Below are 56,645 nucleotides of genomic sequence, written 5' to 3'. Positions count from 1 at the left end.
GATCCGCCCGGCCGGGACCTCCTCGCAGCGGCACACCAGGGTGGCGTCGTCCAGCCACCCGGTCCATCCTTCGCCGGGCCGGTGTGCGGCCGCCATCGCCCGCGCGAACCGGCGCAGCCGGGCCCGCCGCCGCACCAGCGCGGAGGTCCCGGCCGGGCCCGGGGTCCCCTTGAGCTCGTACGCGATCGCCGCCGCCGCCAGTTCGCCCTCGGCGAGCGCCAGTTGAGCGCCCCCGATCCCGCCGGTCTCCCCCGCCGCCCAGACGCCGGGGACGGAGGTGCGCTGCGCGGGGTCGAGCTCCAGGGCGAGGGTGCCGTCGGCCGTGCGCCGGGTGGCGCAGCCGAGTCCCGTCGCCAGCTCCAGTTGGGGGACGAGTCCGTGGCCGACCGCCAGCGCGTCGCACGGCACCCGGCGCTCGCTGCCCGGGACGGGACGCCAGTCGCGGTCGAGCCGGGCGACCGTCACGGCCTCGACGCGGTCGGTGCCGTGCGCGGCGGTCACCGCGTGCCGCGTCAGCAGCCGCACCCGGTGCCGCAGCAGCCCGGCACCGTACAGTGCGCCCTCGCCGAGCTTGCCGGGGTTGCGGACGAGCGCGGGCAGTTCCGTCGCGTACGAGGTGTACGCGGAGGCCTCGACCACGGCCGGGACGGCGGCGCCGGCCGCCGCGAGCGAGGCGGCGACGGCGAGCAGCAGCGGACCGCTGCCCGCCACCACGATCCGCCGGCCGGGCAGCACCAGGCCGGACTTGAGCATGGCCTGCGCCCCGCCCGCGCCGACGACACCCGGCAGGGTCCAGCCGGGGAAGGGCAGTTGGCGCTCGTACGCACCGGTCGCCAGCAGCACGGCCCGCGCCCGGACCGTGGCCGGGGCCTCCTCGCCGCCGGGGCCGCCCGCCACGGCGTGCAGCAGCCACTCCCCCGTGGCCGCGTCCCGGACGACCGTCCAGACGTGGTGGGAGGCGAGGTGGGTGACGCGCCCCGCCCGGCGGTGGGCGTCGAGCCGGGACGCGCGCGTGGCGAACGCCTGCCAGTCGTGGTGCAGCGCCTCGGGCCGGGCGGCCCCCAGGCCGGGTGCGGGGTGCCGGTAGAACTGGCCGCCGGGCCGCTCCCCCGCGTCCAGGACCGTCACGCTCAGACCTAGGTCGGCGGCGGAGACGGCGGCCGCGAGCCCGGCGGGCCCGGCGCCGACGACGGCGAGGTCGCGGGGGGCGGGGGTCGGTGGCTTTTGCGAGGACCCGGCCGCCTCGGAGGGCTCGGCCGCGTCCGGGTGCCCCGGGGGCTCAGCGGGTGAGGTCGGCATGGCCCGTGCCCTCCTGGGTGGTGATCACGTCGCCGGGGCGCGCCGCGACGAGGCAGGCGCGCTGGTTGGGGCGGCCGTTGACGGTCGCGAGGCAGTCGTAACAGGCGCCGATCCCGCAGAAGGCGCCCCGCGGTTCGCCCTGCGTGCGTGTGGCGCGCCAGGAGAGGATCCCGGCGGCCCAGAGCGCCGCGGCGATGCTCTGCCCCGGCAGGGCGGTGAGCCCGCGGCCGTCGAAGGTGAGGGCGAAGGCCGGGTCGGGCCGCGCTCCGACGAGGGCGGCGGGCGAGGGGTCGGTACGGCTCGGGGCATCACCGGCAAAGCCGGTACGACCGGCCGAACCGCCGGGGCTGGCGCCACCGGTGAGCCTGCTCCGCCACCGGCCCCGGGTGTCACCGGCGGAGGCGGCCCGTCCTGCCCGACCGCCCGGTCCCGCACCCCCCGTGAGCCTGTTCCACCACCGTGGGCCGGCCGCGTCGGAACCCCCGGCGTCCTCCACCTCGTACATCCCGGTCATCGGGCGCCTCCCCGGTCGTTCTCGTGCTCGTACTCGTCCTCGTCCGTGTGCCGGCCGGTCGCGAACCGGTCGGGGCGGAACGGCCGCAGGTCCAGGGCGGTCCGCTCGCCCCGCAGCGCCGAGGCGATGAGCAGGCCGGTGGCGGGGGCGAGGCCGATGCCGGCGCCCTCGTGTCCGCACGCGTGCAGCAGGCCGGGCACCCGGGGGTCGGGGCCGATCGCGGGCAGGTGGTCGGGGAGGTAGGGGCGGAAACCCGCGTACGTACGGATCGCGCGGACGCCCGCGAGGACCGGGAAGAGCGCGGCGGCCTGGGTGGCGAGACGGCGCAGCGCCTCGGTGGACAGAGAGCGGTCGAAGCCCACCCGCTCGCGCGTCGCGCCGATCAGGACCGGACCCGAGGGCGTCCCCTCGACCACCGCGGAGGACTGGAGCGCGGCCGACCCGCTGGCGACGTCCGCGATGTAGTCGGCGGCGTACACCTTGTGCCGCACCAGACGCGGCAGCGGCTCGGTGACCAGGACGAAGCCGCGCCGCGGCAGCACCGGCAAGGTGGTGCCCGCGAGGGCGGCGATCTCGCCGCCCCAGGTCCCGGCGGCGTTGACCACGGCCGGGGCCGACAGGTCGCCCTCCGGGGTGCGGACGCCCCTGATGCGGCCGTCCGGTCCGGTGAGGACCTCGCGGACCTCCTGCTCCAGATGCACCTCCGCGCCGAACTGGCGTGCGGCGCGCAGCAGTTGGGCCGCCGCCTGGGCGGGCTGGACCTGGGCGTCCTGCGGGTAGAGGAAGCCGCCGGGGAGGCCGGGGGCGAGATGGGGCTCCAACTCGTACAGCCGGTCGGCGCCGATCTCCCGCGCCCGGACTCCGGCCTTGCGCTGCTCCTCGGCGAAGCCGCGCAGCGCCGTCAGGGCGGTCTCGTCGGGCGCCACGACGAGACCGCCCTTGGGCTCGTACTCGACCTCCGGTGGGAGGACGTGGGCGAGGTCGCGCCAGAGCCGGGTGGACAGCAGCGCGAGGTCGAGCTCGGGGCCCGCCTCCTTGTCGGAGACGAGCAGATTGCCTTCCCCCGCACCTGTGGTGCCGCCCGCGACGGGACCGCGGTCGACCACCGCGACGCGGAGTCCGGCGCGCCCGGCGTAGTACGCGCAGGCCGCGCCGACGACTCCGGCGCCGACGATCACAGCGTCCAGGGGGTGTCTCTTGGGCACCACAGTAATATGTCACATTCTTCTTAGGGGGCCAAGGGTCTGAAGGGCCGTCCGAGGGACCAGGGGCCGGGGCGGTCGGAGTCGCCCCGGCCCCTGGAGTCGGCCGCGCAGGGGTCAGCTGCGCAGCGGGCCCTCGCAGGTGTAAGTGGACGTGCCGCCCGTCTTGTTGGCCCAGATGTCGACCGCCCCGAAGGAGCAGTTCATGTCGGCCAGGTTGTTTCCGCCGCGCTCGGCCCGGTCCAGAAGGAAGGAGTCGACGGTCTCGGACATGTCTCGGAAGACCTGGTCCGCGTTGTTCGCGTCCCCGAGGCGTGCGGTGATCTTGCCGGTGCAGATGAAGCGGTGGTACTTGGGGGAGCCGTTGTCGACGCAGTCCGGCTTGCTGTAGGTGCTCCTGGTGAAGGCCGCGCGTACGTCGGACACACGGGAGTAGCGCAGTTTCGCGTTGGGCGTGTACGTGGTGTTGGGCACGAAGAGGGTGTCGACCTTCGCGATCTGCCGGTCCAGGAAAGCGTCGTACGCCTTCTGGACCTCCGCGTCCCGGCCCATCCGGTCGCGCCAGGCGTCGAAGCCCGCCACGTCGTCGGCCCGCAGGCGCGCGTACATCTCCCGCAGCTGCGAGGGGCGTTCGTTCCACAGGAACTCGAAGAACGTGCCCGCGTAGTTGTAGAAGCGGAAGCCGTCGCCGTCGTACGTGGCGTGCAGCAGCTGATTGACCGTCATACGCGGTCCGCCGCCCGCGGTGTCGTTGATGATGCCCTTGACGAGGGACCTGCGCACCGCGATGCCGTCGTCGCGCGTACCGCCGTCGAAGAACTCGGCGGTGCCCTCGTCCATGGCGGTGGTGCGGTCACCGGTGTACCAGGCACCGCTCCCGAACGTCCCGGGCACCGCCCAGCGGCCGTTGAGGTAGTGCGTGTACTCGTGCCGGAAGAGCTCTTCGAGGGTGAGCGAGGAGTCCTGCGGCACCCGGCGCTGGTAGGTGTAGAAGGTCGCGCCCTCCTCGATGTACATCCCGCCGTTGTTGGTGGAGTACCCGGTGAGGAACGGCTGGTAGACCTCGTAGTCGGCGCGCGAGGCGTACAGGTGGATGTGGAGCGTGGTGTTGGGGTCGCCCGCGAGCGGCTTGTCGGTGCCGAGCACCCGGAAGAACTGCGACTTGACCTGCTTGCTCGCGTAGTAGAGCTGGTCGATGGTCGCCTTGTCGAGGGCGGTGCGGACCTGGATGGCGCCGTTGTCGTAGGTGTACGTGTGGGTGAAGAGCTGCTTCTCGATCTGGTCCTTGCACACGTTGTACGGGGCGCACTGGCCGTAGAAGTTCAGCCAGCTCGCGAGCGACAGCCAGGGGGCGGTCATTTTCCCGAAGTTCGCGGCGGTGGTCGGCAGCAGGGCGCCGAGGTCGGGGACGATCTGGCTCTTGACGGCGTCGATCTGACCGAAGCGGCCGTACTCCGACAGCGCGTCGCGGACCACCCAGGCGTTGGCCGTGCCCTTGAGGTGGGTGTAGCCGGAGAAGGCGCGGAAGGCGGCGCGGTAGGCCGGGTCGGCGGCCACGGCGGCGTGGAACGCGGTGTCCTTGTTGCCCGGGTAGACGCCGAGGTAGTTGACGGAGAGCGCGGCGAGTGCGGCGCCGCCCCAGTCCGCGCTGGTGGCGGTCCCGGCGCCCGGCGCCATGGTCGCGAGCACGCGCTTGATCAGGGGGAGTTGGTGCTGACGCAGCCCCGGCGCGCTCGCCGCGTAGAGCGCCTCGCGCAGGGTCTGGGCGTTCTGCGGGGTGGCGTCGAAGGTGTGCGCGGCGGAGCCGAGGGCGGCGACGGCCTCGGCCACCGCGTCGACCGTGGGCTGGTCGGTGGTGTCGATCTCGTCGTGCCCGTAGTCCTGGTACGCGACGGCGTGAAGGTAGGTGAACAGCTCCAGCAGACGGCTGCCGTTCTTCCCGTCGTGGGCGGCGGCGAGGGCGGTGGCGCGGTGGGCGACGGCCTGCACATGGGCGTCGGACATCACCGGCGCGAGCCGCGCGTCCCAGGTCCAGATGAGCCCGCGCAGGCAGCCGTCGGCGGTGACGGCCGGGTCGGTGAGGAAGTCGGCGAGGCCCTGCGGGCTCAGCCCGGTGATGCCGTCGAGGGTGCACGGGACCCCGGCGGCGCGCAGCGCGGAGTGGGTGGCCGGAGCGACCGCGCGGGTCTGTGGGCCGGCTATGCGGCCGTCCTGGCCACCACCCGGGGCGGGCAGTTGACGGGCCTTCTGCCGGGGGGCCTTGGCGAGGTGCTCCACCTGGTCGAACGGGTTCGCGCCCGTGTTCGCGGGCGGGGTGGGCCGTGCGGCGAAGGAGGCGGGGAGCGCCCGCGCTCCACCGGGCTTCGCGGGGTGCGGCGCCTGCACGGCCTCGGCGGCCTGTCCGGCGGTGACGAGCAGGGTCGCCGCGACGGCGGCGGCGAGGAGCGGCTTGCGCGCGGATCTGAGCTGTGACACCGAAATGCTCCTGTGTGGGAGGTGACTTGGGGGGTGGCGCTGCGGTGCGTGGACGCGTGCGGGTACTGCGGCCGCGGCTCCCGGGGCCGGGCACGACGAGTCGACCCCCGGCAAGGGGAACGTCGAGGTGATGCGCCCTGTCCCGTACGGCACTTGGGGAACGGAGGAGCCGTGACTGTGAGCTGTAACATAGTAATGTGAAATTGCACTGACAAGACTTGTGCGGCTTCTATTTCCCGCAGGTCACCTCGGGGCCCTGCGCCGCAGGGCGGGACGCGCCCGCCCCCGGCTCCCGTCCGAGATCAGTCCAGGACCGCGAACCCGTCCAGCTCCACCCGCGCCTGCTCGTCCCACAGCCGCGCGACGCCGATCACCGCCATCGCCGGATAGTCGCGCCCGGCCAGCTCGCGCCAGACGAGGCCGAGTTCGCGGGCCCGGGCGCGGTAGCCGGCGACGTCCGTGGTGTAGACGGTGACCCGGGCCAGGTCCGCCGGGGTGCCGCCGGCGGCGGCGAGCGCGGTCAGGAGGTTGCCGAGCGCGGTCCGGAACTGCTCGGCCAGGGTCTCCCCCACCACCTTCCCGTCCGCGTCGAGCGCGGTCTGGCCCGCGAGGAAGACCAGCCTGCCGCCGGTGGCGGTGACGGCGTGGCTGAAGCCGGTGGGCGGGGAGAGCTCGGCGGGGTTCACCCGGTGCAGGCTCATCGGTACAGCTCCTTCGCGATGATCGTGCGCTGCACCTCGGTCGCCCCCTCGTAGATCCGCGGCGCGCGCACCTCGCGGTAGAGGTGTTCGAGCAGATGGCCGCGGCGCAGCGCTCGCGCGCCGTGCAGCTGGACGGCCGCGTCGACGACGTAACTCGCGGTCTCGGTGGCGAACAGCTTCGCCATCGCCGCGTACCGGGGCACCTCCGGCGCTCCCCTGTCGTACGCGGCGGCCGCCCCGTAGACCAGCAGCCGTGCCGCCTCCGTGCGGGTCGCCATCTCCGCGACCTGGTGGGCGACCGCCTGGAGGTCCTTGAGCGGGCCGCCGAAGGCGGTGCGGTGCGCGGTGTGCGCGACGGTCGCGTCCAGGGCCGCCTGCGCCATCCCGACCGCGAACGCGCCGACGCTCGGCCGGAACAGGTTCAGCGTGCCCATGGCGACGCGGAAGCCCCGGTCCGGCTCGCCCACCACGTCGTCCGGGCCCACGCGCACCCCGTCGAAGACGAGTGTGCCGACGGGGTGCGGGGAGAGCATGTCGAGGGCGGCGCCGCTCAGCCCGGGCCGGTCGGCGGGGACGAGGAAGGCGGTGACACCGCGCGCCCCGGCGCCCTCGGTGGTCCGGGCGAACACGGTGCAGAAGTCGGCCTCGGGGGCGTTGGAGATCCAGCACTTCTCGCCGCTGAGGCGCCAACCGCCGTCGTGGGACTCGGCCTTGAGGGCGAGGGCGGCGGCGTCGGAACCCGCGTCCGGCTCACTGAGCGCGAACGCGGCGACCGCCCGCCCCGCAGTGACCTCGGGCAGCCAGCGGGCACGCTGCTCCTCGGTGCCGGACGCGGCGACCGGGTGGGCGCCGAGGCCCTGGAGGGCGAGCGCGGTCTCCGCCTCGGTGCAGGCGTACGCCAGTGACTCGCGCATCAGGCACAGGTCCAGCGCGCCGGAGGTGAACAGCCGCTCCAGGAGCCCGAGCTCGCCGAGGGCGGCGACGAGTGGCCGGTTCACGCGTCCCGGGTCACCCTTGTCGGCAAGGGGACGCAGGCGTTCCGTGGCGGTGGCGCGCAGGTGCGCGCACCACTCCCGCTGCTCCGGCTCCAGCGCGAATGCGGGCATGGCGGCCCCTCTCGTGTCGCGTCCAGTCTCGCTGTGCACCCGCCGTGTCGCGGCTCGCGACTCCCGGGTCCGGGCCGGTCGCCGGAGCGGATCCGCTCTTATCGCGAACCGTTGACTGTCGTCATCCAAACGATACGCTCCAGAGGCGACAAGGGGGCGATCCCGTATGGAGCTGAAGACCTCAGCGCATGCCGACACGTTTTCCCGCGACCATCTGCCGCCCGCCCGCCAGTGGCCGGAACTGGTCTTCGACCTTCCCGAGCTGCGCTATCCCGAGCGGCTCAACTGCGGCACCGAGCTCCTGGACCGCACGATCGAACGGTTCGGCGCGGACCGGCCCGTCTTCCGTACGGCGGAGGGGTCCGTGTGGACGTACGGGGAGCTGCGCGCCCGGGTCGACCGGATCGCCCACACGCTCACAACCGGCCTCGGCGTCGTCCCCGGCAACCGGGTGCTGCTGCGCGGGCCCACCACGCCGTGGCTGGCCGCCTGCTGGCTGGCGGTGATGAAGGCGGGCGCGGTGGCCGTCACCGTACTGGCCCAGCAGCGGCCGCACGAGCTGGCCACCATCTGCGAGCTCGGCCGGATCGGGCACGCCCTGTGCGACGCGCGCTCGCTGGAGGACCTGGAGAAGGCGGCGGTCCCGGGTCTGCGCATCACGCCCTACGGGGGCGAAACGGCCGGCGACCTGCTGCGGCTGGCCGACGCGCCGAGCTTCCGGGAGCCGTTCACGGCGGTGGCGACGGCGGCCGACGACGTCGCCCTGATCGCGTTCACCTCGGGCACCACCGGCCGCCCCAAGGGCTGTATGCACTTCCACCGGGACGTGCTGGCCATCGCGGACACCTTCGCCCGGCACGTCCTGCGCCCCCGCCCCGACGACGTCTTCGCGGGCAGCCCGCCGCTCGGCTTCACCTTCGGCCTGGGCGGGCTGGTGATCTTCCCGATGCGGGCGGGCGCCTCCTCGCTGCTCCTGGAACAGGCCGGCCCCAAGCAACTGCTGCCCGCGCTCGCCCGGCACCGGGTCTCCGTCCTGTTCACCGCGCCGACCGCCTACCGGGCAATGCTGGACGAACTCGACGGCTACGACGTGGGGGCGCTGCGGCGCTGTGTGTCGGCCGGGGAGAACCTGCCCGCCGCCACCTGGCGCGCCTGGCACGAGCGCACCGGTCTGCGCATCATCAACGGCATCGGCGCCACCGAACTGCTGCACATCTTCATCTCGGCGGCCGACGACGAGATCAGACCGGGCGCCACCGGCAGGCCGGTGCCGGGCTGGCACGCGCGCGTGGTGGACGCCTCGGGCCGGCCGGTGGCGGACGGCGAGCCCGGCCTGCTCGCGGTGCGCGGACCGGTCGGCTGCCGCTATCTGGCCGACCCCCGCCAGTCGGAGTACGTCCAGGGAGGCTGGAACCTCACCGGCGACACCTATGTGCGGACGAGCGACGGCTACTTCCGCTATGTCGCCCGCGCCGACGACATGATCATCTCGGCCGGGTACAACATCGCGGGCCCGGAGGTGGAAGACGCCCTGCTGCGCCACCCCGACGTCGTGGAGACGGCCGTGATCGGCCGCCCCGACGAGGCTCGCGGACAGGTGGTCGTCGCCTACTGCGTGCTGCGCGAGGGCGTGGTGGGCGGCGAGGCCATGGCCGGGCTCCTGCGCGACCATGTGAAAGCCGAGCTCGCGCCCTACAAGTGTCCGCGCGAGGTCGTCTTCGTCGCCGCCCTCCCCCGGACGCCGACCGGCAAGCTGCAACGCTTCCGGCTGCGGGCCCTAGAGTGATCACGTGGCCGAGCAGCACACACCCCGATCCCTGATCGTCACCCTCTACGGCGCGTACGCGCGCGAGACGGCCGGCTCCCTCGCGGTCGCCGAGCTCATCCGCCTGCTCGCCGCCGTGGGCGTGGACGCGCCGTCCGTACGGTCGTCGGTCTCCCGCCTCAAACGGCGCGGGCTCCTGGTGCCCGAGCGCACTGCGAGCGGCGCCGCCGGGTACGCCCTGTCCGCCGACGCGCGCCAGTTGCTCGACGACGGCGACCGCCGCATCTACCCGCACACGCGGCAACGCGCGCGTGAGGGCTGGGTCCTGGCCGTCTTCTCCGTCCCCGAGTCCGAGCGCAACAAGCGCCATGTACTGCGCTCCCGTCTCGCCGGGCTCGGCTTCGGCACGGCCGCGCCCGGGGTGTGGATCGCCCCCGCGCCGCTGTACGACGAGACCCGGCACACCCTGGACAGGCTCCAACTCGCCCCCTACGTGGACCTGTTCCAGGGCGAGCACCTGGGCTTCGCGCCGACGGCCGAGGCGGTCGCCCGGTGGTGGGACCTGACGGCGATCGCCAAGCAGCACGAGGAGTTCCTGGGGTTGCACGAGCCCGCGCTGCGGACCTGGGAGGCACGCGCGCGGACCTCCTCCGAGGTGCCACCGGAGGAGGCCTACCGGGACTATCTGCTCGCCCTGGACTCCTGGCGCCGTCTGCCCTACGCGGACCCGGGCCTGCCCCCCGCCCTGCTGCCGCCCGACTGGCCGGGCGGGCGGTCGGCCGAGGTCTTCCGCCGTCTGCACGCCCGGCTGCGGGACGCGGGAGCGGTGTTCGTGCGGGGTCCTGGCGACGCCTGAGAGGGGTGCGGACCGCCTCAGTAGGATGGCGAGGTGACGGATGAGGACGGGCGCTCCCGCAGACGGGGGCAGGGCGAGCTGGAGGCCCAGGTCCTGGCGGCGCTGCGGGACGCGGCCGGGCCGGTGACCGCGGGCTGGGTGCGGGAGCGGATCGGCGGAGCCCTCGCCTACACCACCGTCGTGACCATCCTGACGCGGCTGTACGCCAAGCAGTCGGTGACCCGGGAGCGCGCGGGGCGCTCGTTCGTGTGGACCCCGGCGGCCGACGAGGCCGGGCTCGCGGCGCTGCGGATGCGCAAGGTCCTGGACGGCGAGTCCGACCGGGGAGCGGTACTGGCCAGTTTCGTCACCGCCCTCTCGCCCGACGACGAACGGCTGCTGCGCGCGCTCCTCGACGGCGCGGAAGCGGAGACCGGGGACTGACACGGTGGGTGTGTTCGTCTTTCTGCCGCTGGTGCTGCCCCTGACCGCCTGGCCGATCGCCCGGCTGGCCGAGCAGCAGCTCCATCCCCGGGCGGCGACCCGACTGCTCGTGGCGGTCGGCGGCGTCCTGGCGCTGTGCAGCACCCTGTGCCTGCTGCTCCTGATGGTGGTGGGCACCGCCCAGCTGCCGGGCAATCCGCTGCCCGACGCGTGGGCCGACCCCGAGGTGCGGGCGGTGCTGCCCTACGACGAGCTGGTGGGCCGGGCGGCGATCCCGCTCCTGGGGGCGGTGGCGGGGGCGTGTGCGCACCTGGGGTGGCTGCACCGGCGGGTGCGCACGCGCGCGTCCCGGGCGCTTGCCGGGCTGCCCGCGTCCGGGGGCGGACCGACCGTGCTGCCGGACGACGCGCGCGCCTACGCGTACGCGCTGCCGGGCGGGCGCGGCGCCGCCGGGACGCGCGGGCGGATCGTGGTGTCGCGCGCGATGCTGGCGAGCCTGGACGCGAGCGAACGGCAGGCGCTGATCGCGCACGAGGAGGCGCATCTGACGGCACGCCACCACCGCTTCCTGCTGGTGGCGGGGCTGGCGGCGCGCGCTAACCCGTTTCTGCGCCCGCTGCGCACCGCCGTGGCCTACACCGCCGAGCGCTGGGCGGACGAGGACGCGGCGCGGGCGGTGGGCGACCGCCGGACGGTGGCCCGGGCCATCGCCAAGGCCGCCCTGGCGTCCGGCCCTGCGGCGGCGGGCCGGGGCGCCGCGACCGCCCTGGCGGGGTTCGCGACGGCCGGACCGGTGCCGCGCCGGGTGGCGGCGCTGCTCGGCCCGGTGCCGCCGGGTCCCGCGCTGCCGCCCGCGTGGACGGCGGCCGGGCTCGCGCTGTGGACCGCCGCAAGCGGCACGGTGGCCTCGGCGCTGGCGTCGGCGAACGCGACCGTGACCCTCTTCACGGTGCTGAGGGCCGCGACCGCGCTGTGACGGGGCGCCCGAGGAGCGGCTCCCCGCGCACGCGAGCGCCACGCTGTCCCTCGGTCCGGACGCGGCCTCCAGGCCGGACTCGGTCTCCGGTCGGACTCGGCCTACAGGTCGAACTCCGCCGGTGCCAGGCCCAGCGCGAAGCAGGCCTCGCGCACGACGGCCTGCTCCGACTTGTCGAAGTCGCCGTCGGCGCCGCCGATGACGATGCCTATCTGGACCACCGCACGCGCCTCGGCGGGCTTCTTCCTCGCCTTGGCGACCTCCTGCAACACGCTGACCTTGCCGAAGTCGAAGTCGGCGGCGAGCTTGTCCAGGTAGTCGTCGAATCGGCGCTGGAGGTCGCCCGCCGGGAAGTTCCGCAACACCTCGTTGGTGGAGATGAGCTGGGCGACCCGGCGCCGCTCGGACGGGTCCACGGTGCCGTCGGCCGCGGCGACCAGGGCGCACATCGCCATGCCGGCGTCGCGGAACGCGCCGCTCTTCAGATCGTTCTTCTTGGCGAGCAGCTGCGTCTGCATCGTCGACGCGGACTCCTTGAAGCGGTCCCACAGGGCCATGAGGTCTCCATCGGTTCTCGGTAGCAACTTCTACAACACTGTAGAAACTGACCGGTGGGGCCAATGGTTCCCGTGGCACTTCAATTCTTTGCGAGCCGCCCCACCGCAGGGGTTAGTTGCGGGGGCTGACTTCGGCGCTCGGGCCGTTTCAGCGCCGGGGCTCACTTCAGCGTGAGCCGGGGTCTGGGCGCGTCCGTGCGGCCGGTCGGCGGTCTGCGGCTGCCCGCCCGGTACGGCGCCGGCCAGGGCGCTCCGGGCCCCGTGTACTCCTGCTCGGCGGCGGCGTGCAGGGTCCAGTGCGGGTCGTACAGATGGGGCCGGGCCAGCGCGCAGAGGTCGGCGCGCCCGGCGAGCAGCAGCGAGTTCACGTCGTCCCAGGAGGAGATCGCCCCGACCGCGATGACGGGCACGTCCAGCGTGTTGCGGATCCGGTCGGCGTACGGGGTCTGGTAGGAGCGGCCGAACTCGGGCCGCTCGTCGGGGACGACCTGCCCGGTGGAGACGTCGATGGCGTCGGCGCCGTGGGCGGCGAACGCGCGGGCGATCTCGACGGACTCCTCGCCGGTGGTACCGCCGGGAGCCCAGTCGGTGGCGGAGATGCGCACGGTCATCGGCCGGTCGGACGGCCAGACACCCCGGAGCACGTCGAACACCTCGAGCGGGAAACGCAGCCGGTGGGCCAGGGAACCCCCGTAGGCGTCCGTGCGTTGGTTGGTGAGAGGGGAGAGGAACCCCGAGAGCAAGTAGCCGTGGGCGCAGTGGAGTTCGAGCAGGTCGAAGTCGCAGTGGGCGGCCCGCCGGGCCGCCGCGGCGAACTGCTCGCGGATGTCGGTCAGCCCCGCGCGGTCGAGCGCGTGCGGGACCTGGTTGACGCCGGGGCGGTAGGGCAGGGGCGAGGCGGCGGCAAGGGGCCAGTTGCCGTCGTCGAGCGGCTCGTCGATGCCCTCCCACATCAGTTTGGTCGAGCCCTTGCGCCCGGAGTGGCCGAGCTGGACGCCGATGGCGGTGCCGGGTGCCTGCCGGTGCACGAAGTCGGTGACCCGGCGCCAGGCCGTGGCCTGCTCGGGGGTGTAGAGACCGGTGCACCCCGGAGTGATGCGGCCCTCGGGGCTCACGCACACCATCTCGGTCATGACCAGGCCCGCGCCGCCCAGGGCCCGGGCGCCCAGGTGGACGAGGTGGAAGTCGCCGGGCAGGCCGTTCTCGGCGGAGTACATGTCCATGGCGGAGACGACGACACGGTTGCGCAGCTCCAGCCCGCGCAGCCGGAAGGGGGTGAACATCGCAGGCGTGCCGGAGGGGCAGGGGAAGTCGCGCTCCACGGCGTCGGTGAAGCCGGGGTCGCGCAGCCGGAGGTTGTCGTGGGTGACGCGACGGCTGCGGGTGAGCAGGTTGAACGCGAACTGCCGGGGCGGCTGGTCGAGGTAGAGCGCGAGCTCCTCGAACCAGCGCAGGCTGGCGGCTGCCGCGCGCTGGGTGGACTCCACGACGGGCCGGCGCTCGCGTTCGTACGCGGCGAGGGCCTCCGGCAGGCTGGGCCGCTCCTCCACGCAGGCGGCCAGCGCCAGGGCGTCCTCGACGGCGAGCTTGGTGCCCGAGCCGATGGAGAAGTGCGCGGTGTGGGCGGCGTCGCCGAGCAGCACGGTGCGGCCGTGGGACCAGTGGGCGTTGACCACGGTACGGAAGACGGTCCAGGAGGAGTTGTTGCTCCGCAGGGGCCGGTTGCCCAGGGCGTCCGCGAAGATCTTGGCGCAGCGGTCGACCGACCCCTGCTCGTCGAGTTCGTCGAACCCGGCTGCCCGCCAGACCTCCTCGCGCATCTCCACGATGACGGTGGAGGAGCCGGCGGAGAACGGATAGCCGTGCAGTTGCATCACGCCGTGCTCGGTCTCGGCGATCTCGAAGCGGAAGGAGTCGAAGGCGAAGTCGGCGGCCAGCCAGATGTAACGGCAGCGGTGGCCGGTGATACGGGGCGCGAAGTGCTCGGCGTGCGCCTGGCGGGTGACGCTGTGCACGCCGTCGGCGGCGATGACCAGGTCGTGGTCGGCGGCGAGTTCGGCCGCGGGCGGCGCCTCGGTGTGAAAGCGCAGGTCCACGCCGAGCGTGCGGCAGCGCTGGTGCAGGATCTCCAGGAGCCTGCGCCGGCCGAGCGCGGCGAAGCCGTGCCCGCCGGAGGTGAGGGTGCGGCCTCGGTGGACGATGTCGATGTCGTCCCAGCGGACGAACTCGGCCTTCAGCGCCTCGTACACCACGGGGTCGGCGTGCTCGATCCCGCCGAGGGTCTCGTCGGAGAGGACGACTCCGAAGCCGAAGGTGTCGTCGGGGGCGTTGCGCTCCCAGACGGTGATCTCGCGGTCGGGGCGGAGCCTCTTGAGCAGCGCGGCGGCGTACAGCCCGCCGGGGCCGCCGCCGATGACCGCGATCCGCTGCGGCCGTCCGGCGGGGCCGCTGTCCCGGGGCCCGGGCACGTTTCAGCGCCCCTGCCACTTGGGGGGCCGCTTCTCGGTGAAGGCGGCGTGGAACTCGGCGTAGTCCTGCCCGTTCATCAGCAGGGCCTGGGTGGCGGCGTCGAGTTCGACGGCGGCGGCGAGCGGCATGTCGAGTTCGGCGGTGAGCAGCGCCTTGGTCTGGGCGTGGGCGAGGGCGGGGCCGGCAGCGAGGTGGCGGGCGAGTTCGGCGGCGCGCGCGTCGGCCTGCCCCTCGCCGGTGAGCTCGCTGAGCAGGCCGATGCGTTCGGCCTCGGGGGCGCGGACCGGCTCACCGAGCATCAGCAGCCGGGTGGCGTGGCCGAGCCCGACGACACGCGGCAGCAGATAGGCCGCGCCCATGTCGCCGCCGGAGAGGCCGACCTTGGTGAACAGGAAGGCGAACCGCGCGGTGGGATCGGCGATACGGAAGTCGGCGGCGAGCGCCAGCACCGCGCCCGCACCGGCGGCGACCCCGTGGATCGCCGCGATCACCGGGAAGGGGCATTCGCGCACGGCCCGTACGACCAGGCCGGTCATCCGGTTGAAGTCGAGCAGTTGGGCGGTGTCCATGGAGAGGGTCGCGCCGATGATCTCGTCGACGTCCCCTCCGGAGCAGAATCCGCGCCCCTCGCCCGCGAGCACCAGGGCGCGCACGGCCCGCTCCCGGGAGAGCTCGGCGAGCAGATCACGGAGGTCGGCATAGGCGCCGAAGGTGAGCGCGTTGAGCTTCTCGGGCCGGGCCAGGGTGACGGTGGCCACCCCGTCCTCCACGGAAAGCCGCAGGTGGCGCCAGTTTTCGGTGCGGGACGCGGAGCTGGGGAACGGGCTCATGGAGTGCGGCCTCCTCGGCGGGCTGCCAGATGCCTGCCCTTCGAAGGTATCACCCCTGCGTGACTGTCGTCACGAGCACGCGATACGCGGGAGGACGGTGGGGGGCGGCGAGGGACGAGGGGAGATCGTGCGGGCGGCCGCGGGTGTTTGGGGGCCACGGGTGCCTGGGGAGGGGGCGGCGCGCAGGACCGGACGGGTGCCCCACGGCACCGCTTTGCACGGACCTGTCACTGCCGCCCGGCGGTCTCTATCCGCCGCTTGCTCGGGTTCGTAAGGTTGAAGGGAGTAGTAGCGTCCCGCGCGTCCCCCGTGCCGCGGACGACTCCACGCGACCGAAACGGAAACCCCCGCCGTGCCCGACCCCTCCGGCACCGCCCGCGAACCGGCCGGCGCCCCGACGTCCTGGCGTATCCCGCTCCCCCACACCAACGCCGCCGTCCCCCTCGCCCGCGCGCTGATCCGTACCGCGCTCGCCGACATCGACGCCCCCGCCGACAGCGACACCGCCGAGCTCCTCACCTGCGAACTGGTGGCGAACGCCGTCGAGCACACCCCCGACGACCAGCCCATCGAGCTGGTCGTCGAGTTGTTCGCGTCGGGCTGCCAGGTCGAGGTGCACGACCGCTCGCGGCTGCCACCGGGCGACCTCGGGGCTCCGGAGCCGAGCGGCGATCTCGACCCGTGGCAGGAACACGGCCGGGGGCTGCTGCTGATCCGCACCCTGAGCTCGGCCTGCGGTCACCGCCTCACCGCGCACGGCAAGGCGGTGTGGTTCACGCTCCCGGCGCGGCCGCCCCCGCCGGACTTCCCGCGAGGGTCGCGACCATGACGGCCTTGATGGTGTGCAGACGGTTCTCGGCCTCGTCGAAGACCACCGAGTGCGCGGACTCGAACACCTCGTCGGTCACCTCCAGCTCCGCCAGGCCGTACTGCTCATGGATCTCACGGGCGACGGCCGTGCCGAGGTCATGGAAGGCCGGCAGGCAGTGCAGGAACTTGACGTCCGCGTTGCCGGTGGCGCGCAGTACGTCCATCGTCACGGCGTAGGGCGCCAGCGCCTTGATCCGCTCGGCCCAGATCTCCTTGGGCTCGCCCATCGACACCCAGACGTCCGTGGCGACGAAGTCCGCGCCCGCCACGCCTTCGGCGATGTCCTCGGTGAGGGCGATCCGGGCCCCGCTCCGCTCGGCCTCCCGCTCGGCGAGGGCGACGACGTCCTCGGCCGGCCAGTACGCCCGGGGCGCCACGATCCGTACGTCCATCCCGAGCAGCGCGCCCGTGACCAGGTAGGAGTTGCCCATGTTGTAGCGGGCGTCGCCCAGATAGGCAAAGGCGGTGCGTTCCAGGGGCTTGTCGGTGTGCTCGGTCATGGTGAGGACGTCCGCGAGCATCTGGGTGGGGTGCCAGGCGTCGGTGAGCCCGTTGTAGACCGGTACGCCCGCGTGCGCGGCGAGGGTCTCCACCGTCTCCTGGGCGTCCCCGCGGAACTGGATCGCGTCGAACATCCGCCCGAGCACACGGGCGGTGTCCCGGGCCGACTCCTTCTCGCCGATGTGCGCCCCGGCGGGATCGATATACGTGGTGGAGGCACCCTGATCGGCGGCCGCCACCTCGAAGGAGCACCGCGTACGCGTCGACGGCTTCTCGAAGATCAACGCGATGTTCCGCCCCCGCAGCCGCTGCACCTCGGTGCCCGCCTTCTTGGCGGCCTTGAGCTCGGCGGCCAACTCCACCAGAGCACGGAACTCCTCGGCGGTGAAGTCCAGCTCCTTGAGGAAGTGGCGGCCTGCGAGGTCTGTCGCCATGGTGACTGCTCCTGAGTGACGGAAGGCGGGAAGCTGTAAGTATATGCGCTCGATCGCATCACTATACGGCATCGCGTTCCACCGGACAGCTCATGCACCGAGGCCCGCCCCGCCCCCGCCCCAGCTCGCTCCCGGGGATCTCGATGACCTCGATGCCCTCCTTGCGCAGATGCGTGTTGGTGGTCACATTGCGCTCGTACGCCACCACCACGCCCGGCTCGACCGCCAGCACATTGCAGCCGTCGTCCCACTGCTCGCGCTCCGCCGCGTGCACGTCCTGGGTGGCCGTCAGCACCCGGATCCCGTCCAGACCGAGGGCGGCCGCTATGGCGCGGTGCATGTGCTCAGGGGGATGATCCGTCACCTTCAGCTCCTGCTCACCGGCGCCCGGCTCGATCGTGTACGAGCGGAGCATGCCGAGCCCGGCGTACTGAGTGAAGGTTTCTCCGTCGACCATCGTCATCACCGTATCGAGGTGCATGAACGCCCTGCGCTTGGGCATGTCCAGCGCCACGATCGTGCGGGCGGAACCGGCCGCGAACAGCCCGCGCGCCAGCATCTCCACGGCCTGCGGGGTCGTCCGCTCGCTCATCCCGATCAGCACCGCGCCGTTGCCGATGACCAGTACATCGCCGCCCTCGATGGTCGAGGGGTAGTCGCTCTGCCCCTGCGACCAGGTATGGAAGGGCTCCGCCCCGGGACCGGCGAAGAGGGGGTGGTGCCGGTAGATCGCCTCGAAGTGGACCGTCTCGCGCTGCCGGGCCGGCCAGCGCATCGCATTGATGGACACACCGTCGTAGATCCAGGCGGAGGTGTCACGGGTGAACAGGTGGTTGGGCAGCGGGTCGAGCAGGAAGTCGTCCAGATCCATCGCATGGAACCGCACCGACACCGGCTCCGCGTGGCGCTCCAGGAACTCCCGCTTGGTCATCCCGCCCACCAGCGCCTCGGCCAGCTCCGCGGCGGACAGCTCCTCGAAGACCTCACGCAGATGCCCGGTGGCCAGCGGCCCGTACTCCTTCTCGTCGAAGACCCGGTCCAGCACCATCCGTCTCGCCGGCGCGATCGCCAGCGACTCGCGCAGCAGATCACCGAAGAGATGCACCTCGACCCCGCGGTCGCGCAACACGTCCGCGAAACCGTCATGCTCCTGGCGCGCCCGGCGCACCCAGAGCACGTCGTCGAAGAGGAGAGCGTCCTTGTTGCTCGGCGTGAGCCGCTTCAGCTCCAGATCGGGCCGGTGCAGGATGACACGGCGCAGTCGGCCGGTCTCGGAGTCGACATGGAATCCCATGCTTCCATCCTGTCCCGCCAACAGCCTGCTCACCCGGTGAACCGGCCCCTTGCGTCCCTGTCGGCGAGCGCTCCCGGGGGTGGAACCGCACGGCTCCGCCCCCGGGGCCTCACAGCCTGGGGTCCACCGGCTCCGACTCCAGGGCCAGGACCGCGAAGACCGCCTCGTGGACACGCCACAGCGGCTCCCCCGCCGCCAGTCGGTCCAGCGCCTCCAGACCCAGCGCGTACTCCCGCAGCGCCAGCGAGCGCTTGTGCCCCAGCGACCGCTGCCGCAGCCGGTCCAGGTTCTCCGGACGCGTGTACTCCGGACCGTAGATGATCCGCAGATACTCGCGCCCGCGCACCTTGATGCCCGGCTGCACCAGACGGCCCCTGCCGTCCCGCGCCAGCGCCTGGAGCGGCTTGACCACCATGCCCTCGCCGCCCGCACCGGTCAGCTCCAGCCACCAGTCGACACCCGCCCGCACCGACGCCTCGTCGCCGGTGTCGACGACCAGGCGCCGGGTGACCTGGAGCAGACCCGTCGGGTCGTGCTCGACCAGCCGGTCCAGCCACGCCAACTGCTCGTCGTGCGGCACCGCGGCCAGGCTGCGCCCCTGGACGGCCAGGATCTGGAACGGAGCGAGCCGCACTCCCTCCAGCCCGTCCGTGGTCCAGCAGTAGCGCCGGTAGGCGTCGGTGAACGCCGCCGCGTCCCGCGCCCGCTCACGCTGACGCGACAGCAGCCCCGCCACCTCCACACCGCGCTCGGCCGCGGCCTCCAGAGCCGCTAGGGCGCCCGGGAAGACCGCTCCGGACGCGGCACCCACCGCCGCGTACTGCGAACGCAGCAGCCCCGAGGCCTTCAGCGACCACGGCATCAGCTCGGCGTCGAGCAGCAGCCAGTCCGCACCGAACTCGTCCCACAGCCCGGCCGCGGACACGGCCGCCCGCAGCCGGCCGAGGATCTCCTCGGTGACGGCCGCGTCGTCGAAGAACGGGCGACCGGTGCGGGTGTGCAAAGACCCCGTCGGCCCCTCCACCCCGAACCGCTCACGCGCCGCGTCGGCGTCACGGCACACCAGGGCGACCGCCCGCGAGCCCATGTGCTTCTCCTCGCACACGACCCGCCCGACACCGTCCGCCGCGTACTGGGCGAACGCCTCCGCCGGATGCTCCAGGAACTGCTCGTCACCGCCGCTGCCGCGGGACGCCGCGCGCGAGGTCGCCGTCGGCGCCATCGTCGGCGGCAGATACGCGAGCAGCCGGGGGTCCACGGCGAACCGGCTCATGACCTCGAGCGCGGCCGCCGCGTTCTCCTCGCGCACCGCCACGTTGCCCAGCTGCCGGGTCTCCACGACCCGACGGCCGTGCACATCGGCCAGGTCGAGCGGCCGTCCGTCGTGGCCACCGGGCGCCTCGGTGGCCAGCGGACGGACCGGCTCGTACCAGACCTTCTCGGCGGGCACGTCGACGAGCTCGCGCTCGGGCCAGCGCAGCGCGGTCATCCTTCCGCCGAACACCGCACCCGTGTCCAGACAGATGGTGTTGTTGATCCACGATGTGTTCGGCACCGGCGTGTGGCCGTAGACGACCGCCGCGCGGCCCCGGTAGTCCTCGGCCCAGGGGTACCGCACGGGCAGGCCGAACTCATCCGTCTCGCCGGTCGTCTCCCCGTACAGGGCGTGCGAGCGGACACGCCCCGACGTACGCCCGTGGTACTTCTCGGGCAGACCCGCGTGACAGACGACCAGCTTGCCGCCGTCGAGCACATAGTGGCTGACGAGCCCGTCGATGAACTCCTTCACCTCGTTCTTGAATCCATCGTCCTCCCTGTCCAACTGCTCGATGGTCTCCGCCAGTCCATGGGTGCGCTGGACCTTCTTGCCACCCAGATAACGTCCGAGCTTGTTCTCATGGTTCCCGGGAACGCACAGAGCGTTACCATCAGCCACCATTTTCATCACGCGCCGCAACACGCCCGGGCTGTCGGGGCCGCGGTCGACGAGGTCACCGACGAAGACCGCCGTGCGGCCCTCGGGGTGCGCCCCGTCCACGTACCCCAGCTTGGCGAGCAGCGTCTCCAGCTCCGAGCGGCAGCCGTGGATGTCACCGATGATGTCGAAGGGGCCGGTGAGGTGGGTGAGGTCGTTGTAGCGCCGCTCGATGGCGATCTCGACGCTGTCCACCTCCGTCTGCGAGCGCAGCACGTGGACCTTGCGGAAACCCTCACGCTCCAGGCCCCGCAGCGAACGCCGCAGCTCACGGCGGTGGCGCGCGATGACCTGGCGGGGCATCCCGGCACGGTCGGGCCGAGCGGCGTTGCGGGCGGCGCAGACCTCCTCGGGCAGATCCAGGACAATCGCCACCGGCAGCACATCGTGCTCCCTGGCCAGCTGCACCAGCTGCCTGCGGCTCTCCACCTGCACACTGGTGGCGTCCACGACCGTCAGCCGCCCGGCCGCGAGCCGCTTGCCCGCGATGTAGTGGAGGACGTCGAACGCGTCACCGCTGGCGCTCTGGTCGTTCTCGTCGTCGGCCACCAGACCGCGGCAGAAGTCGGACGAGAGGACCTCGGTGGGCTTGAAATGCCGCCGCGCGAACGTGGACTTACCCGACCCGGTGGCGCCGATGAGGACGACGAGGGAGAGGTCGGGGACGGGGAGGGTGCGCTTGGGGGGCGGGGGCTGGATCGGATCCGGGGACTGGGTCTTGGTCGGGGGCTGGATCGCGCCCGGGAAATGGATTGGGGTCGGGACTCCCGGTTCGGTCCGGGTGGTGCTGGTGGCACCGGCCGCGGAGTGGGTGCGGCTTTCGGATTCGGAGGGGCTCACGGAGTCGGAGCCGTTCCCGGAAGGAGAGAGGCCCTTGGAAGGGGAGCGGTTACCGGAAGGAGAGAGGCTCCCGGAGTCGGAGCGGTTCGCGGACTCGTTCTCGGTGTTCATGCGGCGTTCGCCTCCTTCGCGGTCTTGATCATCTCGAACACGGCCATCTGCGTGGGCGGACCGACCTCGGCGTCGCCCGGCCCGACGGGCACGAACTCGACCCCGTATCCATGTCGTTCGGCCACCGAGGCGGCCCAGTCGCGGAACTCCGCGCGCGTCCACTCGAACCGGTGGTCGCCGTGGCGCACATGCCCGGCCGGCAACGACTCCCAGCGCACGTTGTACTCCACGTTCGGCGTCGTCACGATCACCGTGCGCGGACGCGCCGCGCCGAACACCGCGTACTCCAGCGCCGGCAGCCTCGGCAGGTCCACATGCTCGATCACCTCACTGAGCACGGCCGCGTCGTACCCCTTGAGCCGCTTGTCCGTGTACGCGAGCGATCCCTGCATCAGCGTGATCCGACCCGCCTGCCGCTCGCCCATCCGCTCCAGACGCAGCCGCCGCGCGGTGATCGTCAGCGCGCGCATAGAGACGTCCACCCCCACGATCTCGGTGAACCGGACGTCCTTCAGCAGCTCCTGTACCAACTGGCCCTGGCCGCAGCCCAGATCGAGCACCCGGCTTGCCCCGGCCCCGGCCAGCACCGCCAGAATGGCTTCGCGCCGCTGCACGGCCAGCGGCACCGGCCGCTCCTCGGTGTCGCTGGTCTCGTCCACCGCGTTGTCGATGGCCTCGACCGCGATGTCGTCGGCCTCGGCCAGCCGCACCAGTTCGAGCCGCTCCATCGCCTGCCGGGTCAGCCCCCAGCGGCGGGACAGATAGCGGCTGGCGATCAGCTTCTGCTCGGGGTGGTCGGCCAGCCAGCCGTCACCGGCGCGCAGCAGCTTGTCGACCTCGTCGGGCGCGACCCAGTAGTGCTTGGCGTCGTCGAGCACCGGCAGCAGGACGTACAACTGCCGCAACGCGTCGGCGAGCCGCAGCTCCCCTTCCAGTACGAGCCGTACGTAACGGGACTCGCCCCACTCCGGGAACTCCTCGTCCAGCACGATGGGCTCCGCCGAGACCGACGCCCAGCCCAGCGGCCCGAACAGCTTGTGTACGAGCTCGGCGCCGCCACGCGCGGGAAGCACGGGCACCTCGATGCGCAGCGGCAGGGGCGCCTCGGCCCGCTCCGGCAGCGCATTGCACACGCCGCGCAGCGCGCTCTTGAAGACAGTGCTCAGCGCGACGGACATCAGCGACGAGGCCGCGTACGGACGGTCGTTGACATACTGCGCCAGGGCGGAATCAGGTGCTCCGCCACGGCCCTTGCCGTTGCCCCGCCGCACCAGCGCCACCGGATCCACCTCCAGGAGCAGCGCGGCAGTGCAGCGCTCGGCGGTCGCCTCGGGGTAGAGGACGTGCGCGGTGCCGTGCGCCGTGGAGAACGCCTGCGCCTTCCCGGGATGCTTGTGCAGCAGAAAACCGAGGTCGGTGGCGGGGCGTTCGAGGGAACCGGTCGTGGTGATTGTCAGGAACACGCGTCGAGTATCACCCGGCTTTCGCGGCTCCCACCAGGCATTTTCCTAGAGGTGGCCGGGCGGCTGGGCGGGTGGAGGGGTGACATTACGGGCGGGCGTGGGCGTGGGCCTGGAACTCGGACCCGAGGTTCGGGCGGGGTCCACGCCTGGAGTTCGGGTCCGGCGTTCGGACCCGGAGTTCGGACCCCTGAGCTCGGACCCGGAGTCTGGCCTGGCGTTAGGACCCGCAGTGAAACGCGAGGTCCGGGGCAGGTGGGCCAAGTCGGCCGGAGCCCCCTCATGCCGTTCGCGTCACGAACCCCGCCAGCCGTGCGATCTCTGTCGGCCCCACCCGGCAGCAGCCGCCCACCAGACGAGCACCCGCACCCTGCCAAGCCTCCACGCGGGACGGGTCGAACGTTGCCCCGCCACGCCACGCCCCGGCCCGGGCGTCCCACCGCTCCCCGCTGTTGGGGTACACGACGACCGGCTTGCCGGTGACCGACGCCGCAAGCTCCACGGCGTGGTCCGCGTCGGCGGGAGTACAGCAGTTCACACCCACGGCGATCACCTGGCCCAGGCCCCTCGCCAGCGCGAACGCCTCGTCCAGCGGCTGGCCCGCCCGCGTCCGCACTCCCTCCACGCTGTAAGACAGCCATACCGGCACTCCGCACCCCTCAACGACCCGGAGCAGTGCCTCGGCCTCGTCGGCGTCGGGCACGGTTTCCAGCGCGAACACATCCGGGTCGGCCTCCGCCAGCGTCTCGACTCGGGGGCGGTGGAAGCGCTCCAGCTCCTTCACCGTCAACCCGTACCGACCCCGGTATTCGCTGCCATCTGCCAGGAAGGCACCGTAGGGGCCGATGGAGGCGGCGACCCAGACTTCGGCTGGGAGTTCGGCTTCGGCTGCGGCTGCGGCTGCTCCGGCTTCACCTTTGGGGGGCTCCCCCTCCCCTCCCCCCACCCCCCTCCCCGCCCCCGCCCTCTCCCCCGCCCTCCTCGCCAACTCCACGCTCCGCTTCAGCAGCGCCGTCGCCTCACGGCGGGGCACTCCCCGGTGTGCGAAGCCCTCGTACGTCGCCTGGTAGCTGGAGGTGATCAGTACCTCTGCGCCCGCCCGTACATACGCCTCGTGTGCGGCCTCGATCTGTCCGGGGTCGTCGGCGAGCAGCCGCGCGGACCAGAGTGGATCGCTCAAGTCGCTCCCCTGGGACTCCAGTTGATTGGAGAGGCCGCCGTCGAGGAGCAGGGGCCGCGTTGCCAGCGCCTCGGCCAGGGAACGGGCGGGACGCACGGTCAGGCCCCGTTCAGCTGGGACTGGACCTGGGAGGAGATCAGTTCGAGGTGGTCGAGGTCGTCCAGATCCAGGATTTGGAGGTAGATCCGGGAGGAGCCGATCGCCTCGTACGCGCCGATCTTGTCGACCACTTCGGCGGGGGAGCCCGCCAGTCCGTTCGCCTTGAGCTCTTCCACCTCCCTTCCGATGGCGGCCGCCCGGCGCGCCACTTCGGCGTCGTTCTTTCCCGCGCAGACGACCAGGGCGTTGGAGTACACCAGGTCGTCGGGGTCGCGTCCGGCGCTCTGGGCGGCGGTGCGCACCCGGCCGAACTGCCGCTCGCTGTCGGCCACGGAGGCGAACGGGATGTTGAACTCGTCGGCGTACTGCGCGGCCAGCCGTGGGGTGCGGACCGCCCCATGGCCGCCGATGAGGACCGGCACCTTGGCCTGGGCGGGCTTGGGGAGGGCGGGCGAGTCCATGAGCTGGTAGTAGGTGCCGTCGTAGTCGAAGGTCTTGCCGGTCTCGGTGGCCCAGAGCCCGGTGACGATGGCCAGTTGTTCCTCCAGACGTGCGGACTTCTCCTTGGGGAAGGGGATGCCGTACGCCTTGTGTTCCTCCTCGAACCAGCCCGCGCCGAGGCCGAGTTCGACGCGGCCGCCCGACATCTGGTCCACCTGGGCGACCTGGATGGCGAGGACGCCGGGGAGGCGGAAGGTGCCGGCGGTCATCAGGGTGCCGAGGCGGATACGACTGGTCTCGCGCGCGAGTCCGGCGAGGGTGATCCAGGCGTCGGTGGGGCCCGGCAGGCCGTCGGCGGAGCCCATGCGCAGATAATGGTCGGAGCGGAAAAAGGCGTTGAATCCGAGGGCTTCGGTGGCTTTGGCGACGGTGAGGAGGGTGTCGTAGTCGGCGCCCTGCTGGGGCTCCGTGAAGATTCGAAGATCCATGCCTCCATCCTGCACCTTCGAACGGTCGTCAACGCCGCCCTTGCCGCATGCTCCGCGGCTGCCCGGTCGGGTGAATATCGTCCGCCGGACGGGCCGCGCGGGCTCTGAGCAGTGACTGTGGCGCTGAGTGGTCGTTGGCTCGGGCGGAGCCGGACCGCCCGGCCCGCGCGCCGGTGGCCGCTGCCGACGCTTCTGTCGAACTGCCGCCCTCGCCGCCGTGCGGGAGGGCTTGGGCCGAGGAGGCCTTCATGTCCCAGGAAGCTTGGCCGGAGCAGGCCGTGCCGCAGGGAGCGGTCGGGCAGTCCGTGCCCGAGCAGCAGGGCGCACCGAAGGGACTGCTGGAGCAGATGGAGGAGTTGATGGCGGCGCTGACCGCGGATCTGTCGCAGCTCGACGCCGATCTGCAGTCGTCGGCCGAGCGGGTGCCGGGTCAGGAGGCCGGTGGACCTGTGGAGGGCCGTTCCACGGGGGCGTGAGAGGCGACGCGCTGTCCCCCGGCCGGTCACAACGGTCCCGCCAGTCATGACGGCCTCGCCGTGGAGTCGCGCAGGAGGCCTGGCCGTCTCTCCTCCTCGCGGACGGTGAGTCTTCGGAGCATTCCGCGGACCCGGTCGCTCGATTCGTCGGCGGCGTCGATCGCTTCGATGCACTGCCAGTAGAGCCCTTCTTCGTCGGTGGCGCAGGCGACGCCGACGAGGGCCATGCCGACGTCTCCGAGCAGGCCGCTGAGTCCGGTCAGGGTCTGCCTGGCGTCGGTGATTCCGGAGAGCTGGGTGGCACGGATGCCGCCGAAGCGCAGCCCGGGGTGGTCGAGGACGCCGCAGCCCCGCCCGCCGGTCTCGCTGAGGCCGCGCGCCTCGCCCCTGAGTTCCGGCGGCCCGGTGGACGCCAGGTGGCTCCCGATGGCCTGGGCGAGGGCTTGCGCCTGCCAGGCCTCGGCGACGATCTCCAGTGCCGCGGTGCTTTCCGCGAGCGCTAACCTGCTCATCCCGATGAGCCGTACCGCGTCCATGCGCCGCCCCCGTTCATACGACGATGCGTTTCTCCGTCACTACCTAGAGTGAGCTTCTGCGGCCGAGAAAGCCAGAGGAAATCGGAAATCTGTGGACGAGCAGGGGGTTTTGAATAACTCGCTCACTCCGAAGAGTGACCGTTTGGACTTTCTTCGGGGTTTTGCACAGGGGCGGGGGCGGTTTGTGCCTCGGCGGGGCGTCTCAGGGCCCGCTCCGGACCGGCCGGGGGCTGCGGGGCGGGCGGGAAAGCGGAGGCGGCCGGGACGGGGGCGGGAAAGCGGAGTTCGTTGCGGTCGATCTTGGCGGCGAGGGCGGCGAGCGGGTCGATGCCGAGGACCTGGCAGAGCTGGAGGAGATAGGCGAGGACGTCGGCGACCTCGTCGGTCACCTGGTGGGCGCGGTCGGGGTCGTGCATGATCCGCTCGGACTGCTCGGGAGTCAGCCACTGGAAGACCTCGAGGAGTTCGGAGGCCTCGACGCTGAGGGCGCAGACGAGGTTCTTGGGGGTGTGGAAGGGCTGCCAGTCGCGCGCGGCCGCGAAGTCGGCGAGTCGGCGCTGGAGTCCCGCTACGTCGGGTTCGGTCACGACTCCAGGTCTACCACTGTCGCTCCCGCCACTCCTCGGGCGTGTCCGGCGTCCGTGACGGTGCCGGCGAGGCGGATGTGACCGCGCCGGCACATCTCGGCGGCCAGCGCGACCAGTTCGCGGGCCTGTCGCCGGTCGAGGCCGCGGTCGAGCCCGTCGGCGAGGACGGTGAGGGTCTGGAGGGCGGAGGGGATCTCGGCGACGGTGTCGACGGCGAGGACGCCGGGGCCGGTGAGCAGGACGAGGGCGAGGGCGAGGTAGCGCAGTTCGCCTTCGCCCAGGCGGGCCACGGGGGTGGGGTTCCGTTCGCCCCGGCCCACCACCGCCCGTAAGGTGCCGTCGGCCAGTTCCTCGGCGGCGAGCGCGGTGACCGGTCCCACGCAGCCCGCGCGGGCCGCGGTGACCAGCCGGGCGTGCCGGATGGTGCACTCCTCGGCGGTGCGCGAGAGGATCTCGGCGAGGTTGTCGCAACCGCGCCGCAGCCTCCCCTGGCCGGGCAGGACGGGTTGGCGCATGCGCTGCGGCTGGGGGTCGCAGGCGAACACCGACCGCAGGGCGACCACGACTTGTTCGGCGGCGGCGATGACCCGCAGCTGGCCCTCGGTCTTGCCGGCCACGCGCAGCGGCAGCAGGGCGGTGCCGAGCCGGTCGTCCGGGAGCGGGGCGCGGGTGACCGGGACGGCCCCTGCGGTGTGCCAGGCGGCCTGCACGGTGGAGCGGCCGGGGTCACGCAGGGCGGTGGACAGGAGCGTCTCGCCGTCACTGGTCAAACGTTCGCCGACGACGCGGAGTTCCGGCTCGGCCTGGATGGCGAGGTCGAGCCGGACGGGCCCGGCGGGTCCGTCGACGGTGCAGCCGAGGCGAAATCCCCGCCGGCCTTGGGCGTCCGCCTCGGCGCGTTCGGGAACGCATCCGGCGGCGTCGGGGAACGCGGCCGCGAGGCTGGCTCCCGCGCCGAGCCGGGCCAGCGCCTCGTACGCCTGGAGGACGCTGGACTTGCCGCTGCCGCTCGGTCCCGCCAGGAGGGTGAGCGGGCCGAGCGCGAAGACCGCGCCGCGGTGTGACTTGAAGGCGGAGAGCCGCAGTTCGGTGACGGTGGGCCGGTCACAGGTTCCGTTCATGGAACGGACCGTACGAGGACGAAATCAGACGAACCGTTACGCCTCGATCACCTTCCTACGAATGAGGGACGGTTGCCCTTACCGGTGCCGCTTCGCCCTACGCGTGGGGGACGACGGCCTCGGCGATTCCCTCCACCTCCGTGCCGACGGGCGCCAGCAGGAAGACGTTGCGGTCGACACGGTGCATCCCGCTGCCCAGGCCGAAGACCACGCCGCTGCTGAAGTCGAGGATGCGCTTGGCGACTTCGGCGTCCGCGCTCGTAAGATCGAGCAGGACCGGCGTCTGCGCCATCATGTACTCGGCGACCTCGCGCGCGTCCGCGAAGACCTGGACGCGCAGCACCACGAAGCGGCGCTGCTCGACGGTCGCGTACTCGTTGGGGATGGTGCGGTGGTCCACGCGGGAGGGCCACTCGTTGCGACTGCGCAGCGGAACGACCTGGGCGAGCCCCTCCCACTGTTCATCGGTGACGTCGTACCTGCTCACCGGACCACCTCGCCCCTGTGCTGTATCTGCATCCGGCCATGATGACGCCGCTCACCCGTTCAGCCCAACTCCGACACGGCTCTGAGCTGTGAAGTTGTCCCGGACCGGGGCGTACTAACGTGCACCGGCCAAGTCCACGGCGTCGGCCACCCGGGTGAAGAAGCGGGCATGGGCCGGGGCGCTGCACGGCGCTTCGGGGTTCCACGGCAGCACGCGGGCGCGGTCCTCGATGGTCCGCCAGTGCGGGTCGGAGCGCAGTCGCTCCATGGGAGTGGCGTTCACCCGTACGTCGCACAGCACGATCTCGGCGGGCAGGGCGGCGCTCTCCTGCCAGGTGAGCGTGGTCCAGTTGGCGCCGGTCGCGGCGGGCGGGTCCACCAGGTTCACGCCGTGCTCGGCGAGGGCACGCAGCTCCGGCCAGGCAGCGGGGCGGGCCACATGGACCTGGTCGGACCCGGCCGGCGAGAGCGCGAGCACACGGGGCCCGCCGGGGGGCTCCGGCCGCGCGCGCGTGGCGGCCGTCACCGCGCGCAGCCGGCGCTGTGCCGCGTCGAGGAGGCGGGTGGCGTCCTCGCGGCGGCGGTCGCCTCCCAGGGCGCGTGCGAGGTCCGCGAAGCGGCTCCTGATCTCCGCCAGTGAGCGTGAGTGCCCGATGTCGATGACGACCACCGGAACGTGTTCCTCCAGGTGTTTGGCCGTCTCGGGGTCGAGGCCGTAGACCCGGCCGCCTCCATAGCTGACGGCCACCACGAGGTCGGGTGTGCCCTGGAGCAGGACGTCGAGGTCGAGCGCGGCGCCCGCGCCCAGGTAGCGCAGGCGGTTCAGGGGCAGGCCGCCCGCTTTGGCGCGGTCGGGGGCGGCACCGTCGTGGAAGGAGCCGAAGACGGCTCCCGGGCCGACGCCGTGGTCCCAGAGCGTGGCTCCGGCCTGGATGTAGGCGGTCACCCGGGTGGGCACCCGCGCCGCCGTCGCCGTCTGCCCGCGGTCGTCCGAGAACTGCCAGACCGGCTTGTCCATGAGGTCACACGCCCCCTGTAGGTCGCTGTGCGCCAGCGTCGGGCCACGCTACGCCCGAGTCGTCCCGCCCCGCCAGGATCCGTAACCGCTTACCTGCCCGTCGTACAGGCGCCTCACCCTCCTGGCCACGCTCCGTCGTCCGCGCCCCGGAGCGCGCAAACGCTCGGCGCGCGGGGTGGCGTACGCCTGGCTAGCGTGGCGAAAGGGGCTGTCGTCACACAGGAGAGGGCACAGTCATGGCCGCAGAACCAGAGGGCACTCCGTGCTGGGTCGATGCGATGTTCACGGACGTCGAGGGAGCGAAGAGCTTCTATGGTGACGTGCTGGGCTGGACGTTCGGCGAGGCGTCGTCGCAGTACGGCGACTACACCCAGGCGTACGCCGACGGCAAGGCGGTGGCGGCCGTCGTACCGCCGATGCCCGGTCAGGAGGGGCAGTCGGCGTGGTGTCTCTACCTCGCGTCGCCCGATGTCGCCGCGACCGCCGAGAAGATCAAGGACAACGGCGGCGAGGTGCTGATGGAGCCGATGCAGGTCGGCGGCTTCGGTTCGATGGCGATCGCCCGCGAGCCCAGCGGCGCGGTCTTCGGCGTGTGGCAGGCGGGCAGCCACGAGGGCTTCGAGGCCAGGGCGGTGCCCGGCGCGTACTGCTGGGCCGAGTTCTTCACCCGCGACCCGGCGAAGCTCGACACGTTCCTGCCCGCGGTGTTCCCCTACAGCGCCAAGCAGATGCAGGACGACGCGACGGACTTCCGCGTCTTCAGCGTGGGTGACCAGATGGTTCTGGGCCGGATGAGGATGACGGAGGAGTTCCCGCCCGAGATTCCCTCGTACGTGAACGTGTACTTCACGGTCGCCGACTGCGACGAGGCGGTGGCCAAGGCGACCAAGCGGGGCGGGGTGCTGCGGTTCGGGCCGATGGACACGCCCTTCGGCCGGTTCGCGGCGCTCAGCGACCCGCAGGGCGCGGCATTCTCGGTGATCGACCTGCGGCGGACGCAGGGCGAGATGCCGGGGATGACCGAGGTCTGACGGTCCTCGCGGTCCTGGGGTGTGCGGGCACGCGCGCGTGCCCGCGCACCCCTGACCTGTCGAACGGCCCCCAGGCATAGATTTCACCTATATAGGTGAGGTCCCCCTACGTAAGTAAGGTAGCAGGCGCGTCGAACCTACGGAGGCAAGGTTCCGGCTTCCTCCTCACACCGGGCACGAGTGCCGCGTGATGTCCGACATCGGAGGTGTGCCGCAGTCGCACACAGGTGCTCACAGCATCGGGGCGCGTTTAGTGTGGCCGACGTAACCACTCGTGATCGCCGCACGTGACATCGAAGTAACGGGCATTTCGTACGGTCGGAGCCCAAGGGATCCCGGCCGAGACGAGAGGGGACACCCGTTGACCGCACAGGGCACGCGGGCCGCCACCGACCAGGTGCGCACGGTCTGCTCGTACTGCGGTGTGGGCTGCGGGATGGTCCTCGACATCACCGTCGGGCCGGACGGCCGGCGCACGGTGCTGAAGGCCTCCGGCGACAAGGCGCACCCCGCCAATTCCGGTCGGCTGTGCACCAAGGGGGCGACGACGGCGGACATGCTCGCGGCTCCAGGGCGCCTGAGCACCGCGCTGATACGGGGCGAACGAGGGGCGGAGCCGGTGCCGGCCGGGGTCGACGCGATGATCGCCGAGACGGCGGGCAGGCTGCGGGCGATCGTCGACGAGCACGGCCCGGACGCCGTCGCGCTGTATGTGTCGGGCCAGATGAGCCTGGAGGCGCAGTATCTGGCCAACAAGCTGACCAAGGGCTTCATCGGGACCAATCAGATCGAGTCCAACTCCCGCCTGTGCATGGCCAGCGCGGGCAGTGGCTACAAGCTGTCGCTCGGGGCGGACGGGCCGCCCGGCTCGTACCAGGACTTCGAGAAGGCCGACGTCTTCCTGGTCATCGGCTCCAACATGGCCGACTGCCACCCCATCCTCTTCCTGAGGATGATGGAGCGCGTCAAGGCGGGGGCGAAGCTGATCGTCGTCGATCCGCGCCGCACCGCGACCGCCGCCAAGGCCGACCTCTTCCTCCAGATCAAGCCGGGCACGGACCTCGCACTGCTCAACGGCCTGCTCCACCTCCTCAAGGAGGACGGGCACACCGACCCCGACTTCATAGCCGCGCACACCGAGGGCTGGGAGGCGATGGGCGAGTTCCTCGCCGACTACCCGCCCGGCTGCGTCGCCAGGACCACCGGCATCCCCGAGGACGACATCCGTAGGGCTGCCCGGTGGATCGGTGAGGCCGGCGCGTGGATGAGCTGCTGGACCATGGGGCTCAACCAGTCCACGCACGGCACCTGGAACACCAACGCCCTGGTCAACCTGCATCTCGCGACGGGCGCGATATGCCGCCCCGGCAGTGGCCCGTTCTCGCTCACCGGTCAGCCGAACGCCATGGGCGGCCGCGAGATGGGCTACATGGGCCCGGGGCTGCCCGGTCAGCGCTCGGTGCTCGTCGACGACGAGCGGGCCTTCACCGAGGAGCTGTGGGGGCTGGAGCCCGGCACGCTGCGCACGGACGGGGCGGGGCTCGGGACGGTCGAACTGTTCCGGCGGATGGCCGGCGGTGACATCAAGGCGTGCTGGGTGATCTGCACCAACCCGGTCGCCTCCGTCGCCAACCGCCGCACCGTCGTCGAGGGGCTGAGCGCGGCCGAGTTCGTCGTCGTCCAGGACGTGTTCGCCGAGACCGAGACCACCGCATACGCGGACGTGGTGCTGCCGGGCGCCCTGTGGACGGAGGCCGAGGGCGTCCTCGTCAACAGCGAGCGCAACCTCACCCTCGCCAGGAAGGCCGTCGACCCCCCTGGCGAGGCGCTGCCCGACTGGCAGATCATCGCGCGCGTGGCGTGCGCCATGGGGTACGAGGAGGCGTTCACCTACGCCGGTCCCGAGGACGTCTTCGAGGAGATCAAGCGCGCCTGGAACCCGAAGACCGGCTACGACCTGCGCGGGGTCACCTACGAGCGGCTGCGCGGCACACCCGTGCAGTGGCCCGCGCCCACCGCCGAGGGCCCCGACCGCAATCCGATCCGGTACGTGGCCGAGGACGGCGGCGGCCCGGTGTTCCCGACGCCGAGCGGACGTGCCGTCTTCCACGCGCGCCCGCACCTCCCGGCCGCCGAGATGCCCGACGACGACTTCCCGTTCGTCCTCAACACCGGTCGGCTGCAGCACCAATGGCACACCCTCACCAAGACGGGGAAGGTGGCCAAGCTCAACAAGCTCAACCCGGCGCCGTTCGTGGAGGTGCACCCCGAGGACGCGGAACGCCTCGGCATCACCGACGGCGACGGGGTGGAGATCGCCTCGCGGCGCGGCCGGGCGGTGCTGCCCGCCGTGGTGACCGACCGGGTACGGCCGGGCTGCTGCTTCGCACCCTTCCACTGGAGCGACCTGTACGGCACGGATCTGAGCATCAACGCGGTGACCAGCGACGCGGTCGACCCGATCTCGCTCCAGCCCGAGTTCAAGGTGTGCGCGGTGTCGCTGACGAAGTCGGCGGTCGAGCCCGCGCGGCCCGCGATGCCGGGGACGGCGAGGGGGCTGGGCGGGACGTCGGCAGCCGGAGACGGCCCGGGCGGGAGGGCGGCGGGCCTGACCGGGACAGCGGGAACGCTGGTTTCGGGCGGGGCGATGGCGGGGGTCGGCGCGACCAGCACGACGGGAGAGACCGGCCCCACTGGCGCGACCATCGCGGCAGGAGCGACCGGCACGACGGGCGCAAGCAGCACGACAGGGGCGCTCGCCGCAGGCACCGCGCTCCTCGACGCCCCCGTGCCCCTTCCCCACGCCGTCCCCGCCCAGCGCACGGCCCCCGACGCGCACCTGGCGTCCGGCCGAGCAGCGGCCCCGGCCGCCCTGTTCGGGCTCGGCACACCACCGCCGGTCCTCACCGAAGGCGAACGCCAGTACCTCGCCGGGTTCCTGGCCGGGCTGGAGTCGGGCGCGCCCGGCATTCCCGTACTGCCGCCGACAGCGCCGTTCAGCGAGGAGCACGCGCTGTGGGTGAACGGCGTGCTGGCCGGGATGTACTCGCGGACGGCGCCGGGCCCCGCCCCCGCGCCCGTCGCGCAGGCCCAGGCCCCCGCGGGCCGTGACGTGCTCCTGCTGTGGGCCTCGCAGACCGGCAACGCCGAGCAGCTCGCGGCGGCCGGAGCCGAACAGCTCGCCGCCGCCGGGCACCGCGTCCGCCTCGTCGCCATGGACGACACCACACCCGACACGCTGCCCACGGACGCCGAGGTGCTGCTGATCACCAGCACCACCGGGGACGGCGAGGCGCCCGACAACGGCGCCGCCTTCTGGGACGCGCTCACCGACGAGGGGGCCCCGCGTCTGGAGGGACGCCGCTACGCGGTCCTGGCGTTCGGGGACTCGTCGTACGACGAGTTCTGCGGACACGGCCGACGCCTGGACCGGCGCCTGGCCGAACTGGGCGCCGTACGCCTGCTGCCCCGCACCGATTGCGAGCCGGACTTCGAGGACCGGGCGCAGGAGTGGCTGGGCGGGGTGCTGGCCAAGCTGGCGGAGCTGTCGGCCGCCACCGCCACGGCTTCCGGCCATCCGTCGGACGGATCGTCCGCCGGTCACCCGCCGGATACGGCCCTGGGCGCCCCCACCGCCTGCACCCCCGGCACCCACACCCCGTCCGGCTCAGGAAATTCTTCCGACGAATTCGTGGAGGGCCGGGAACTCGCGACGCTGACCGCCCGTTCACCGGGTACAGCAGCATCCTCGGTCCGCAACACCACCACGGTCCCTACCAGTTCCGGGGCGACCCGATCCCAGGGCACGCCCGACACCTCTCTCCCCACCGTCCCGCTCCCCAGCTCCCGTGCCGCCGCCATCACGGCCCGGCTGACGGGGAACTCGTTGCTCAGCCTCCCCGGGTCGAGCAAGGAGGTGCGACGGTTCACCTTCGACACCCGCGCGAGCGACATCCCGCTCACCTACGCGGTCGGGGACGCGCTGGGCGTCCACCCGGTCAACTCACCCGATCTGGTGGCCGAGTGGCTGGCCGTCACCGGTCTGGACTCCACCACGCCCGTCGAGATCGGCGGGTTCGGCGAAGTCCCGTTCGGTACGGCGCTGCACGAGCACCTGGACATCACACGCCTCGGCCCCGATCTGCTCAAGTTCGTCGCCGAGCGGACCCACGACCGCCGCCTGAAGGACTTGCTGCGCGCCGACAACAAGTGGCAGCTGGCGCAGTGGTCCTGGGGCCGCCAGGCGGTGGATGTGGTGGCCGAGCACGGGGTGCGCGCGAGCGCGGCCGAGTGGGCGGGCGTCCTGCGCGGCCTGCGTCCCCGGCTGTACTCGATATCGTCCAGCCCGCTGACCGACCCGCATGAGGTGTCCCTGACGGTCTCCGTCGTCCGGTACGAGAACCGCCTGGGCCACCCGCGTGCGGGCGTCTGCTCGGCCCTGCTCGCGGACGCGCCGCCGGACGCACCGGTGCCGGTGTACGTCCAGCGCACCCGGCACTTCCGGCCGCCCACCGACCCGGGGACGCCGATGGTGATGGTCGGCCCCGGCACCGGGGTCGCGCCGTTCCTCGGTTTTCTCTACGAGCGCCGATCCCTGGGCCACTCCGCTCCGAACTGGCTGTTCTTCGGAGAGCAGCACCGTGCCACCGACTTCTACTACGAGGACGAGCTGACCAAGCTGAGCGCGGAGGGCACGCTCACACGCCTGGACACCGCGTTCTCCCGCGACCAGCGCGCCAAGGTGTACGTGCAGGACCGGATGCGCGAGCACGGCCCGCTGCTGTGGTCCTGGCTCCAGGACGGGGCGCACTTCTACGTGTGCGGCGACGCCTCCCGTATGGCCAAGGACGTCGACCGGGCGCTGCGCGACATCGCCATCGCCCATGGCGGCCTGGACGAGGAGTCGGCGGCGGCGTATCTGAAGCGGCTGACGGCGGGGAAGCGGTACGTCCGGGACGTGTACTGAGAGGGCCCCGAACCCCGGACCGGGCACGAAGGGCAAACCACTGCCGGGACCAGAGGCGGTATGCCTCCGGACCGTACGCCGGAACGAGGCCGCGCCGGCCCGGAGCCGGGTCGGACGACGTACAGCCCCCACACACACGCACGCGCACATACGCACGCACGCGATGGACTCGCTGGGACGCCCAACTATATGTTCGGGGAGATCGACTGGAAGATCGGCAAGGTTCAGCAAGGCCCCGGAAGGAACCCCCACGCATGGGTCGCAGCACGACCAGCGCACTCCCGCCCACCGGCGCACAGCCCGACCACGACCACGTCCTGCTGTCCGTCCACGGCCGCGCCGCGCACCTCACCCTGAACCGGCCGAAGGCGCTCAACGCGCTGACCCACGCCATGGTCCGCCGGATCGACGAGGCGCTGACGGCATGGGAGCACGACCCGGAGGTGGCGACGGTCGTCCTGACGGGTGCCGGTGAACGCGGCCTCTGCGCGGGCGGCGACATCCGCGCGATCTACGAGGACGCCCGCGCGGGCGGCACGGCCTCGGCGGACTTCTGGCGGGACGAGTACCGCCTCAACGCCCGGATCGCCCACTGGCCCAAGCCGTACGTGGCGGTGATGGACGGCATCGTGATGGGTGGCGGGGTCGGGGTCTCGGCCCACGGCAATGTGCGCGTGGTCACCGAGCGCTCCCGCGTCGCCATGCCCGAAACGGGCATCGGCTTCGTCCCGGACGTGGGCGGTACGTATCTGCTCAGCCGCGCCCCCGGCGAACTGGGCACCCATCTGGCCCTCACGGGCGCACAGGTGGGGGCGGCGGACGCACTGCTGTGCGGCTTGGCGGACCACTACGTCCCCTCGGCCCGACTCGAAGACTTCCTGGCGGAGCTGGCGACCACTTCCGTACAGGAAGCGCTCCCCCGCCACACCCACCGACCCCCGCCCGGCGAGCTGGCCGCCCACCGCGACTGGATCGACCACTGCTACGCGGCGGACACCGTGGAGGAGATCGTGGACCGCCTGCTCACCACAGGCGTCCAGGAGGCGAAGCAGACGGCCGAGACCCTCCTGACGAAGTCCCCCACGTCCCTGAAGGTCACCTTGACGGCCATGCGCCGGGCCCGCGCACTGCCCACCCTGGAGGCGGTCCTGACTCAGGAGTACCGCGTCTCCCGCGCGGCCCTGACCTCCCCGGACCTGGTCGAGGGAATCCGCGCCCAGGTCATCGACAAGGACCGCGAGCCGAAGTGGCGCCCGGGGGCGCTGGGGAAGGTCGGGGACGCGGAGGTGGAGAGGTTCTTCGGCGGTACGAGCGCCTGGGAGCCCCTGTTCGCGTCCGGCGGTTGAGGGGACGGCAGCCGCCCCCGGACCGTCCCCCGGCGCCCGGGGACGATCCGGGATCCGGACCACCCTGCCGACCGCAGCCTCGATCGGCAGGCCGAAGAACCACCCCAGCCGCAGCCTCGGAGAAGCAGCAGCTCAGCCGTCCTCGCGCACCGGCTCCAAAATCGCCACGCACTCCACATGATGCGTAACCGGGAAGAGGTCGAACGCCCGGAGCGTGCGTACCTTGTAGCCGCCCTCCGCGAAGTACGCCAGGTCCCGGGCCAGGGCCGCCGGGTCGCAGGCCACGTAGGCGATGCGGCGCGCGCCCAGGCCCGCGAGGTAGCGGACCGTCTGCTTGCCCGCGCCCGCTCGCGGCGGGTCCAGGACGATCAGGTCCGCTTCGGTGATCTTCGTGCGGGGCAGGACCTGCTCGACCTTGCCCTGTTCCACGCGGACGCGCGGCAGGTCCGCCAGGTTGTGGCGGGCGTCCTCCACCGCGCGCTTGGAGGACTCGATGCCCAGCACCGCGCCCTGCTCGCCGACCCGCTCCGCGATCGCGCCCGCGAAGAGGCCGACGCCGCAGTACAGGTCGAGCGCCATCTCGCCCTTGCGCGGCATCAGGCCCTGCATCACGGCCTTGACCAGGGTGTCGGCCGCCTTCGGGTGGACCTGCCAGAAGCCGCCCATGCCCACCCGGTACGTACGCTCGTCCGCCCGCTCGCGCACGAACGCGCGGCCGTGGACGCGGTGGACACCGCCGTCCTTCTCCTCGACGCGCAGCACCGAGACCGGCTTGTCGAGTTCGACGAGGGGGAGGCGGCCGCCCGGGCGCGGGGTCAGGACCACCTGGCGGTCGTGCGAGCCCGTCGCCGCGATCGCCTCGACGGCCTCCATCTGCGGCCACTCGCGCTTCTCGACGCCCAGCTCGCTGACGCCGGGCGCCGCGATCATGCAGTGGTCGATGATCTGGACGTCGTGCGAGCGGTGCTTGCGCAGACCGGCCCGGCCGTCCTCGTCGATGGCGTACTGGACGCGGGTGCGCCAGGCCGGGACCTGGCCCGCGGGGAGCTTGTCGCCCTCGGCGGGCATGACCGTGCCGTCCCAGCCGGCCTCCTCGGGCGTCAGCCCGGCGAGCCGGCGCAGCTGCTCGGTGATGACCTCGCCCTTGAGGCGGCGCTGCGCGCCCGGCTTGGCGTGCTGCCAGTCGCAGCCGCCGCACTTGCCGGGGCCCGCGAACGGGCACGGCGCCTCGACCCGGTCCTTGGAGGCGGAGAGGATCTCGATCGCGTCCGCGCGCAGATAGCGGGAGTCCTCGTCGCCCTCGGTGACGCGCGCGACGATCCTCTCGCCCGGCAGCGCGTGCCTGACGAACAGCACCCGGCCCTGCTCCGTGCGGGCGATGCAGTGCCCGCCGTGCGCCACGGGGCCGACCTCGACCTCGTACTCCTGCCCGACCAGCGAAGACGAGGACGGGGACGAAGACGAGGACGAGGAATCAGACTCGTTCTGCATGAGGGCGGGACTCCAGGGTGCCAAGGGGGAACGGGGAAGGGGCCGCCGTCCCCGTGAAGGACCGTTCTCAGGTCCCGTGCGGACGGCAGCCCCCCAGTCTACGTCCCCGAAGGGCCCGGACCTGCCCCTCAGCCCTTGCCGGTCGGCTCCTTCGGCCGGTGCGCCGACACCGGGCCGCGCCGCACCGAACCCGGCGCGTTCCAGTCCTGCCGCTTGCGGGCCCGCTTCTTGGCGACCTCGGAGGACTGGAGCTGGTACGGGACCGACGTCACCATCACGCCGGGCGTGAAGAGCAGGCGGCCCTTCAGACGCAGCGCGCTCTGGTTGTGCAGGAGGTGCTCGTACCAGTGGCCGACCACGTACTCGGGGATGTAGACGCTGACCGCGTCGCGCGGGCTCTCGCGCCGCAGGCCCTTGACGTATTCGATGACCGGGCGGGTGATCTCGCGGTACGGCGAGTCGATGATCTTCAGCGGGACGTCGATGCCGCGCCGGTCCCACTCGTCCTTGAGTGCCTTGGTCTCGGCCGCGTCGACGCTGACGCTGATCGCCTCCAGCTGGTTGGTGTGCAGCAGCTTGGCGTAGGCGAGGGCGCGCAGGGTCGGCTTGTGGAGCTTGGAGACCAGGACCACGGAGTGGACGCGCGAGGGGCGGACGTACTCGTCGGGGCGCTCCTCGGCCGCGGCGATCTCCTCGGCCACCTTGTCGTAGTGCTTGCGGATCGCGGTCATCGTTCCGTAGAAGATCACCATGCCGAGCAGCGCGACCCAGGCGCCGTGGGTGAACTTGGTGGCGAGGACCACGACCAGGACCAGGCCGGTGAAGAAGGCGCCGAAGGTGTTGATCGCCCGGCTGCGGACCATGCGGCGGCGCTTGGCCGGGTCCTGCTCGGTGGCGAGGTGGCGGTTCCAGTGCCGGACCATGCCGGTCTGGCTCAGGGTGAAGGAGACGAAGACGCCGACGATGTAGAGCTGGATCAGCCGGGTCGAATCAGCGCCGTAGATCACCACGAGCAGGATCGCGGCCCCGGCCAGCAGCACGATGCCGTTGGAGAACGCGAGGCGGTCGCCGCGGGTGTGCAGCTGGCGCGGTAGATAGCGGTCCTGGGCGAGGATCGAGCCGAGCAGCGGGAAGCCGTTGTACGCGGTGTTGGCGGCCAGGAACAGCACGAGGGCGGTGGCGGCCGCGAGGATGATGAAGAGGAAGCTGCCCTTGCCGAAGACGGCCTCGGCGACCTGGGAGATCACCGGATTCTGGACGTAGTCGGAACCGACCGGGACGCCGTTGTGGAGCAGGTCGGTGGCGGGCTTCTCGGCCATCCGCACCTTCGTGACCATGGCCAGCGCGATGATGCCGCAGAACATGGTGACCGCGAGGGCGCCCATGAGGGCCAGCGTGGTCGCGGCGTTCTTCGACTTGGGCTTGCGGAAGGCCGGGACGCCGTTGCTGATCGCCTCGACGCCGGTGAGCGCGGCACAGCCGGAGGAGAAGGCGCGCAGCAGCAGGAAGACGAGCGCGAAGCCCGCCAGGCCCTGGTGCTCGGCGTGGATGGTGTAGTCGGCCGTCGGGGCCTTCATGGTGTGGTCGAGGACCCCGCCCTTGAAGGCGCCCCAGGCGATCATGACGAAGACGCCGCCCACGAAGACGTAGGTGGGGATGGCGAAGAGCTTGCCGGACTCCTTGACCCCGCGCAGGTTCATCAGGGTCAGCAGGACGATCACGACGACCGCGCACAGCACCTTGTGCTCGACGACGAACGGCACGGCCGAGCCGAGGTTCTCGATGCCGGAGGCGATCGAGACGGCGACGGTCAGGACGTAGTCGACGAGGAGCGCGCTGGCGACGGTGAGTCCGGCCTTGGGCCCCAGATTGGTGGTGGCGACCTCGTAGTCACCGCCGCCGCTGGGGTACGCGTGCACGTTCTGCCGGTACGAGGCGACCACCGTGAACATCAGCACCACGACCGCCACGGCGATCCAGGGGCTGTAGTGGTACGCCGACACACCCGCCACGGACAGCACCAGGAGGACTTCTCCGGGTGCGTACGCGACGGACGAGAGCGGGTCGGACGCGAAGACGGGGAGCGCGATGCGCTTGGGGAGGAGCGTTTCTCCCAGCTTGTCGCTGCGCAGCGCCCGGCCGATCAGGATCCGTTTGGGCACGTCGGTCAGTTTGGACACAACAGAGAAGCCTAAGGGCATCGTGTTGACGCGGCCCACCCGCCACCCCCCATCCGTACGAGCAAGCCGCCCGCACGGCCGTGGCGGCGCGCCGCCGGGCGGGTGCGGAGGCGGGCATTCCGCGCGGCTCGACGGCTTCGGGGTCCGGTCGCGGTGAACGACGTGCCGCTTCCACGCGTCTCAGCCTGCGTGACGGGTGTGCGGCGGGGCACCGTCCGGTGGGATGCTCACCGACTGCGCCGGGGGAAGTACCGACGCTGGTGAGTGCATCGCGCCGTGAGCCGCATAAGCTCGTCACCGGGCAACGCCGAGAAGGAAGTATGTGAGGGGACGTGCACATCGTCATCATGGGCTGCGGGCGAGTGGGAGCCGCTCTCGCGCAGACCCTGGAGCAGCAGGGGCACACGGTCGCCGTCATCGACCAGGACCCCACGGCCTTCCGCCGGCTCGGTTCGGGGTTCAGCGGGCGCCGGGTCACCGGCGTCGGCTTCGACCAGGACACCCTGCGTGAAGCGGGGATCGAGGAGGCCGGCGCGTTCGCGGCGGTCTCCAGCGGCGACAACTCCAACATCATCGCGGCCCGGGTGGCCCGGGAGATGTTCGGGATCGAGAACGTCGCGGCCCGTATCTACGACCCGCGCCGTGCCGAGGTGTACCAGCGGCTCGGCATCCCGACGGTCGCCACGGTCCGCTGGACCGCCGACCAGATGCTGCGGCGGCTGCTGCCGTCCGGCTCGGAGCCGCTGTGGAGCGACCCGAGCGGCGCCCTCCAGCTGGCGGAGGTGCACACCTCCGCGGCCTGGATCGGCCACAAGGTCAGCAGGCTCCAGGAGGAGACGGGCGTCCGCGTCGCGTTTCTCACCCGGCTGGGCGAAGCCGTGCTGCCCAGCTCCCAGACGGTTCTGCAGGAAGGCGACCTCGTCCACGTGATGCTGCGGACGGACGAGGTCGACAAGGTGGAGGCGGCCTTCGCCCAGGGTCCCGAGGAGGGCGGTCACTGATGCGCGTCGCGATTGCCGGGGCCGGTGCGGTGGGTCGTTCCATCGCGGGCGAGCTGCTGGAGAACGGTCACGAGGTGCTCCTCGTCGACAAGGCGCCCACCGCCATCTCGGTGGAGCGGGTACCGCAGGCGGAGTGGCTGCTGGCCGACGCCTGTGAGATCACCTCGCTGGACGAGGCGGCGCTCCAGCGCTGCAACGTGGTCATCGCGGCCACCGGCGACGACAAGGTGAACCTGGTCGTCTCGCTGCTCGCGAAGACCGAGTACGGCGTGCCGCGCGTGGTCGCCCGGGTCAACAACCCGAAGAACGAGTGGCTGTTCAACGAGTCGTGGGGCGTGGACGTCGCCGTCTCGACCCCGCGTCTGATGTCGGCGCTGGTCGAGGAGGCGGTGAGCGTCGGCGACCTGGTACGGCTGCTGCGCTTCAGCCACGGCGACGCCAACCTCGTCGAGCTGACGCTGCCGCCGGAGTCGGCGCTCGCGGGCACCCAGGTCGGGGACGTGGCCTGGCCCCAGGACACCTCGCTGGTCACGATCATCCGCGGTACGCGGGTGCTCACCCCGCAGCCCGAGGAGACCCTGGAGGCCGGTGACGAGCTGCTCTTCGTGGCCGCGCAGGCGCGCGAGGAGCAGTTGGAGGACCTGCTGTCGGTCCGCCGCGAGGAGTCCGCGAGCTGACGCGCCCTCACGGCGGGGGAAGGGGCCGGGAGTACGTCGCGTACTCCCGGCCCCTTCCCGTGTCCGCCCGCTGCGGGCTGTCTGCGGCCGATCACGCCCACGCGGCGCCGCACATGTCACAGGCCCGCGCCTCTTGGGCGCGAAAGGGGCCCGGGGTGCGACGCGCACCCCGGGCCCCTTTCGCGCCGTCAGTTCCCGGCCGCCTCGGCAGCCTTCGCCGCCTTGGCCGCCGCCTCCTCGGCCTCCATCTCCGCGAACACGTCGATGGGCGGCGGGGCCTTGGCCAGGAAGATCCAGGTCAGCCAGACCGCCAGCAGGAACGGCGGGATCTTCAGGGCGATCAGCACCCAGCCGAGCTGGGAGGTGTTGGCCCACCAGTACAGCGGGAAGAGGATCGCGCACTTGGCGAGCAGGATCAGGCCCCAGGCCCAACTCGCCTTGGCGTACGCCTTCTTGCGGCCGGGGTTCCTGGTGCGCCAGGACAGGTTCTCCTTGAAGACCGGGCCCAGCATCAGGCCGATCAGCGGGACCCCGAAGACCGTCGTCACCAGGTACGCCAGCGCCAGGCCCAGGGTGTAGAGCATGCCCGGGAGATAGAAGTCCTTGGCGTTGCCCGTCATCATCGCGAAGACCACGCCGAAGGCCACCCCGAAGACGCCGCTGAAGGCGTGCTTGACGGTGTCCTTGCGGATCAGCCGGACGACGACGAGCAGCAGCGACACCGCGACGGCGGCGATCGCCGAGCTGTGCAGGTCCTTGTTGACCGTGAAGATCGTGACGAAGAGGAGCCCGGGCAGGCAGGTCTCCACCATGCCCCGGATCCCGCCGAACGCGTCGAAGAGCGCGGCTTCGGTGACGGCTCTGGCGTCGGCGTCGGCGCGCGCGTCCTTGGTGTGCGGGGCGGCGGTCGTGGTGGTCGGCTTGTCGACTGACGTCACCGGCTACTCCTGTCCGAGCGGTCGGAGTTCGTATTTGGGGTTGAACAGCACCCGCCGGCCGTGGCTCATCGAGATCCGGCCCGAGGCGATCAGCTTGCGGCCCGGCTCTATGCCCACGATCGAGCGCCGTCCCAGCCACACCACGTCCAGCGGGGCGGTCCCGTCGAAGAGCTCGGCCTCCAGCGCCGGGACGCCCGCCCTCGGGCGCAGGGTGACCGTCCGCAAGGTACCAGTCACCTTGACTATCTGGCGGTCGTCGCAGTCGGAGATGCGGGTGCACCCCGTGGCCTGCGTGTCCTCCTGCAGTTCCGCGGAGTGCAGCTCCTCCTGCGAGGTGGACAGCCGGTCGAGCATCCGGCGGAAGCGCCCCGCGGGCTTCTCGGTTCGAAGGTCAGCACTCATACAGAAAGCGTACCGGCCCCCACCGACACGGGAGGTGTCCTCGCCCGGCCCGCGCCCGGCCCCCACCCGGCCCCCCGCCCGGGCCTCCTTCGCGGCCGTCACCGCGCGGACACGTCCGCTCACCGCTCGAAGCGGTAGCCCATGCCCGGCTCGGTGATGAAGTGGCGCGGATGCGAGGGATCGCGCTCCAGTTTCCGGCGCAGCTGGGCCATGTAGACGCGCAGGTAGTTCGTCTCCGTCCCGTAGGAGGGGCCCCAGACCTCCTGGAGGAGCTGCTTCTGGCTGACCAGCCGGCCGGTGTTGCGCACCAGCACTTCGAGCAGATGCCACTCGGTGGGCGTGAGGCGTACGTCCCGGCCCTCCCGGTTGACCTTCTTGGCGGCCAGGTCGACGGTGAAGCCCTCGGTCTCCACCGTCACCACGTCGTCCGCGCCCTCGCCGCCGACCGGTTCGGCGCGGCGGACGGCCGCCCGCAGCCGGGCGAGCAGTTCGTCCATGCCGAAGGGCTTGGTGACGTAGTCGTCGGCGCCCGCGTCCAGCGCCTCGACCTTCTCGTCGGAGGTGTGGCGGGCCGAGAGGACCAGGATCGGCACCCGGGTCCAGCCGCGCAGCCCCCGGATCACGTCGACGCCGTCCATGTCGGGCAGGCCGAGGTCCAGGACCACCACGTCGGGGTGGCGGGCCGCCGCGAGCTGGAGGGCACTCGCCCCGTCGGGGGCCGCGTCCACCTCGTACTTCCTCGCCCTGAGGTTGATCACGAGGGCACGTACGATCTGCGGCTCGTCGTCCACCACGAGCACCCGGGTCATGCGGGTCCTGCTTTCTGTCGGAGGGCCGTACGTCACGAGGCGGCCCGGGCGGTGAGGCCGGCGGTGAGCGGGCCGGGGCCGGGGACCGCCCGGAGGGTGAGGACCATGGTCATGCCGCCGCCGGGGGTGTCCTCCGCGGTGAGGGTGCCGCCCATCGACTCGGCGAAGCCCCGGGCCACCGCGAGCCCCAGTCCCACTCCGGCGCCGCGCGGGGCGTCACCGTACCGCTGGAAGGGCTCGAAGATCCGTTCCTTGCTCTCGTCGGGGACGCCGGGGCCCCGGTCGGCCACCCGGACCTCCACACGCTCGCCCAGCGCGCTCGCGGCCACCAGGACGGGCGTGCCGGGAGGGCTGTACTTGACGGCGTTCTCCACGAGGTTGGCGACGGCCCGCTCCAGGAGTCCGGCGTCGACGGCGACCATCGGCAGGCTCTCCGGCACGTCCAGCTCGACGCTGTCCTCGGGGACACCGCCGAGCGCCATCGGGACCACCTCGTCGAGGTCGGTCCCGCGGATGATCGGGGTGACCGTGCCGGTGCTGAGGCGGGACATGTCGAGCAGGTTGCCGACGAGGTGGTCGAGCCGGTCGGCACCCTCCTCGATGCCCGCCAGGAGCTCGGCCTCGTCCTCCTCGGACCAGTCGACGTCGTCGGAGCGCAGCGAGGTGACGGCGGCCTTGATGGAGGCCAGCGGGGTGCGCAGGTCGTGGCTGACAGCGGCGAGCAGCGCGGTGCGGATGCGGTTTCCCTCGGCGAGCTTGCGGGACTCCTCGGCCTCGTCGACCAGGCGCCGGCGGTCGAGGACGACGGCGGCCTGGGCGGCGAAGGCGCCGAGCACCCGGCGGTCCTCGGCGGGCAGCACCCGTCCGCTCAGGGCCAGCGCCATGTGGTCGCCGACCGGCATGTCGACGTCGGCGTCCTCGGGACGGGCGACGGGGTGCGGGCCGACGCTGCCCGCGCGGGTCCACGGCTCGATGCCGCCGGCCCGCTCCAGCAGGGCGACGGACTCCATGGCGAAGGTCTCGCGGACCCGCTCCAGGAGCGCGTCGAGCGCGGTCTCGCCGCGCAGCACGCTGCCCGCGAGGAAGGAGAGGATCTCGGACTCGGCGCGCAGCCGGGCCGCCTGGTGGGTGCGGCGGGCCGCGAGGTCGACGACGGAGGCCACCGAGACCGCCACCAGGAAGAAGATCGCGATGGCGAGGAAGTTCTTGGGGTCCGCGATGGTGATCCGGTGCAGCGGCGGGGTGAAGTAGTAGTTCAGCAGGAAGGAGCCGAAGGCCACCGAGGCGAGCGCCGGGAGCAGTCCGCCGAGCAGGGCCGCGGCGACCGTCAGCGTCAGGAAGAGCAGCATGTCGTTGGCGAGCCCGAGGTCCGCGTCGACGTTGGTCAGCAGCAGGGTGAGCAGCGCGGTTCCCGCCAGGCCCGTGAGCCAGCCCGCCACGCTGCGGGCCCGCCCCAGCCGGGCCCCGCGCGCCACGGGCAGGCCGCGCCCCTTGGCGGCCTCCTCGTGGGTGACGATGTGGACGTCCAGATCGGGCCCGGACTCGCGGGCCACGGTCGCGCCGACGCCCGGCCCGAAGACGTACTGCCAGGTCTTGCGGCGGCTGGAGCCGAGGACGATCTGGGTGGCGTTGACGCCCCGGGCGAACTCCCTCAGGGAGGCGGGGATGTCGTCGCCGATGACATGGTGAAACGTTCCGCCGAGGTCTTCGACCAGGGTGCGCTGGACGGCCAGCTCCTTGGGCGAGGCGGAGGTCAGCCCGTCGCTGCGCGCCACGTACACCGCGAGGATCTCGCTGCCGGAGCCCCGGGCGGCCATCCGGGCCGCGCGCCGGATCAGGGTGCGGCCCTCGGGCCCGCCGGTCAGGCCGACGACGATGCGCTCCCTAGCCTGCCAGGTGGAGCGGATGCCGTGCTCGCCCCGGTACTGCTGGAGGTACTCCTCGGCCCGGTCCGCGACCCACAGCAGCGCGAGTTCGCGCAGGGCCGTGAGGTTGCCGGGGCGGAAGTAATTGGACAGGGCCGCGTCGACCTTGTCGGAGGTGTAGATGTTGCCGTGCGCCATCCGGCGGCGCAGGGCCTGGGGCGACATGTCGACGAGCTCGATCTGGTCCGCGCGCCGCACCACCTCGTCGGGCACCGTCTCGCGCTGGCGCACGCCGGTTATCGACTCCACGACGTCGCCCAGCGACTCCAGGTGCTGGATGTTGACGGTGGAGACCACGTCGATGCCCGCCCGCAGCAGCTCCTCGACGTCCTGCCAGCGCTTGGTGTTGCGCGCGCCGGGGACGTTGGTGTGGGCGAGCTCGTCCACCAGGGCGACGGCGGGCCGCCGCTCCAGCACCGCGTCGACGTCCATCTCGGTGAAGGCCGCGCCGCGGTACTCGATCTCGCGGCGCCCGACCTGCTCCAGGCCGTGCAGCATGACCTCGGTGCGCGGGCGGCCGTGGTGCTCCACGAACGCCACCACGCAGTCGGTGCCCCGTTCGACGCGCCGGTGGGCCTCGGACAGCATCGCGTACGTCTTGCCGACGCCCGGTGCCGAACCGAGGTAGATCCGTAGCTTGCCGCGTGCCATGGCCCCATTGTCTTTCCGAGAACTGCTGCGTACGCGATGCCGACCTTACGGGCACCTATTCCGGCAAACCGGACGGGGGGTCCGGCGGGGCCGCCGTATTGACGCGATTCTGACGGGCGGGGCGCCGGTCAGCCGTGGTCGGTGATCCGGCCGTCGCTCAGCTCCAGGACGCGGTCCGCGAGGCCGAGCAGCTGGGTGTCGTGCGTGGCCACCAGGGCGGTCACGCCCTCGCTGCGCACCACCGCGCGCAGCAGCTCCATCACGGCTAGCCCGGTCTCGGCGTCGAGCTGCCCGGTGGGCTCGTCGGCGATCAGCAGGGCGGGCCGGTTGGCGAGCGCCCGGGCGATGGCGACGCGCTGCTGCTGGCCGCCGGAGAGCTCGCCGGGCCGCTGCTGGGCGTGGTCGGCGAGCCCGACCAGGGCGAGCAGCAGCTCCACGCGCGCGTCGCGCTCGCCGGGGTCGGCCCTGCGCAGCCGCAGCGGGACGCCGACGTTCTCGGCGGCCGACAGGATCGGGATCAGCCCGAAGGACTGGAAGACGAAGCCGATGCGGTCGCGGCGCAGCGCGAGCAGTCCCTCCTCCCCCAGGTCCGCCAGGTCGGTGGAGTCGACGGTGATCCTGCCGCCGTCTGGCCGGTCAAGGCCGCCGACCAGATTGAGCAGCGTCGTCTTGCCCGATCCGGAGCGCCCCTTGAGGGCGACCAGCTCGCCGCGCGGCACCTCGAAGGACACCCCGCGCAGCGCGTGGACGGCGGCGGCGCCCTCGCCGTAACTGCGGCGCAGGTCCTCCACGCGGACCATCGGCCCGGTGCCCGGCTGCTCGGCAAGGGCCATGCCGCGCCCGCTGGTGCTCTCGCTCATGCCCGCTCCCCCGCACGTCTGTTCCCCGGCCGCGTCAGTATGTGCGGCAGGCGCCGTCGCGGGCAATGCGCACGGGGCGGAGAACGCCGACGGGCCGCGTCCCGGGAAGGGACGCGGCCCGTCGGAGGACCGGTGGGGTCAGCGCACCTCGGTGATCTCCGGGCCGCGCTGGAGCTGGCCCATGCCGCCGGAGAAGCGCGAGCCCTCCTGCTCCTCCTGCTGGACGCCGTCGGGCATCATCTGCGCGTCGTCGGGGAGCTTCAGGACGATCGGGTCGCGCGGGGCCATCGGGCCCTCGCCGCGCACCACGACCGTGTCCTGGAAGATCTGCTCCAGGAGCCCGGCGGCCTGCGGCTGCACCGCGCCCTGGCCGGAGATCACACCGCGCAGGAACCAGCGCGGCCCGTCCACGCCCACGAAGCGCACCAGCTGCACCCCGTTCGTCCCGTCCGGGAGCTGGACCGGTACCTGGGCGCGCAGCTCCCAGCCCAGCGGGCCCTCGACCTCGTCGATGACGCCGCCCTGCTGGGTGATGCCGGAGGCGATCTCCTCGCGGACCTCGCCCCAGATGCCCTCGTTCTTGGGGGCCGCGAAGGCCTGCAGCTGCACGGCGCTGTCGCGCAGCACGACGGTCGCCGCGACGATCGCGTCGCCCGCGACCTCGACCCGCAGCTCCATGCCCTCGACCCCGGGGACGAACAGGCCGCCCAGGTCGACCCGCCCCTCGCCGGGCTCGGAGACCTCGGAGACGTCCCAGGGACCGTCCGGCCGGGGCGCCGGCGGCAGGTTCACCCTGCGCGGCTCGTCCCCGTCACCGGCGTGGTCGGCATCGCCGTACTCGCCGTCCTCAGCGTCGACGCCGTCGACGACCTGCTCGGCCTCGCCCGCCGTCTCATCGGCGGATCCGCTCTTCTTGCGACGTCCGAACACGTCACTGTCCTTCCCGGTCGGATACGACCGAAGCGTATCGATTCCCACCCTGTTCACTGCCGAGGGCCCTGCCCACCGCGGCATGACCGCCGGTGGAACCGAAGCCCCCCTCGGCCCGCGCCGAACCGGGAAGCTCCGCCACCTCGTGGAAGCGGACCTTCTCGACCTGCTGGACGACAAGTTGGGCAATCCGGTCGAATCGCTCGAACCGCACGGTCTCGCGCGGGTCGAGATTGACCACGATCACCTTGATCTCCCCACGGTACCCGGCATCCACCGTCCCTGGGGCATTCACCAGGGCGACACCGCAGCGTGCGGCCAGGCCCGACCTCGGGTGCACGAAGGCCGCGTACCCGTCGGGCAGGGCGATACTCACCCCGGTGGGCAGCACCGCCCGCTCGCCGGGGGCGAGTTCGGCGGCCTCGGTGGTGACGAGGTCGGCGCCCGCGTCGCCGGGGTGCCCGTACGCCGGGATCGGCACCTGCGGGTCGACTCGGCGGATGAGGACGTCTACGGGGCTACGGCTCACGGGTTCACCTCGAAGGCGCGGGCGCGCCTGACCTGGTCGGGGTCGGACATGACGGCCTGGATCTCCTGCGGGCGGCCGTTCTCGATGAAGTGGTCGACCTTCACCTCGATGAAGAGGGCGTCGGCCCGGACCGCCACCGGCCCCTCGGGGCCGCCTGTCCGCCCGGTCGCCGTGGAGTAGATCTTCCGCCCCTCGACGGCGGTGACCTCGGCCTGGAGGAACAGTACGGTGTCCACCGGCACGGGCCGTACGAAGTCGGTCTCCAGCCGGCCGGTCACCGCGATGGTCTGGAGCAGCCAGTTCAGCGAGCCGAGCGTCTCGTCGAGCGCCGTGGCGAGCACCCCGCCGTGCGCGAGGCCGGGGGCGCCCTGGTGGGCGGGGCGCACGGTGAACTCGGCGGTGACGGTCACGCCCTCACCGGCCCGCGCCTGAAGGTGCAGTCCGTGGGGCTGTCCGCCGCCGCAGCCGAAGCAGTGCTCGTAGTGCGCGCCGAGCAGTTCGCCGGGGGCGGGCGCGTCGGGGTGCCGGACCGGCGGCTTCGCGTCGGCCGGGGGCGTCAGGGACGCAGATCTAGCAGTCACAGCCGCTGACCTTACCCGCGGTCCGGGGCGCCGGTCGCGCCGTGCCAAGCTTGCTGTCATGCAGCCCAACGCCCCTCAGTACACCGAACGCCTCACCGCCCCCCGCTCGTGGTGGCTGATCGCCGCCCTGGTCGGGGTGGCGTGCGCGCTGATGCTGCTCCCGCTGGGCGGGCTGCCCCTCCTGGCGGGCCTCATCGGCGGGACGGCGGCGGCCGCGGTGGTGGTGAGCTCCTACGGTTCGGTACGGATCCGGGTGGTGGCGGACACCCTGGTGGCGGGCGACGCCCGCATCCCGGTGGCCGCGCTCGGCGAGCCCGAGGTCCTGGACGCGGAGGAGGCCCGCGCCTGGCGGCTGCACAAGGCCGACCCGCGCGCCTTCATGCTGCTGCGCAGCTACATTCCGACCGCGGTACGGGCGGAGATCACCGACCCCGAGGACCCGACCCCGTACGTCTACGTCTCCACCAGGGACCCGAAGGCGCTGAAGGCGGCGCTGGACGGCGTACGAGCGGGGCTGTAGCGCGCGCCCCTCGGGCCTTCGGGGCCGCGCACATGCGGCCTCGTCGTGGCGCGTCAGTGCCCGAGTTCCTTGGGGAACTCCCCGGGCCCCAGCGGGTCGGCGGGCTGCTCCAGGGGCGGGAGCGAGGGCAGCGCGTCCCACGGCACCTGATGCTTGCGCAGGTCCGCCCGGACGTGCGCGGCGACCTTCTTGGTGTCGCGCCGGTTCATCACCGCGCCCACGGCCGCCCCGACCATGAACGGCGTCAGGTTCGGCAGATTGCGGACCATGCGCTTCATGATCTGCTGGCGCAGCTCCCGCTTCATCTGCCCGCCGAGCGCCGTGTTGAGGGTCGCCGGCTTGGTCATCCGCACCCCGCGCTCCTCCGTCCAGGACGTCAGATACGCCATGGAGCGCTCTTTCAGAGTGCCGGGCGGGCGCAGCCCGTAGACCTCGTGGAGCTCGGCGATGAGCTTGAGTTCGATGGCGGCGACGCCGGTGACCTCGGCGGCCAGCTCGGCCGGCATGGCCGGCGGGACGGGGAGCATCGCGGCGGCGCCGACGCCCGCGCCCACCGTCGAGGTGGCGTTCGCCGCGCCCGCGATCAGTTTGTCCGCGATCTCCTCCGGGCCGAGGCCGGGGAACTGCCGGCGCAGGGTGGCGAGGTCGCGGACGGGAACGCGCGGGGCGATGTCGATGACGCGGTCGGCGAGGTGGCCGATGGCGGCCCGAACGCCCGCACCGCTCTTGCGGACCCCCTTCTTGAGGGCCGGTACGCCCTTGGTGGCGGCGGCACTGCGCAGGGCGCCCAGGCGTCGGGCCCCGGCCGCGGGCCCCGCCTGGCCGTCCAGTGCCGCTTCGAGCGAGGCCGGTCGGCCCCGCTCGTCCTCGTTTCCCTCTGCTCCCTCTGCGGCAGAACTCACCGCGGGGAGAGCCGAGGGCTCGGCGGGCGCGTGAAGGCCCTCCGCCGGGCCCGTGCCGCCCTGTGGCGCCTCGGACGAACCCGGGGCACCCTTTCGCCGGAACGGTCGCTTCCGGGGCGGTTCGGCGCCTGCCCTGCCTTTCACGGACGCACCCGATCAGTCGCAGTCGCGGCAGATCGGCTGGCCGTTCTTCTCGCGGGCCAGCTGGCTGCGGTGGTGCACGAGGAAACAGCTCATGCAGGTGAACTCGTCGGCCTGCTTGGGCAGGACCCGGACGGCGAGTTCCTCGTTGGAGAGGTCCGCGCCGGGCAGTTCCATGCCCTCCGCGGCCTCGAAGTCGTCCACGTCGACGGCCGAGGCGGACTTGTCGTTCCGCCGGGCCTTCAGTTCTTCAAGACTGTCGGAATCGACGTCGTCGTCGGTCTTGCGTGGGGTGTCGTAGTCCGTTGCCATGTCGCTCTCCCCCTCTGGGTGGTTGCGGTGTCTCCAGCGCACGTAACGCGTGAGAGGCCGGACTTGTGCCCGACCCGAGGCGGAGATTTTGCCTCACATCAAGGTCTGTTACTCAATCGACACCCAGCCGCACTCCTCAAGAGTGATCGTCCTGGATGGCGATCGGGACCGTACAGGGTCCGAATGTCGCACTTCACGGGCGTCACCCCGTGTACTTCCCGTGATCTCACCCCCCGGAAACCCGGACTTTTCCCGGTTTTACGGGGGAAGCCTTGATTACGGAGAGTAGATGGCCGGAATTTTGCCCCTGTGATTGATCACACACGGATAACTTCGGAACAGGTCCCGAAAATTCCGCTCAAAGCGAACTTCTCAACGGCGTCGAAAAGCTTCTCAGGCAGGCAGGGTGACACGCATCACGAGCCCGCCTCCCTCACGGGGCTCCGCGATGATACGGCCTCCGTGGGCCCGCGCGACCGACCGGGCGATGGACAGGCCGAGTCCGACGCCCTTGTCGCTCCCGGTCCGCTCGGTCCGCAGCCGCCGGAACGGCTCGAAGAGGTTGTCGATCTCGTACGCGGGAACCACCGGCCCCGTGTTCGAGACCACCAGCACCGCCTGGCCGTCCTTGAGCTCGGTGGTGACCGAGACCCAGCCCTCCTCGGACACGTTGTAGCGCACGGCGTTCTGCACCAGGTTCAGGGCGATCCGCTCCAGGAGCACGCCATTGCCCTGGACCACCGCGGGCGCCCGCTCGCCGCGGATCTCCACGCCCTTGGCCTGGGCCTCGCCCCGGGCCTGGTCGAGAGCGCGGGTGGCGACCTCGGCCAGATCGACCGGCTTGCGGTCGACGATCTCGTTCTCGCTGCGGGCGAGCAGCAGCAGGCCCTCCACCAGTTGCTCGCTGCGCTCGTTGGTGGCCAGCAGCGTCTTGCCGAGCTGGTGGAGCTCCATGGGCGCCCCGGGGTCGGAGAGGTGGACCTCCAGGAGCGTGCGGTTGATCGCCAGCGGGGTCCGCAGCTCGTGCGAGGCGTTGGCGACGAACCGCTGCTGGGCGGTGAAGGCCCGCTCCAGGCGGTCCAGCATGTCGTCGAAGGTGTCCGCGAGCTCCTTCAGCTCGTCGTCCGGGCCGTCCAGCTCGATCCGCCGGGTCAGGTCGGTCCCGGCGACGCGGCGGGCGGTGCGGGTGATGCGCCCCAGCGGCGACAGGACGCGGCCGGCCATCGCGTAACCGAAGGCGAAGGCGATGACGCTCAGGCCCACCAGCGCCATCAGGGAGCGCGTCAGCAGGTCGTCCAGGGCGCGCTGGCGCTGCTGGGTCATGCAGGCGCTGATCGCGTCGTTGAAATCCGTGATGTTGCCCGGTGTGGTGGGCAGCCGGCAGCTGCCGCTCGTCACCGTCACGTTCTGCCCGCCGACGATCTTGAACGGCAGGTTGCCGCCGGTGTGCAGCGCGGAGGCCGCCAGCAGGTAGATGATCGACAGCAGCAGAATGCCCGCGATCATGAACATGCCGCCGTAGAGCAGCGTCAGCCTTATGCGGATGGTCGGGCGCACCCAGGGAAAGGGCGGTTCGGCGCCCCGGGGGTCCCAGGTGGGCTTCGGTGGCGCCGTGGGTGGCGCGGGGGTCGTGGTCATCGCGGTCAGATCCGGTATCCCGAGCCCGGCACGGTGACGATGACGGGCGGCTCACCGAGCTTGCGGCGCAGGGTCATGACCGTCACGCGCACCACGTTGGTGAACGGGTCCGTGTTCTCGTCCCAGGCCTTCTCCAGGAGCTGCTCGGCCGAGACCACCGCGCCCTCGCTGCGCATCAGCACCTCCAGGACCGCGAACTCCTTGGGCGCCAGCTGGATCTCCTTGCCGTCGCGGAAGACCTCGCGGCGGTTGGGGTCGAGCTTGATGCCCGCGCGCTCCAGGATGGGCGGCAGCGGCACGGTCGTGCGCCGCCCCAGCGCCCGCACCCGGGCGGTCAGCTCGCTGAAGGCGAACGGCTTGGGCAGATAGTCGTCGGCGCCGATCTCGAGGCCCTCCACCCGGTCGCTGACGTCGCCGGAGGCGGTCAGCATCAGGACCCGGGTGGGCATCCCCAGCTCGACGATCCTGCGGCAGACGTCGTCGCCGTGGACCAGGGGCAGGTCCCGGTCGAGCACGACCACGTCGTAGTCGTTGACCCCGATGCGCTCCAGGGCCGCGGCGCCGTCGTACACGACGTCGACGGCCATGGCCTCCCGGCGCAGTCCGGTGGCCACCGCATCGGCGAGCAGCTGCTCGTCCTCGACGACGAGTACGCGCACGTCGCATGTCCTTCCCTAGTGAGCCCTCGCGGGCCTGCTGGTGCCCCGTGGCGCCCGTGGGCCCGCGCGGGCGTTCCTGAGCCCGGACGGGCCGTTCCGTGGGCACGGTGGCGGTGACTGTGTGCTTCCATCCTGCCTCTTACGGCCATAAACCGGCGGTAAGACGGTGTTGGCGCCCGGGCACCGCCCGACCTGCGGATTCCGCGGCGTGCGGGAATCGCGGGGATTGCCGCGCGAGTTGAGGTTTCTCGTACACCGGGCGGGGGGAGGACGTCTGCACACCCGCGATCACGCCCTGTATGGGGTTTGCCACTGCCTGCTGCTCGTGATCGTGACCGTGATCCACCGTCGGCACACCCCCGTGCCACCCGCCACCGACCCACGACGAGGGGGCGCACCATGGACGCATTCACCGCAGGACTTCTGCAGCGCATCAGGGCCACGGAGACGGACCTCACGCGGGCCCGCGAGACCGGCGACGACTTCCTCGCGGAGGTCGAGCAGGCCGAGCTCGACGATCTCCATCGCCTCGCCGCCGAACACGGCGTCGAGGTCGCGGCCGCGGCACACTGACACGGCACGGCCAGGGCCCCCGGCACAGCAGGACGGTGCCGGGGGCCTCCGCCTGCCCGGGCCCGGGGCCCGGGGGCGGCTCAGTCGTGCCAGGCGCCGTACTCCTCCAGGAGGGCCTGGAGCGGGCCGAAGAGCTCCGGGGTGGCCGCGATCGTCAGCTCCCCCGAGGCCGGGGCGCCGGGGCGTCCGCCGGTCACGGCGCCCGCCTCGCGCGCGATGAGGTCGCCCGCCGCCAGGTCCCAGGGGTTGAGGCCGCGCTCGTAGTACGCGTCCAGGCGCCCGGCGGCCACGTCGCACAGGTCGATCGCCGCCGAGCCGCCGCGCCGGATGTCCCGGAACCGCGGGATCAGCCGCTCCACGACGGCCGCCTGGTGGGCCCGGACCGCCTGGACGTAGGCGAAGCCGGTGCCGAGGAGGGACTGCTCCGGCGGGGCGGCCGGCCGGCAGCGCAGCCGCCGCTCCCCGCAGAACGCGCCGCCGCCGAGCACCGCGTGGTACGTCTCGCCGCGCATCGGGGCCTCGACGACGCCCGCGACCCGTACGCCGTCGCGCTCGGCGGCGATGGAGACGGCCCAAGTGGGCAGCCCGTACAGGTAGTTGACGGTGCCGTCCAGCGGGTCGATGACCCAGCGGATGCCGCTGGTGCCCTCGCTGGAGGCGCCCTCCTCGCCGAGGAAGCCGTCGGCGGGGCGGCGCTCGGAGAGGAAGCCGGTGATCAGCTTCTCGGCGGCGATGTCCATCTCGGTGACGACGTCGATGGAGCTCGTCTTGGTGGCGGCCACGCCGAGGTCGTCCGGGCGCCCGTCGCGCAGCAGCGCGCCGGCCCGGCGGGCGGCCTCCAGGGCCAGGGCGAGCAGTTCCCGGTTCTCGTCGTGTTCCGCCTGCCGGGTGTCGGACTCGGTCATGGTGGCTCCTTACGCGTACGGACTGTCGGCGCCGGCCGCGGCGGGCCGGGGGGCGCGGGCCGGGCAGCAGCCGACCGGGCAGAGGTCGTGCGAGGGGCCGAGGGCGCCCAGGGCGCAGCGCTCGACGCGCTCGCCCCGCTCGGCCGCCGCCCGCTCCAGGACGAGCTCGCGGACCGCGGCGGCGAACCGGGGGTCGGCGCCGACGGTGGCCGAGCGCACCACGGGCAGTTCGAGCTCGGCGGCCTTGGCGGTGGCCTCGGTGTCCAGGTCGTACAGGACCTCCATGTGGTCCGAGACGAAGCCGATGGGCACCATCACGGCCGCGGGCGCGCCCTTGCCGTGCAGCGTTTCGAGGTGGTCGCAGATGTCCGGCTCCAGCCAGGGGATGTGCGGGGCGCCGGAGCGGGACTGGTAGACGAGCTCCCAGGGGCGCTCGACCCCGGTCTCCTCGCGGACCGCGTCGGCGATCAGCCGGGCCACGTCCAGGTGCTCGCGCACATAGGCGCCGCCCTCCCCGTGCCCCTCGGCCGGGCCGGAGGTGTCGGCGGAGGCGTCCGGGATCGAGTGCGTGGTGAACACCAGGTGGGCGCCGGCGCGGACCGCCTCGGGCAGCCGCTCCAGGGCGGCGAGGACGCCGTCGGTCATCGGGCGCACGAAGCCGGGGTGGTTGAAGTAGTGCCGCAGCTTGTCCACGCGCGGGGGCTCGATGCCCTCGGCCGCGAGCGCCGCGAGCGCGTCCGCCAGGTTCTCCCGGTACTGGCGGCAGCCCGAGTACGACGCGTAGGCGCTGGTGGTGAGCACGGCGATGCGGCGGTGGCCCGCCAGAGCCATCTCGCGCAGGGTGTCCGTCAGGTACGGCGACCAGTTCCGGTTGCCCCAGTGGACCGGGAGGTCCAGGCTGTTGCGCGCGAAGTCCTCTCGCAGGGCGTCCAGCAGGGCGCGGTTCTGGTCGTTGATGGGGCTGACTCCGCCGAACAGGAAGTAGTGCTGCCCCACCTCCTTGAGCCGCTCCTTGGGGATGCCCCGGCCGCGCGTCACGTTCTCCAGGAACGGGACGACGTCGTCCGGGCCCTCGGGGCCGCCGAAGGAGAGCAGCAGCAGGGCGTCGTACGGAGCCGCCTCGCCGGCCGCTCCAGGAGCTTGATCGCGCAGATCGGACATGGCACCGATCCTGCCATCCGCCACTGACAGGCGCGGAACCGGCCGGAACCGGCCGGCCCGGGCACGGCGGTTTTGGGGCGGACGGGAAAACCGGGTGCGGCGGGGCACCGGACACCGTAAGTTCAACACCGTAAGCTTTAGGTATTAAGTACACGCTTCAGCCATACGGCTGAGCAGGCAGCCGGAGCGCCCATGCCCAGTCCCTACCGCGCGATCTTCGCCGCACCCGGCACCAAGCGGTTCTCCGCGGCCGGGCTGCTCGGCCGGATGCCGCTGTCCATGATGGGCATCGGCATCGTCACGATGGTCTCCCAGCTCACCGGCCGGTACGGACTGGCCGGGGCGCTCTCGGCGACCCTCGCCATGTCGGCCGCCGTGCTCGGCCCGTACATCTCGCGCCTGGTCGACCGGCACGGCCAGCGGCGGG

Annotated in this window: 48 protein-coding genes and 2 pseudogenes (2 of these 50 running past the window's edge); 14 read left to right on the top strand and 36 right to left on the bottom strand. The window is 72.3% G+C overall.

The features are described 5' to 3' along the window. The 6 genes and pseudogenes from ACZ4MU_RS25645 to ACZ4MU_RS25620 form a co-directional block, all read right to left on the bottom strand. A protein-coding gene (locus ACZ4MU_RS25645) for an FAD-dependent oxidoreductase (RefSeq protein WP_467880904.1) crosses the window boundary here: on the bottom strand, positions 1–1,299 show its 5' portion. 204 nt of this gene lie to the left of the window's left edge; 1,299 of the gene's 1,503 nt are visible here — the first part of the coding sequence; the start codon lies at positions 1,297–1,299; its stop codon lies off the left edge, out of view. Further along, a pseudogene (locus ACZ4MU_RS25640) lies at positions 1,280–1,585 on the bottom strand ((2Fe-2S)-binding protein); the annotation flags it as partial. The gene ACZ4MU_RS25645 and the pseudogene ACZ4MU_RS25640, both read right to left, overlap by 20 nt. A 224-nt stretch (positions 1,586–1,809) precedes the next feature. Continuing rightward, on the bottom strand, positions 1,810–3,018 hold the full coding sequence (locus ACZ4MU_RS25635; RefSeq protein ID WP_467880901.1) for an NAD(P)/FAD-dependent oxidoreductase: 1,209 nt from the start codon (positions 3,016–3,018) through the stop codon (positions 1,810–1,812). A gap of 114 nt (positions 3,019–3,132) precedes the next feature. Then, positions 3,133–5,490, bottom strand: coding sequence for a collagenase (locus ACZ4MU_RS25630; RefSeq protein WP_467880898.1), 2,358 nt, complete (start codon positions 5,488–5,490; stop codon positions 3,133–3,135). 302 nt (positions 5,491–5,792) lie between these two features. Continuing rightward, positions 5,793–6,191 carry a RidA family protein gene (locus ACZ4MU_RS25625; RefSeq protein ID WP_467880895.1) on the bottom strand — a complete coding sequence of 133 codons (399 nt, stop codon included), beginning with the start codon at positions 6,189–6,191 and terminating at the stop codon, positions 5,793–5,795. Then, positions 6,188–7,297, bottom strand: coding sequence for an acyl-CoA dehydrogenase family protein (locus ACZ4MU_RS25620; RefSeq protein ID WP_467880892.1), 1,110 nt, complete (start codon positions 7,295–7,297; stop codon positions 6,188–6,190). The genes ACZ4MU_RS25625 and ACZ4MU_RS25620 overlap by 4 nt, the downstream gene beginning before the upstream one ends. A 166-nt stretch (positions 7,298–7,463) precedes the next feature. Between ACZ4MU_RS25620 and ACZ4MU_RS25615 the strand changes: the two genes are divergently transcribed. Genes ACZ4MU_RS25615 through ACZ4MU_RS25600 form a run of 4 tightly spaced genes read left to right on the top strand, consistent with a single transcriptional unit; the run spans position 7,464 to position 11,317 of the window. Beyond that, a complete protein-coding gene (locus ACZ4MU_RS25615; protein WP_467880889.1) occupies positions 7,464–9,083 on the top strand; it encodes an AMP-binding protein in 1,620 nt (539 codons plus the stop codon). A gap of 4 nt (positions 9,084–9,087) precedes the next feature. Continuing rightward, the gene (locus ACZ4MU_RS25610; protein ID WP_467880886.1) at positions 9,088–9,918 is read left to right on the top strand and encodes a PaaX family transcriptional regulator; all 831 of its coding nucleotides are present in this window, start codon (positions 9,088–9,090) and stop codon (positions 9,916–9,918) included. A 33-nt stretch (positions 9,919–9,951) separates the two neighbouring features. Beyond that, positions 9,952–10,341, top strand: a complete 390-nt coding sequence (locus ACZ4MU_RS25605) for a BlaI/MecI/CopY family transcriptional regulator (RefSeq protein ID WP_467880883.1) — start codon at positions 9,952–9,954, stop codon at positions 10,339–10,341. Positions 10,342–10,345: 4 nt separating this feature from the next. Further along, on the top strand, positions 10,346–11,317 hold the full coding sequence (locus ACZ4MU_RS25600; protein WP_467880880.1) for a M48 family metalloprotease: 972 nt from the start codon (positions 10,346–10,348) through the stop codon (positions 11,315–11,317). 101 nt (positions 11,318–11,418) lie between these two features. Here the strand turns inward: ACZ4MU_RS25600 and ACZ4MU_RS25595 are convergent, their stop codons facing one another. The 3 genes from ACZ4MU_RS25595 to ACZ4MU_RS25585 all read right to left on the bottom strand — a co-directional run bounded on the left by ACZ4MU_RS25595 (position 11,419) and on the right by ACZ4MU_RS25585 (position 15,173). Continuing rightward, a complete protein-coding gene (locus tag ACZ4MU_RS25595) occupies positions 11,419–11,874 on the bottom strand; it encodes a tellurite resistance TerB family protein (protein WP_467880877.1) in 456 nt (151 codons plus the stop codon). A 161-nt stretch (positions 11,875–12,035) separates the two neighbouring features. Continuing rightward, positions 12,036–14,342 carry a bifunctional salicylyl-CoA 5-hydroxylase/oxidoreductase gene (locus ACZ4MU_RS25590; protein ID WP_467880874.1) on the bottom strand — a complete coding sequence of 769 codons (2,307 nt, stop codon included), beginning with the start codon at positions 14,340–14,342 and terminating at the stop codon, positions 12,036–12,038. Positions 14,343–14,345: 3 nt separating this feature from the next. Then, positions 14,346–15,173 carry an enoyl-CoA hydratase family protein gene (locus ACZ4MU_RS25585; protein WP_358831133.1) on the bottom strand — a complete coding sequence of 276 codons (828 nt, stop codon included), beginning with the start codon at positions 15,171–15,173 and terminating at the stop codon, positions 14,346–14,348. Positions 15,174–15,525: 352 nt separating this feature from the next. Here ACZ4MU_RS25585 and ACZ4MU_RS25580 point away from each other — a divergent pair, with 352 nt between their 5' ends. Then, positions 15,526–16,002 carry an ATP-binding protein gene (locus tag ACZ4MU_RS25580; RefSeq protein ID WP_467880872.1) on the top strand — a complete coding sequence of 159 codons (477 nt, stop codon included), beginning with the start codon at positions 15,526–15,528 and terminating at the stop codon, positions 16,000–16,002. Here ACZ4MU_RS25580 and argF read toward each other — a convergent pair. From argF to ACZ4MU_RS25550, 6 genes are all read right to left on the bottom strand, one after another. Then, positions 15,947–16,978 (bottom strand): ornithine carbamoyltransferase, encoded by a 1,032-nt coding sequence (gene argF / locus ACZ4MU_RS25575; protein ID WP_467880869.1) that lies wholly within the window; start codon positions 16,976–16,978, stop codon positions 15,947–15,949. The genes ACZ4MU_RS25580 and argF overlap by 56 nt on opposite strands. A gap of 61 nt (positions 16,979–17,039) precedes the next feature. After that, entirely contained in the window at positions 17,040–18,272 is a 1,233-nt protein-coding gene (locus tag ACZ4MU_RS25570; protein ID WP_467880867.1) for an arginine deiminase, read from the bottom strand. A 109-nt stretch (positions 18,273–18,381) separates the two neighbouring features. Then, positions 18,382–21,198, bottom strand: coding sequence for a polynucleotide kinase-phosphatase (locus ACZ4MU_RS25565; RefSeq protein WP_467880864.1), 2,817 nt, complete (start codon positions 21,196–21,198; stop codon positions 18,382–18,384). Further along, on the bottom strand, positions 21,195–22,661 hold the full coding sequence (locus ACZ4MU_RS25560) for a 3' terminal RNA ribose 2'-O-methyltransferase Hen1 (RefSeq protein ID WP_467880861.1): 1,467 nt from the start codon (positions 22,659–22,661) through the stop codon (positions 21,195–21,197). The genes ACZ4MU_RS25565 and ACZ4MU_RS25560 overlap by 4 nt, the downstream gene beginning before the upstream one ends. A 277-nt stretch (positions 22,662–22,938) precedes the next feature. After that, positions 22,939–23,934: a homocysteine S-methyltransferase gene (gene mmuM, locus ACZ4MU_RS25555; RefSeq protein WP_467880859.1), complete on the bottom strand. Its 996-nt coding sequence runs from the start codon at positions 23,932–23,934 to the stop codon at positions 22,939–22,941. A 2-nt stretch (positions 23,935–23,936) separates the two neighbouring features. Next, positions 23,937–24,866 (bottom strand): LLM class F420-dependent oxidoreductase, encoded by a 930-nt coding sequence (locus ACZ4MU_RS25550; protein ID WP_467880856.1) that lies wholly within the window; start codon positions 24,864–24,866, stop codon positions 23,937–23,939. A gap of 248 nt (positions 24,867–25,114) precedes the next feature. On the opposite strand from ACZ4MU_RS25550, the gene ACZ4MU_RS25545 reads away from it, so the two are divergent. Next, the gene (locus ACZ4MU_RS25545) at positions 25,115–25,342 is read left to right on the top strand and encodes a hypothetical protein (protein ID WP_467880854.1); all 228 of its coding nucleotides are present in this window, start codon (positions 25,115–25,117) and stop codon (positions 25,340–25,342) included. Between the two features lie 44 nt (positions 25,343–25,386). On the opposite strand, the gene ACZ4MU_RS25540 is transcribed toward ACZ4MU_RS25545, so the two are convergent. From ACZ4MU_RS25540 to ACZ4MU_RS25520, 5 genes and pseudogenes are all read right to left on the bottom strand, one after another. Beyond that, a complete protein-coding gene (locus tag ACZ4MU_RS25540) occupies positions 25,387–25,878 on the bottom strand; it encodes a DUF6099 family protein (RefSeq protein WP_467880851.1) in 492 nt (163 codons plus the stop codon). Between the two features lie 266 nt (positions 25,879–26,144). Then, positions 26,145–26,465, bottom strand: a pseudogene (locus ACZ4MU_RS25535) (nucleotide pyrophosphohydrolase); the annotation flags it as partial. Then, positions 26,462–27,586 carry an AAA family ATPase gene (locus ACZ4MU_RS25530; RefSeq protein WP_467880848.1) on the bottom strand — a complete coding sequence of 375 codons (1,125 nt, stop codon included), beginning with the start codon at positions 27,584–27,586 and terminating at the stop codon, positions 26,462–26,464. The gene ACZ4MU_RS25530 and the pseudogene ACZ4MU_RS25535, both read right to left, overlap by 4 nt. 97 nt (positions 27,587–27,683) lie before the next feature. Beyond that, positions 27,684–28,073: a cell division protein SepF gene (locus tag ACZ4MU_RS25525; protein WP_467880845.1), complete on the bottom strand. Its 390-nt coding sequence runs from the start codon at positions 28,071–28,073 to the stop codon at positions 27,684–27,686. Between the two features lie 114 nt (positions 28,074–28,187). After that, on the bottom strand, positions 28,188–29,090 hold the full coding sequence (locus ACZ4MU_RS25520; RefSeq protein WP_467880843.1) for a substrate-binding domain-containing protein: 903 nt from the start codon (positions 29,088–29,090) through the stop codon (positions 28,188–28,190). A 236-nt stretch (positions 29,091–29,326) separates the two neighbouring features. Here ACZ4MU_RS25520 and ACZ4MU_RS25515 point away from each other — a divergent pair, with 236 nt between their 5' ends. The 3 genes from ACZ4MU_RS25515 to ACZ4MU_RS25505 all read left to right on the top strand — a co-directional run bounded on the left by ACZ4MU_RS25515 (position 29,327) and on the right by ACZ4MU_RS25505 (position 36,433). Further along, complete coding sequence (locus ACZ4MU_RS25515; protein WP_467880840.1) at positions 29,327–30,121, top strand: VOC family protein; 795 nt, start codon at positions 29,327–29,329, stop codon at positions 30,119–30,121. Positions 30,122–30,482: 361 nt separating this feature from the next. Further along, positions 30,483–35,087, top strand: a complete 4,605-nt coding sequence (locus tag ACZ4MU_RS25510; RefSeq protein WP_467880838.1) for a molybdopterin-dependent oxidoreductase — start codon at positions 30,483–30,485, stop codon at positions 35,085–35,087. Positions 35,088–35,341: 254 nt separating this feature from the next. After that, entirely contained in the window at positions 35,342–36,433 is a 1,092-nt protein-coding gene (locus ACZ4MU_RS25505) for an enoyl-CoA hydratase/isomerase family protein (RefSeq protein WP_467880835.1), read from the top strand. A 132-nt stretch (positions 36,434–36,565) separates the two neighbouring features. Here ACZ4MU_RS25505 and ACZ4MU_RS25500 read toward each other — a convergent pair whose 3' ends face one another. After that, a complete protein-coding gene (locus ACZ4MU_RS25500) occupies positions 36,566–37,924 on the bottom strand; it encodes a class I SAM-dependent RNA methyltransferase (RefSeq protein ID WP_467880832.1) in 1,359 nt (452 codons plus the stop codon). A 128-nt stretch (positions 37,925–38,052) separates the two neighbouring features. Next, positions 38,053–40,104 carry an APC family permease gene (locus tag ACZ4MU_RS25495; protein WP_467880829.1) on the bottom strand — a complete coding sequence of 684 codons (2,052 nt, stop codon included), beginning with the start codon at positions 40,102–40,104 and terminating at the stop codon, positions 38,053–38,055. Positions 40,105–40,436: 332 nt separating this feature from the next. Here ACZ4MU_RS25495 and ACZ4MU_RS25490 point away from each other — a divergent pair, with 332 nt between their 5' ends. Next, positions 40,437–41,105, top strand: coding sequence for a potassium channel family protein (locus tag ACZ4MU_RS25490; RefSeq protein WP_467880827.1), 669 nt, complete (start codon positions 40,437–40,439; stop codon positions 41,103–41,105). Next, entirely contained in the window at positions 41,105–41,782 is a 678-nt protein-coding gene (locus ACZ4MU_RS25485; protein WP_467880824.1) for a potassium channel family protein, read from the top strand. The genes ACZ4MU_RS25490 and ACZ4MU_RS25485 overlap by 1 nt, the downstream gene beginning before the upstream one ends. A gap of 188 nt (positions 41,783–41,970) precedes the next feature. Here ACZ4MU_RS25485 and ACZ4MU_RS25480 read toward each other — a convergent pair whose 3' ends face one another. The 8 genes from ACZ4MU_RS25480 to ACZ4MU_RS25445 form a co-directional block, all read right to left on the bottom strand. Next, the gene (locus tag ACZ4MU_RS25480; RefSeq protein ID WP_467880822.1) at positions 41,971–42,720 is read right to left on the bottom strand and encodes a DUF3159 domain-containing protein; all 750 of its coding nucleotides are present in this window, start codon (positions 42,718–42,720) and stop codon (positions 41,971–41,973) included. A gap of 3 nt (positions 42,721–42,723) precedes the next feature. Then, positions 42,724–43,122, bottom strand: a complete 399-nt coding sequence (locus ACZ4MU_RS25475) for an OB-fold nucleic acid binding domain-containing protein (RefSeq protein WP_079126363.1) — start codon at positions 43,120–43,122, stop codon at positions 42,724–42,726. Positions 43,123–43,241: 119 nt separating this feature from the next. Continuing rightward, positions 43,242–43,931, bottom strand: a complete 690-nt coding sequence (locus ACZ4MU_RS25470; RefSeq protein WP_467880818.1) for a response regulator — start codon at positions 43,929–43,931, stop codon at positions 43,242–43,244. Positions 43,932–43,963: 32 nt separating this feature from the next. Continuing rightward, positions 43,964–46,507 (bottom strand): sensor histidine kinase, encoded by a 2,544-nt coding sequence (locus tag ACZ4MU_RS25465; RefSeq protein WP_467880815.1) that lies wholly within the window; start codon positions 46,505–46,507, stop codon positions 43,964–43,966. 128 nt (positions 46,508–46,635) lie between these two features. Further along, positions 46,636–47,367 carry an ABC transporter ATP-binding protein gene (locus ACZ4MU_RS25460; protein WP_467880813.1) on the bottom strand — a complete coding sequence of 244 codons (732 nt, stop codon included), beginning with the start codon at positions 47,365–47,367 and terminating at the stop codon, positions 46,636–46,638. A 138-nt stretch (positions 47,368–47,505) separates the two neighbouring features. After that, positions 47,506–48,297: a DUF3710 domain-containing protein gene (locus ACZ4MU_RS25455; RefSeq protein ID WP_467880810.1), complete on the bottom strand. Its 792-nt coding sequence runs from the start codon at positions 48,295–48,297 to the stop codon at positions 47,506–47,508. Position 48,298: 1 nt separating this feature from the next. Continuing rightward, complete coding sequence (gene dut / locus ACZ4MU_RS25450; protein WP_467880807.1) at positions 48,299–48,826, bottom strand: dUTP diphosphatase; 528 nt, start codon at positions 48,824–48,826, stop codon at positions 48,299–48,301. Further along, a complete protein-coding gene (locus ACZ4MU_RS25445; protein ID WP_467880804.1) occupies positions 48,823–49,407 on the bottom strand; it encodes a PaaI family thioesterase in 585 nt (194 codons plus the stop codon). The genes dut and ACZ4MU_RS25445 overlap by 4 nt, the downstream gene beginning before the upstream one ends. A gap of 58 nt (positions 49,408–49,465) precedes the next feature. On the opposite strand from ACZ4MU_RS25445, the gene ACZ4MU_RS25440 reads away from it, so the two are divergent. Next, positions 49,466–49,927 (top strand): DUF3093 domain-containing protein, encoded by a 462-nt coding sequence (locus ACZ4MU_RS25440; protein WP_467880802.1) that lies wholly within the window; start codon positions 49,466–49,468, stop codon positions 49,925–49,927. A gap of 53 nt (positions 49,928–49,980) precedes the next feature. Here ACZ4MU_RS25440 and ACZ4MU_RS25435 read toward each other — a convergent pair whose 3' ends face one another. From ACZ4MU_RS25435 to ACZ4MU_RS25420, 4 genes are all read right to left on the bottom strand, one after another. Further along, the gene (locus ACZ4MU_RS25435; protein WP_467880799.1) at positions 49,981–50,973 is read right to left on the bottom strand and encodes a hypothetical protein; all 993 of its coding nucleotides are present in this window, start codon (positions 50,971–50,973) and stop codon (positions 49,981–49,983) included. Positions 50,974–50,985: 12 nt separating this feature from the next. After that, positions 50,986–51,282 (bottom strand): DUF4193 domain-containing protein, encoded by a 297-nt coding sequence (locus ACZ4MU_RS25430; RefSeq protein ID WP_067165176.1) that lies wholly within the window; start codon positions 51,280–51,282, stop codon positions 50,986–50,988. A 393-nt stretch (positions 51,283–51,675) separates the two neighbouring features. Next, entirely contained in the window at positions 51,676–52,920 is a 1,245-nt protein-coding gene (locus tag ACZ4MU_RS25425) for a sensor histidine kinase (RefSeq protein WP_467880796.1), read from the bottom strand. Between the two features lie 5 nt (positions 52,921–52,925). After that, positions 52,926–53,579 (bottom strand): response regulator transcription factor, encoded by a 654-nt coding sequence (locus ACZ4MU_RS25420; protein WP_365111350.1) that lies wholly within the window; start codon positions 53,577–53,579, stop codon positions 52,926–52,928. A gap of 399 nt (positions 53,580–53,978) precedes the next feature. Here ACZ4MU_RS25420 and ACZ4MU_RS25415 point away from each other — a divergent pair, with 399 nt between their 5' ends. Then, on the top strand, positions 53,979–54,152 hold the full coding sequence (locus ACZ4MU_RS25415; protein ID WP_406552523.1) for a hypothetical protein: 174 nt from the start codon (positions 53,979–53,981) through the stop codon (positions 54,150–54,152). Between the two features lie 80 nt (positions 54,153–54,232). Here the strand turns inward: ACZ4MU_RS25415 and ACZ4MU_RS25410 are convergent, their stop codons facing one another. Together ACZ4MU_RS25410 and ACZ4MU_RS25405 are read right to left on the bottom strand one after the other, a co-directional pair. Further along, positions 54,233–55,057 carry an inositol monophosphatase family protein gene (locus ACZ4MU_RS25410; protein WP_467880791.1) on the bottom strand — a complete coding sequence of 275 codons (825 nt, stop codon included), beginning with the start codon at positions 55,055–55,057 and terminating at the stop codon, positions 54,233–54,235. Between the two features lie 9 nt (positions 55,058–55,066). After that, complete coding sequence (locus ACZ4MU_RS25405; RefSeq protein WP_467880789.1) at positions 55,067–56,218, bottom strand: ferrochelatase; 1,152 nt, start codon at positions 56,216–56,218, stop codon at positions 55,067–55,069. Positions 56,219–56,410: 192 nt separating this feature from the next. Between ACZ4MU_RS25405 and ACZ4MU_RS25400 the strand changes: the two genes are divergently transcribed. Continuing rightward, a protein-coding gene (locus tag ACZ4MU_RS25400) for an MFS transporter (protein ID WP_467880786.1) crosses the window boundary here: on the top strand, positions 56,411–56,645 show its 5' end (the start). The gene runs 1,004 nt beyond the window's last position; 235 of the gene's 1,239 nt are visible here — the first part of the coding sequence; its start codon is at positions 56,411–56,413; the stop codon falls past the right edge of the window.

This window comes from Streptomyces sp. NPDC026377 (assembly GCF_055567715.1).
The sequence above is the reverse complement of the archived record's forward strand: the minus strand, read 5'-3'. Positions and strand labels throughout refer to the sequence as shown.

Bases quoted from the DNA above. Each gene is read 5' to 3' on its own strand.
- ACZ4MU_RS25620 (WP_467880892.1), bottom strand. From the start codon at position 7,297: ATGCCCGCATTCGCGCTGGAGCCGGAGCAGCGGGAGTGGTGCGCGCAC.
- ACZ4MU_RS25515 (WP_467880840.1), top strand. From the start codon at position 29,327: ATGGCCGCAGAACCAGAGGGCACTCCGTGCTGGGTCGATGCGATGTTC.
- ACZ4MU_RS25585 (WP_358831133.1), bottom strand. From the start codon at position 15,173: ATGAGCCCGTTCCCCAGCTCCGCGTCCCGCACCGAAAACTGGCGCCAC.
- ACZ4MU_RS25425 (WP_467880796.1), bottom strand. From the start codon at position 52,920: ATGACCACGACCCCCGCGCCACCCACGGCGCCACCGAAGCCCACCTGG.
- ACZ4MU_RS25415 (WP_406552523.1), top strand. From the start codon at position 53,979: ATGGACGCATTCACCGCAGGACTTCTGCAGCGCATCAGGGCCACGGAG.
- ACZ4MU_RS25530 (WP_467880848.1), bottom strand. From the start codon at position 27,586: ATGAACGGAACCTGTGACCGGCCCACCGTCACCGAACTGCGGCTCTCC.
- ACZ4MU_RS25475 (WP_079126363.1), bottom strand. From the start codon at position 43,122: ATGAGTGCTGACCTTCGAACCGAGAAGCCCGCGGGGCGCTTCCGCCGG.
- ACZ4MU_RS25570 (WP_467880867.1), bottom strand. From the start codon at position 18,272: ATGGGATTCCATGTCGACTCCGAGACCGGCCGACTGCGCCGTGTCATC.
- ACZ4MU_RS25410 (WP_467880791.1), bottom strand. From the start codon at position 55,057: ATGACCGAGTCCGACACCCGGCAGGCGGAACACGACGAGAACCGGGAA.
- ACZ4MU_RS25440 (WP_467880802.1), top strand. From the start codon at position 49,466: ATGCAGCCCAACGCCCCTCAGTACACCGAACGCCTCACCGCCCCCCGC.
- ACZ4MU_RS25545 (WP_467880854.1), top strand. From the start codon at position 25,115: ATGTCCCAGGAAGCTTGGCCGGAGCAGGCCGTGCCGCAGGGAGCGGTC.
- argF (WP_467880869.1), bottom strand. From the start codon at position 16,978: ATGGCGACAGACCTCGCAGGCCGCCACTTCCTCAAGGAGCTGGACTTC.
- ACZ4MU_RS25625 (WP_467880895.1), bottom strand. From the start codon at position 6,191: ATGAGCCTGCACCGGGTGAACCCCGCCGAGCTCTCCCCGCCCACCGGC.
- ACZ4MU_RS25465 (WP_467880815.1), bottom strand. From the start codon at position 46,507: ATGGCACGCGGCAAGCTACGGATCTACCTCGGTTCGGCACCGGGCGTC.
- ACZ4MU_RS25615 (WP_467880889.1), top strand. From the start codon at position 7,464: ATGGAGCTGAAGACCTCAGCGCATGCCGACACGTTTTCCCGCGACCAT.
- ACZ4MU_RS25540 (WP_467880851.1), bottom strand. From the start codon at position 25,878: ATGGACGCGGTACGGCTCATCGGGATGAGCAGGTTAGCGCTCGCGGAA.
- ACZ4MU_RS25565 (WP_467880864.1), bottom strand. From the start codon at position 21,198: ATGAACACCGAGAACGAGTCCGCGAACCGCTCCGACTCCGGGAGCCTC.
- ACZ4MU_RS25405 (WP_467880789.1), bottom strand. From the start codon at position 56,218: ATGTCCGATCTGCGCGATCAAGCTCCTGGAGCGGCCGGCGAGGCGGCT.
- ACZ4MU_RS25550 (WP_467880856.1), bottom strand. From the start codon at position 24,866: ATGGATCTTCGAATCTTCACGGAGCCCCAGCAGGGCGCCGACTACGAC.
- ACZ4MU_RS25485 (WP_467880824.1), top strand. From the start codon at position 41,105: ATGCGCGTCGCGATTGCCGGGGCCGGTGCGGTGGGTCGTTCCATCGCG.
- ACZ4MU_RS25595 (WP_467880877.1), bottom strand. From the start codon at position 11,874: ATGGCCCTGTGGGACCGCTTCAAGGAGTCCGCGTCGACGATGCAGACG.
- ACZ4MU_RS25430 (WP_067165176.1), bottom strand. From the start codon at position 51,282: ATGGCAACGGACTACGACACCCCACGCAAGACCGACGACGACGTCGAT.
- ACZ4MU_RS25500 (WP_467880832.1), bottom strand. From the start codon at position 37,924: ATGCAGAACGAGTCTGATTCCTCGTCCTCGTCTTCGTCCCCGTCCTCG.
- ACZ4MU_RS25470 (WP_467880818.1), bottom strand. From the start codon at position 43,931: ATGACCCGGGTGCTCGTGGTGGACGACGAGCCGCAGATCGTACGTGCC.
- ACZ4MU_RS25520 (WP_467880843.1), bottom strand. From the start codon at position 29,090: ATGGACAAGCCGGTCTGGCAGTTCTCGGACGACCGCGGGCAGACGGCG.
- ACZ4MU_RS25460 (WP_467880813.1), bottom strand. From the start codon at position 47,367: ATGAGCGAGAGCACCAGCGGGCGCGGCATGGCCCTTGCCGAGCAGCCG.
- ACZ4MU_RS25505 (WP_467880835.1), top strand. From the start codon at position 35,342: ATGGGTCGCAGCACGACCAGCGCACTCCCGCCCACCGGCGCACAGCCC.